The organism is Vibrio breoganii (genome assembly GCF_024346795.1).
In the GTDB taxonomy this organism is placed as follows: Bacteria; Pseudomonadota; Gammaproteobacteria; order Enterobacterales; family Vibrionaceae; genus Vibrio; species Vibrio breoganii.
In genome coordinates this window covers 461,370-519,040 of record NZ_AP024864.1, presented here as the reverse complement: position 1 = coordinate 519,040, position 57,671 = coordinate 461,370, and the positions used below count along the sequence as shown (strand labels likewise).

General features: G+C 46.0%; 54 protein-coding genes and 8 tRNA genes (1 of these 62 only partly in view). 10 read left to right on the top strand and 52 right to left on the bottom strand.

Annotated elements, in window-relative coordinates:
* Positions 1 to 38: 38 nt before the first annotated feature.
* Complete coding sequence (gene zapD / locus OCU35_RS02545; RefSeq protein WP_017032779.1) at positions 39 to 779, top strand: cell division protein ZapD; 741 nt, start codon at positions 39 to 41, stop codon at positions 777 to 779.
* A 25-nt stretch (positions 780 to 804) separates the two neighbouring features.
* A complete protein-coding gene (gene yacG / locus OCU35_RS02540; protein ID WP_065210205.1) occupies positions 805 to 999 on the top strand; it encodes a DNA gyrase inhibitor YacG in 195 nt (64 codons plus the stop codon).
* Positions 1,000 to 1,306: 307 nt separating this feature from the next.
* Here yacG and rplS read toward each other — a convergent pair whose 3' ends face one another.
* The 5 genes from rplS to ffh form a co-directional block, all read right to left on the bottom strand.
* Positions 1,307 to 1,660, bottom strand: coding sequence for a 50S ribosomal protein L19 (gene rplS / locus OCU35_RS02535; protein ID WP_017027439.1), 354 nt, complete (start codon positions 1,658 to 1,660; stop codon positions 1,307 to 1,309).
* Positions 1,661 to 1,701: 41 nt separating this feature from the next.
* A complete protein-coding gene (gene trmD, locus OCU35_RS02530) occupies positions 1,702 to 2,460 on the bottom strand; it encodes a tRNA (guanosine(37)-N1)-methyltransferase TrmD (protein ID WP_017027438.1) in 759 nt (252 codons plus the stop codon).
* A 21-nt stretch (positions 2,461 to 2,481) separates the two neighbouring features.
* Positions 2,482 to 3,012, bottom strand: a complete 531-nt coding sequence (gene rimM, locus OCU35_RS02525; RefSeq protein ID WP_017027437.1) for a ribosome maturation factor RimM — start codon at positions 3,010 to 3,012, stop codon at positions 2,482 to 2,484.
* Positions 3,013 to 3,048: 36 nt separating this feature from the next.
* A complete protein-coding gene (rpsP, locus tag OCU35_RS02520) occupies positions 3,049 to 3,297 on the bottom strand; it encodes a 30S ribosomal protein S16 (RefSeq protein ID WP_017027436.1) in 249 nt (82 codons plus the stop codon).
* Between the two features lie 248 nt (positions 3,298 to 3,545).
* Positions 3,546 to 4,937: a signal recognition particle protein gene (ffh, locus tag OCU35_RS02515; protein ID WP_017027435.1), complete on the bottom strand. Its 1,392-nt coding sequence runs from the start codon at positions 4,935 to 4,937 to the stop codon at positions 3,546 to 3,548.
* Positions 4,938 to 5,087: 150 nt separating this feature from the next.
* Here ffh and OCU35_RS02510 point away from each other — a divergent pair, with 150 nt between their 5' ends.
* Together OCU35_RS02510 and OCU35_RS02505 are read left to right on the top strand one after the other, a co-directional pair.
* Entirely contained in the window at positions 5,088 to 5,882 is a 795-nt protein-coding gene (locus OCU35_RS02510; RefSeq protein WP_017027432.1) for a cytochrome C assembly family protein, read from the top strand.
* A 75-nt stretch (positions 5,883 to 5,957) separates the two neighbouring features.
* On the top strand, positions 5,958 to 7,220 hold the full coding sequence (locus tag OCU35_RS02505) for an HlyC/CorC family transporter (RefSeq protein WP_017027431.1): 1,263 nt from the start codon (positions 5,958 to 5,960) through the stop codon (positions 7,218 to 7,220).
* Between the two features lie 69 nt (positions 7,221 to 7,289).
* Here the strand turns inward: OCU35_RS02505 and luxS are convergent, their stop codons facing one another.
* From luxS to pncC, 21 genes are all read right to left on the bottom strand, one after another.
* The gene (gene luxS, locus OCU35_RS02500) at positions 7,290 to 7,805 is read right to left on the bottom strand and encodes an S-ribosylhomocysteine lyase (protein WP_017027430.1); all 516 of its coding nucleotides are present in this window, start codon (positions 7,803 to 7,805) and stop codon (positions 7,290 to 7,292) included.
* A 16-nt stretch (positions 7,806 to 7,821) separates the two neighbouring features.
* Positions 7,822 to 9,393, bottom strand: a complete 1,572-nt coding sequence (gene gshA, locus OCU35_RS02495; protein WP_261825592.1) for a glutamate--cysteine ligase — start codon at positions 9,391 to 9,393, stop codon at positions 7,822 to 7,824.
* Between the two features lie 98 nt (positions 9,394 to 9,491).
* Positions 9,492 to 12,380: a M16 family metallopeptidase gene (locus tag OCU35_RS02490; protein WP_065598411.1), complete on the bottom strand. Its 2,889-nt coding sequence runs from the start codon at positions 12,378 to 12,380 to the stop codon at positions 9,492 to 9,494.
* Between the two features lie 9 nt (positions 12,381 to 12,389).
* Positions 12,390 to 12,845 carry a YqaA family protein gene (locus OCU35_RS02485; RefSeq protein ID WP_261825591.1) on the bottom strand — a complete coding sequence of 152 codons (456 nt, stop codon included), beginning with the start codon at positions 12,843 to 12,845 and terminating at the stop codon, positions 12,390 to 12,392.
* 217 nt (positions 12,846 to 13,062) lie between these two features.
* The gene (locus tag OCU35_RS02480) at positions 13,063 to 14,193 is read right to left on the bottom strand and encodes a sodium ion-translocating decarboxylase subunit beta (protein ID WP_017029620.1); all 1,131 of its coding nucleotides are present in this window, start codon (positions 14,191 to 14,193) and stop codon (positions 13,063 to 13,065) included.
* Between the two features lie 14 nt (positions 14,194 to 14,207).
* Positions 14,208 to 15,992, bottom strand: coding sequence for a sodium-extruding oxaloacetate decarboxylase subunit alpha (gene oadA, locus OCU35_RS02475; protein ID WP_261825590.1), 1,785 nt, complete (start codon positions 15,990 to 15,992; stop codon positions 14,208 to 14,210).
* Positions 15,993 to 16,021: 29 nt separating this feature from the next.
* Complete coding sequence (locus OCU35_RS02470) at positions 16,022 to 16,285, bottom strand: oxaloacetate decarboxylase subunit gamma (protein WP_017029622.1); 264 nt, start codon at positions 16,283 to 16,285, stop codon at positions 16,022 to 16,024.
* Positions 16,286 to 16,557: 272 nt separating this feature from the next.
* A tRNA-Arg gene (locus OCU35_RS02465) sits at positions 16,558 to 16,634 on the bottom strand.
* A gap of 63 nt (positions 16,635 to 16,697) precedes the next feature.
* A tRNA-Arg gene (locus OCU35_RS02460) sits at positions 16,698 to 16,774 on the bottom strand.
* Between the two features lie 63 nt (positions 16,775 to 16,837).
* Positions 16,838 to 16,914, bottom strand: a tRNA-Arg gene (locus OCU35_RS02455).
* Between the two features lie 63 nt (positions 16,915 to 16,977).
* Positions 16,978 to 17,054: transfer RNA gene (locus tag OCU35_RS02450), tRNA-Arg, on the bottom strand.
* 66 nt (positions 17,055 to 17,120) lie between these two features.
* Positions 17,121 to 17,197, bottom strand: a tRNA-Arg gene (locus OCU35_RS02445).
* 85 nt (positions 17,198 to 17,282) lie between these two features.
* Positions 17,283 to 17,375: transfer RNA gene (locus OCU35_RS02440), tRNA-Ser, on the bottom strand.
* A 44-nt stretch (positions 17,376 to 17,419) separates the two neighbouring features.
* Positions 17,420 to 17,496 (bottom strand) — tRNA-Arg (locus OCU35_RS02435).
* 32 nt (positions 17,497 to 17,528) lie between these two features.
* A tRNA-Ser gene (locus tag OCU35_RS02430) sits at positions 17,529 to 17,621 on the bottom strand.
* 184 nt (positions 17,622 to 17,805) lie between these two features.
* A complete protein-coding gene (csrA, locus tag OCU35_RS02425; RefSeq protein ID WP_261825589.1) occupies positions 17,806 to 18,003 on the bottom strand; it encodes a carbon storage regulator CsrA in 198 nt (65 codons plus the stop codon).
* Between the two features lie 77 nt (positions 18,004 to 18,080).
* A complete protein-coding gene (locus tag OCU35_RS02420) occupies positions 18,081 to 19,253 on the bottom strand; it encodes an aspartate kinase (RefSeq protein ID WP_065210206.1) in 1,173 nt (390 codons plus the stop codon).
* 149 nt (positions 19,254 to 19,402) lie between these two features.
* The gene (gene alaS, locus OCU35_RS02415) at positions 19,403 to 21,994 is read right to left on the bottom strand and encodes an alanine--tRNA ligase (RefSeq protein ID WP_102502068.1); all 2,592 of its coding nucleotides are present in this window, start codon (positions 21,992 to 21,994) and stop codon (positions 19,403 to 19,405) included.
* Between the two features lie 178 nt (positions 21,995 to 22,172).
* Positions 22,173 to 22,625: a recombination regulator RecX gene (recX, locus tag OCU35_RS02410; RefSeq protein WP_261825588.1), complete on the bottom strand. Its 453-nt coding sequence runs from the start codon at positions 22,623 to 22,625 to the stop codon at positions 22,173 to 22,175.
* Positions 22,626 to 22,730: 105 nt separating this feature from the next.
* On the bottom strand, positions 22,731 to 23,756 hold the full coding sequence (gene recA / locus OCU35_RS02405; protein ID WP_017027200.1) for a recombinase RecA: 1,026 nt from the start codon (positions 23,754 to 23,756) through the stop codon (positions 22,731 to 22,733).
* Between the two features lie 105 nt (positions 23,757 to 23,861).
* The gene (gene pncC / locus OCU35_RS02400; RefSeq protein WP_170875150.1) at positions 23,862 to 24,356 is read right to left on the bottom strand and encodes a nicotinamide-nucleotide amidase; all 495 of its coding nucleotides are present in this window, start codon (positions 24,354 to 24,356) and stop codon (positions 23,862 to 23,864) included.
* An 82-nt stretch (positions 24,357 to 24,438) separates the two neighbouring features.
* Here pncC and mutS point away from each other — a divergent pair, with 82 nt between their 5' ends.
* Positions 24,439 to 27,006: a DNA mismatch repair protein MutS gene (mutS, locus tag OCU35_RS02395; RefSeq protein WP_261825587.1), complete on the top strand. Its 2,568-nt coding sequence runs from the start codon at positions 24,439 to 24,441 to the stop codon at positions 27,004 to 27,006.
* A 124-nt stretch (positions 27,007 to 27,130) separates the two neighbouring features.
* Here mutS and rpoS read toward each other — a convergent pair whose 3' ends face one another.
* From rpoS to rlmD, 13 genes are all read right to left on the bottom strand, one after another.
* Positions 27,131 to 28,105 (bottom strand): RNA polymerase sigma factor RpoS, encoded by a 975-nt coding sequence (gene rpoS / locus OCU35_RS02390; protein ID WP_017032790.1) that lies wholly within the window; start codon positions 28,103 to 28,105, stop codon positions 27,131 to 27,133.
* A 51-nt stretch (positions 28,106 to 28,156) separates the two neighbouring features.
* The gene (gene nlpD / locus OCU35_RS02385) at positions 28,157 to 29,029 is read right to left on the bottom strand and encodes a murein hydrolase activator NlpD (RefSeq protein ID WP_017032791.1); all 873 of its coding nucleotides are present in this window, start codon (positions 29,027 to 29,029) and stop codon (positions 28,157 to 28,159) included.
* A 4-nt stretch (positions 29,030 to 29,033) separates the two neighbouring features.
* Positions 29,034 to 29,660: a protein-L-isoaspartate(D-aspartate) O-methyltransferase gene (locus OCU35_RS02380; RefSeq protein ID WP_017027195.1), complete on the bottom strand. Its 627-nt coding sequence runs from the start codon at positions 29,658 to 29,660 to the stop codon at positions 29,034 to 29,036.
* The gene (gene surE / locus OCU35_RS02375; RefSeq protein ID WP_065599903.1) at positions 29,661 to 30,404 is read right to left on the bottom strand and encodes a 5'/3'-nucleotidase SurE; all 744 of its coding nucleotides are present in this window, start codon (positions 30,402 to 30,404) and stop codon (positions 29,661 to 29,663) included.
* 15 nt (positions 30,405 to 30,419) lie between these two features.
* On the bottom strand, positions 30,420 to 31,400 hold the full coding sequence (gene truD, locus OCU35_RS02370) for a tRNA pseudouridine(13) synthase TruD (RefSeq protein WP_017032793.1): 981 nt from the start codon (positions 31,398 to 31,400) through the stop codon (positions 30,420 to 30,422).
* 16 nt (positions 31,401 to 31,416) lie between these two features.
* Complete coding sequence (gene ispF, locus OCU35_RS02365; RefSeq protein WP_017032794.1) at positions 31,417 to 31,896, bottom strand: 2-C-methyl-D-erythritol 2,4-cyclodiphosphate synthase; 480 nt, start codon at positions 31,894 to 31,896, stop codon at positions 31,417 to 31,419.
* The gene (gene ispD, locus OCU35_RS02360) at positions 31,893 to 32,594 is read right to left on the bottom strand and encodes a 2-C-methyl-D-erythritol 4-phosphate cytidylyltransferase (RefSeq protein WP_261825586.1); all 702 of its coding nucleotides are present in this window, start codon (positions 32,592 to 32,594) and stop codon (positions 31,893 to 31,895) included. Before ispD ends, ispF begins: the two co-directional genes overlap by 4 nt.
* Before the next feature lie 22 nt (positions 32,595 to 32,616).
* Entirely contained in the window at positions 32,617 to 32,892 is a 276-nt protein-coding gene (ftsB, locus tag OCU35_RS02355) for a cell division protein FtsB (RefSeq protein ID WP_017027190.1), read from the bottom strand.
* 216 nt (positions 32,893 to 33,108) lie between these two features.
* Entirely contained in the window at positions 33,109 to 34,410 is a 1,302-nt protein-coding gene (eno, locus tag OCU35_RS02350; RefSeq protein ID WP_017032796.1) for a phosphopyruvate hydratase, read from the bottom strand.
* A 79-nt stretch (positions 34,411 to 34,489) separates the two neighbouring features.
* Positions 34,490 to 36,130: a CTP synthase gene (locus tag OCU35_RS02345; protein WP_065599902.1), complete on the bottom strand. Its 1,641-nt coding sequence runs from the start codon at positions 36,128 to 36,130 to the stop codon at positions 34,490 to 34,492.
* Between the two features lie 152 nt (positions 36,131 to 36,282).
* The gene (gene mazG, locus OCU35_RS02340) at positions 36,283 to 37,086 is read right to left on the bottom strand and encodes a nucleoside triphosphate pyrophosphohydrolase (RefSeq protein ID WP_065210214.1); all 804 of its coding nucleotides are present in this window, start codon (positions 37,084 to 37,086) and stop codon (positions 36,283 to 36,285) included.
* 58 nt (positions 37,087 to 37,144) lie between these two features.
* On the bottom strand, positions 37,145 to 39,367 hold the full coding sequence (gene relA, locus OCU35_RS02335) for a GTP diphosphokinase (protein WP_261825585.1): 2,223 nt from the start codon (positions 39,365 to 39,367) through the stop codon (positions 37,145 to 37,147).
* 99 nt (positions 39,368 to 39,466) lie between these two features.
* Positions 39,467 to 40,780, bottom strand: a complete 1,314-nt coding sequence (gene rlmD, locus OCU35_RS02330) for a 23S rRNA (uracil(1939)-C(5))-methyltransferase RlmD (RefSeq protein WP_102381174.1) — start codon at positions 40,778 to 40,780, stop codon at positions 39,467 to 39,469.
* 175 nt (positions 40,781 to 40,955) lie between these two features.
* Here rlmD and barA point away from each other — a divergent pair, with 175 nt between their 5' ends.
* Entirely contained in the window at positions 40,956 to 43,715 is a 2,760-nt protein-coding gene (gene barA / locus OCU35_RS02325) for a two-component sensor histidine kinase BarA (protein WP_261825584.1), read from the top strand.
* Here the strand turns inward: barA and acpS are convergent.
* The 11 genes from acpS to rpoE form a co-directional block, all read right to left on the bottom strand.
* Positions 43,712 to 44,092, bottom strand: a complete 381-nt coding sequence (gene acpS / locus OCU35_RS02320) for a holo-ACP synthase (protein ID WP_065599899.1) — start codon at positions 44,090 to 44,092, stop codon at positions 43,712 to 43,714. The two genes, barA and acpS, sit on opposite strands and share 4 nt — an antisense overlap.
* The gene (gene pdxJ / locus OCU35_RS02315; RefSeq protein ID WP_017242926.1) at positions 44,092 to 44,823 is read right to left on the bottom strand and encodes a pyridoxine 5'-phosphate synthase; all 732 of its coding nucleotides are present in this window, start codon (positions 44,821 to 44,823) and stop codon (positions 44,092 to 44,094) included. The genes acpS and pdxJ overlap by 1 nt, the downstream gene beginning before the upstream one ends.
* Entirely contained in the window at positions 44,820 to 45,539 is a 720-nt protein-coding gene (gene recO, locus OCU35_RS02310; protein WP_261825583.1) for a DNA repair protein RecO, read from the bottom strand. The genes pdxJ and recO overlap by 4 nt, the downstream gene beginning before the upstream one ends.
* A 54-nt stretch (positions 45,540 to 45,593) precedes the next feature.
* On the bottom strand, positions 45,594 to 46,580 hold the full coding sequence (era, locus tag OCU35_RS02305) for a GTPase Era (RefSeq protein WP_017027180.1): 987 nt from the start codon (positions 46,578 to 46,580) through the stop codon (positions 45,594 to 45,596).
* A complete protein-coding gene (rnc, locus tag OCU35_RS02300) occupies positions 46,573 to 47,250 on the bottom strand; it encodes a ribonuclease III (protein WP_017027179.1) in 678 nt (225 codons plus the stop codon). The genes era and rnc overlap by 8 nt, the downstream gene beginning before the upstream one ends.
* A 9-nt stretch (positions 47,251 to 47,259) precedes the next feature.
* The gene (gene lepB / locus OCU35_RS02295) at positions 47,260 to 48,156 is read right to left on the bottom strand and encodes a signal peptidase I (protein WP_065210216.1); all 897 of its coding nucleotides are present in this window, start codon (positions 48,154 to 48,156) and stop codon (positions 47,260 to 47,262) included.
* Between the two features lie 95 nt (positions 48,157 to 48,251).
* Complete coding sequence (lepA, locus tag OCU35_RS02290) at positions 48,252 to 50,045, bottom strand: translation elongation factor 4 (protein ID WP_065210217.1); 1,794 nt, start codon at positions 50,043 to 50,045, stop codon at positions 48,252 to 48,254.
* A gap of 111 nt (positions 50,046 to 50,156) precedes the next feature.
* Entirely contained in the window at positions 50,157 to 50,651 is a 495-nt protein-coding gene (locus OCU35_RS02285; protein WP_017032805.1) for a SoxR reducing system RseC family protein, read from the bottom strand.
* A 10-nt stretch (positions 50,652 to 50,661) separates the two neighbouring features.
* Positions 50,662 to 51,609 (bottom strand): sigma-E factor regulatory protein RseB, encoded by a 948-nt coding sequence (rseB, locus tag OCU35_RS02280; RefSeq protein WP_017032806.1) that lies wholly within the window; start codon positions 51,607 to 51,609, stop codon positions 50,662 to 50,664.
* Positions 51,606 to 52,223 carry an RseA family anti-sigma factor gene (locus OCU35_RS02275; protein WP_102334610.1) on the bottom strand — a complete coding sequence of 206 codons (618 nt, stop codon included), beginning with the start codon at positions 52,221 to 52,223 and terminating at the stop codon, positions 51,606 to 51,608. Before OCU35_RS02275 ends, rseB begins: the two co-directional genes overlap by 4 nt.
* 24 nt (positions 52,224 to 52,247) lie before the next feature.
* The gene (rpoE, locus tag OCU35_RS02270; protein ID WP_017027173.1) at positions 52,248 to 52,826 is read right to left on the bottom strand and encodes an RNA polymerase sigma factor RpoE; all 579 of its coding nucleotides are present in this window, start codon (positions 52,824 to 52,826) and stop codon (positions 52,248 to 52,250) included.
* Positions 52,827 to 53,212: 386 nt separating this feature from the next.
* On the opposite strand from rpoE, the gene nadB reads away from it, so the two are divergent.
* Positions 53,213 to 54,844: an L-aspartate oxidase gene (gene nadB / locus OCU35_RS02265; RefSeq protein WP_017027172.1), complete on the top strand. Its 1,632-nt coding sequence runs from the start codon at positions 53,213 to 53,215 to the stop codon at positions 54,842 to 54,844.
* A gap of 85 nt (positions 54,845 to 54,929) precedes the next feature.
* Here nadB and OCU35_RS02260 read toward each other — a convergent pair whose 3' ends face one another.
* Positions 54,930 to 55,193 (bottom strand): FAD assembly factor SdhE, encoded by a 264-nt coding sequence (locus OCU35_RS02260; RefSeq protein ID WP_017027170.1) that lies wholly within the window; start codon positions 55,191 to 55,193, stop codon positions 54,930 to 54,932.
* 190 nt (positions 55,194 to 55,383) lie between these two features.
* Between OCU35_RS02260 and ygfZ the strand changes: the two genes are divergently transcribed.
* The 3 genes from ygfZ to OCU35_RS02245 all read left to right on the top strand — a co-directional run bounded on the left by ygfZ (position 55,384) and on the right by OCU35_RS02245 (position 57,323).
* Positions 55,384 to 56,322, top strand: coding sequence for a tRNA-modifying protein YgfZ (ygfZ, locus tag OCU35_RS02255; RefSeq protein ID WP_261825582.1), 939 nt, complete (start codon positions 55,384 to 55,386; stop codon positions 56,320 to 56,322).
* Complete coding sequence (locus tag OCU35_RS02250) at positions 56,323 to 56,802, top strand: aminoacyl-tRNA deacylase (protein WP_261825581.1); 480 nt, start codon at positions 56,323 to 56,325, stop codon at positions 56,800 to 56,802. It abuts the gene before it with no gap.
* 314 nt (positions 56,803 to 57,116) lie between these two features.
* Positions 57,117 to 57,323 (top strand): DUF1107 domain-containing protein, encoded by a 207-nt coding sequence (locus tag OCU35_RS02245; RefSeq protein ID WP_017027167.1) that lies wholly within the window; start codon positions 57,117 to 57,119, stop codon positions 57,321 to 57,323.
* A gap of 51 nt (positions 57,324 to 57,374) precedes the next feature.
* On the opposite strand, the gene OCU35_RS02240 is transcribed toward OCU35_RS02245, so the two are convergent.
* On the bottom strand, positions 57,375 to 57,671 hold the 3' portion of the coding sequence (locus OCU35_RS02240) for an FAD-dependent 2-octaprenylphenol hydroxylase (protein ID WP_261825580.1). It continues 906 nt past the right edge of the window; only the last 297 of its 1,203 coding nucleotides appear in the window; its start codon lies off the right edge, out of view; its stop codon occupies positions 57,375 to 57,377.

Here is a 57,671-nt window from a genome sequence, read left to right as displayed (position 1 = left end):
GGGAGAATAACCATTATGTCTAAAGCAGGATGCAATGTATGACAATCCAAAGATATGAACATCCTCTGAATGAGAAAACCAGAACTTATCTGCGTATTGAAAGCCTTCTTCGTCAAGCACAACACTGCGCGACGTTTTCAGACCCGCAACACTATCAAGTTCTTTTTCGTTCCTTGTTCGATCTATTAGATATATTTGAACAAATACAGCTAAAGCCTGAGTTGCTAAAAGATCTAGATAAACTAAAACTGACCTACAGTAACTGGTTAAATGTACCGGGTGTAGACCAACAGCGCCTACAAGGTCTATTAAGCGAAATAGCTCTAGTGCACAAAGAGGTATTAGGGGCTCAACGATTTGGCACCAAACTTAAAGAAGACAGTTTTTTGTCTTCCATTAGACAGCGCTTTAACCTGCCTGGCGGGGCGTGCTGCTTTGATCTTCCTGCTTTGCACTATTGGCTTCATCAGCCTCTAGAAAAGCGCATGGCAGATGCTCAGCAGTGGCTGAAATCATTGGCTCCATTAAATCATGCGTTGCAGCAGTGGCTAAACCTCACTCGCAGCTCCGCACAATTTAAAGCCCAGATTGCGCGCAATGGCTTCTTCCAAAGCGATGCAGACGAAGCCAATATACTCAGACTGCACTTTGCCCACGATTATGGGGTATATCCCATGGTTTCAGGGCATAAGAATCGCTTTGCCATCAAGTTTATGCACTTTGATACTGGCCAAGCCAGCACCCAAGATATCGAATTTGAACTGGCTATTTGTAGCTAATCAATACAGTAAGAGAAGTAACACTATGAGCAAGATTACCATCGTACCCTGCCCAACCTGTGGCAATGATGTTGAGTGGGGAGAACAAAGCCCACACCGTCCTTTCTGTAGCAAGAAGTGCCAAATGATCGACTTCGGTGACTGGGCAGATGAAGAAAACTCCATCGCTGGTGCACCAGATATGTCGGATAGTGATGGGTGGTCGGAAGATCAATACTAAGTGGATTAGCTGTCAGCTATCAGCTGCAAGCCGTCAGACAGAGCTGCATCTTTCACACCGTCATCCTGAACTTGATTCAGGACCTTAGAGCCAACAGAACTCAAAGCAGACACATATTTTTTAGATTGATAGCGCAGGAATTTCAAATGAGTACAAGGCGGAGACGCGCAGTGTGCACCAGCACCAGCACATGAGCATCGACAACGCTGTAATCATTTGAAATAACCAGCTATAAACCGAAAAATCGAAAACAAAAAAAAGGAGACCCAAAGGTCTCCTTTTTTCTTATGAGAAATGCAGGTTTGCATTACTTCTTAGTAAGTTTCTCTTTAATACGAGCTGACTTACCAGAACGCTCACGTAGGTAGTACAACTTGGCACGACGTACTGCACCACGGCGTTTAACTTCAATGCTATCAACCATTGGAGAGTGAGTTTGGAATGCACGCTCAACACCTTCACCGTTCGAGATTTTACGAACTGTGAATGCAGAGTGTAGACCACGGTTACGAATAGCGATTACAACGCCTTCGAATGCCTGTAGACGCTCACGGTCGCCTTCTTTTACCTTAACCTGAACTACAACAGTATCACCTGGTGCGAATTTAGGAAGGTCTGTTTTCATTTGCTCTTGCTCAAGAGCGTTGATGATATTACTCATGTTTCTATACCCTAGAATAAACTGAATCTAAATTTAATAGGTTACTTGCTGTCTTTATTCGTGCGCTTTCGCTCCATCACGAACTCGGCAAGTAAGTGTTCCTGTTCGTCAGTCAGAGCTAGGTTTTCCAGCATCTCTGGCCTTCTTAGCCAAGTACGGCCTAACGATTGTTTCAATCGCCAGCGACGAATGTCCTTGTGGTTTCCAGATTTTAGTACCGCTGGTACCTCTTTTCCATCCAACACTTCAGGACGCGTATAGTGGGGACAATCCAGTAACCCATTTGCAAAGGAGTCTTCCTCTGCTGACGCAAAATCACCTAGTACACCCGGTATAAACCTTGATACTGAGTCGATTAAGGTCATGGCTGGCAGTTCACCACCTGTCATCACAAAATCTCCAATTGACCATTCTTCGTCAACCTCAGATTGTATGATGCGCTCATCTACCCCTTCATAGCGGCCACAAATAAGAAGCAAGTTCTCGTTTGTTGCCAACTCTTCTACGCCTTGCTGGTCGAGTTTACGACCTTGAGGGCTAAGATAGATAACCTTCGTCTTTCCAGGAGCCGCTTGTTTGGCAGTGTTAATAGCATCGCGCAAAGGCTGTACCATCATCAACATACCAGGGCCACCCCCGTAGGGTCTATCATCGACAGTTCGATGTTTGTCTTGTGTAAAATCGCGGGGATTCCACGCTTCTACCGACAAAAGACCTTTTTTAACCGCTTGACCTGTTACACCAAAATCAGTGACAGAGCGGAACATTTCTGGAAACAGGCTTATTACGCCAACCCACATAGTTCACTCTCTAATTTTGATTTAAAAGGCAGGATCCCAGTCAACTTCGATCCGTTGAGCTTCGCGATCAACTTTGATGATCACTTGCTCTTCAAGGAACGGAATTAGTCGTTCCTTTTGGCCAAAAGCATCTTTCAGATTAGCTTTCACCACCAAAACATCGTTTGAACCCGTCTCAAGCATGTCTGAGACTTCGCCTAGGTCATAACCTTTAGTGGTTACAACTTTCATTCCAAACAATTCACGCCAGTAGAATTCTTCTTCTGACAGTTCCGGTAATGAAGATGAGGCTACTGAGATTTCAAGGTTAGTCATTAGATGTGCATCTTCACGTACATCAAGACCTTCCAGCTTACACACATAACCTTTGTTATGACGCTTCCAGCTTTCTACCTTGCACTCAACCCATGTCCCCTTTTGGTTCAAGAACCAAGGGCTATAATCGAAAATGTTTTCAGCATTGTCTGTAAAGGAATGAACTTTAAGCCAACCACGAATGCCATAAGTAGCGCCTAGCTTTCCTACAACAATTTTTTCGTTTTGTTCACTCATTCATTCTTTTCCTTAACATCGAGATAAATTGCTGATTTAAGCCGCTTTTTGAGCGTCTTTAACTAGCTTAGCTACGCGGTCAGAAACTGTAGCACCTTGTGAAACCCAGTGGTTCACACGGTCTAGGTCTAGACGTAGACCTTCTTCTTGACCTTGAGCTGTAGGGTTGAAGAAACCTACTTTCTCGATGAAACGACCTGTAGCTGCGCGACGGCTGTCTGCTACTACGATTTGATAAAATGGACGCTTTTTAGCGCCGTGACGTGCCAAACGAATGGTAACCATGTCGTCCTCTTTGCTTTCTCAATAAAATAATTAACCCCAAACTACTCTTAGAGTTGCATGGGGTCTCGTGCCAAAATAAAGCTAGCGAATTTTACTCTTATTCCCAGTCTTTGCAAGGACTTTAGCTACTTTTTAAACAACTAATTGAATGTGAGCTAGTTAACAACTTGAAATAAAAAGGCTCTATCTAAATAGAGCCTTAAAAATACAGAGATTAGCTTAGAGCTGTCAGCTTTCAGCGGTAGAGCCTATCGGCCGAATGGACCACCCATTCCGCCCATACCACCGCCGCCCATACCGCCCATCATGCCTTGCATGTTACGCATCATGCCGCGCATTCCACCTTTCTGCATTTTCTTCATCATCTTCTGCATCTGAGTGAACTGCTTCAGTAGGCGGTTTACGTCTTGTACCTGAGTACCTGAACCTGCAGCGATACGCTTCTTGCGAGAGCCTTTGATTAGCTCAGGGCGCAGACGCTCTTTCATGGTCATTGAGCTGATGATGGCTTCCATCTGCTTAAACATCTTGTCATCTACTTTGTCTTTCATATTGTCAGGTAGATTACCCATGCCAGGCAGTTTGCCCATCATGCCAGCCATGCCGCCCATGTTTTCCATTTGGCCTAATTGTTCACGGAAGTCTTCAAGGTCAAAACCTTTCTTCTCCTTGAACTTCTTAGCCATCTTCTCTGCTTTATCGGTATCTACGTTGCGCTGTAGATCTTCGATAAGAGAAAGAACATCACCCATACCAAGGATACGAGAAGCCACTCGATCTGGATGGAAAGGTTCTAGTGCGTCAGTTTTTTCACCCACACCCAAGAACTTAATGGGCTTACCTGTGATGTGTTTAACCGATAAAGCCGCACCACCACGTGCATCACCATCGACCTTAGTTAGAATCACACCGGTCAGTGGCAGTGCATCGCCAAATGCTTTTGCTGTATTTGCCGCATCTTGACCCGTCATGGCATCAACGACAAATAGCGTTTCAACAGGATTAATCGCAGAATGAAGCTGCTTGATTTCTCCCATCATCTCTTCATCGATGGCTAGACGACCTGCGGTATCCACCAAGAGTACGTCGTAGAATTTCTTCTTCGCATGGTCGATAGCCGCATTAGCGATATCTAGAGGCTTTTGGTCTGCGCTTGATGGGAAGAAATCCACACCGACATCAGATGCTAATGTCTCTAGCTGTTTGATCGCTGCAGGACGATATACGTCGGCAGAAACAACCAATACTTTTTTCTTATCTCGCTCAGAAAGAAGTTTAGAAAGCTTACCTACACTGGTGGTTTTACCCGCACCTTGTAGACCTGCCATTAATACTACAGCCGGTGGCTGAGCAGCGAGGTTGAGACCTTCGTTGGACTCACCCATTACAGCTTCTAATTCAGACTGAACAATTTTAATGAACTCTTGGCCTGGAGTGAGAGATTTAGATACCTCTACACCTACCGCACCCTCTTTAACACGCTTGATGAAATCGCGTACTACAGGAAGGGCGACATCCGCCTCTAAAAGCGCCATGCGAACTTCGCGCAGCGTCTCTTTTATATTGTCTTCGGTCAGACGACCTTTACCGCTGATGTTCTTCAGCGTCTTGGATAATCGTTCTGTTAAGTTATCAAACATCGTGCTCTCTTCGCGTTGAATTGCGATTAATTACTCGAAGTATACCCCACAGCCACTATTTACAAAACCATGCGCAATAAGTACATAGCCAGTAATGTGGTATTGGGTGTATAATTTCCTTTTAAATCCAAATACTAATGTCGACTAAATATGGACTTTGTGGTTGTTATCCTAGCCGTACTTTTATACCTAACGGCAACCTTTCTTATTCTTCCGGGGCTATTACGTCAGTCGGAAATCAATAAAAAGGTCGTTTTAGGCATAGCGTTTGTTGCTTTGATCCTGCACTTTTCAACGTTAGTTGAGGGTATCTTTGCGCCCTACGGGCAAAACATGAGTATTCTCAATGTCGCTTCATTGGTGAGTAGTATCATCTCACTGGTGCTGACCTTGGCTATGTTTAAAACTCGCTTGTGGTTTTTGCTGCCCATTGCCTACGGATTTTCTTGCCTTAGCCTTATTGCTGCCGAATTTGTTCCGGGTACCTTTATCACCCACTTCGAGCATTCACCGGGCTTAATTGTTCACATCACGCTCGCTCTGTTTTCGTATGCCACTTTGATGATTGCGGCTTTGTATGCGATGCAGCTGGCTTGGCTTGATTTCAAGCTAAAACAAAAGACTTCTCAAGCATTAAACCCTAACCTACCTCCTTTAATGAAGGTGGAGCGCCAACTTTTCAATATCATTTTGATCGGAAATGGCTTACTTACCCTTACATTGATGAGTGGCCCGCTATTTGTTGAAGACTTTTTAAGTAGCGGCAAAACCCATAAAGCCTTGCTGTCCTTTATCGCTTGGCTGGTATTCAACGTGTTATTATGGGGTCATTATAAGCTGGGATGGCGTGGTAAAAAGGTCACTTGGTTCTCAATTATCGGGGCATTTTTGCTAACCCTTGCCTACTTTGGCAGTCGATTTGTCCGTGAGATCATACTGACCTAATCGGCACATATGGTTGACAGTTGCCGGTAAATCATTCATTAATTGAAAAGAGCTAAATAAAAGGATTCATTTAATTTGGACGACATATCAACCGGGGTACTGTTTACCCTCCTTGCATGTCTTATCATTATATCAGGCTACTTTTCAGGTTCAGAGACTGGGATGATGTCCCTGAATCGTTATAGATTAAAGCACCTTTCAAATCAGGGGCATAAGGGAGCGCGTCGTGTAGAGAAGCTTCTTACCCGCCCCGATCGCTTAATCGGCCTTATTCTTATTGGCAACAACCTCGTCAATATTTTGGCATCTGCCATCGCTACCATACTCGGCATGCGTTTGTACGGTGATATCGGTGTTGCCATAGCCACAGGTGTCCTCACCTTGGTGGTGCTGGTTTTCGCCGAAGTAACGCCTAAAACCCTCGCAGCCATGTATCCTGAGCGCGTCTCCTACACCAGCAGTATTTTATTAAAGATACTGATGAAGTTGCTGTCACCTCTGGTCATTCTGGTTAACTTTATTACCAATGGTTTTTTGAGGCTATTAGGCATCAAGGGCATAAGCAATAAGTCTGATCACCTTAGCTCTGACGAACTACGAACAGTGGTGAACGAAGCAGGTAGCTTGATACCGAGTCGTCACCAAGACATGCTGGTCTCCATTTTGGATCTCGAGAACGTCACCGTGAACGATATTATGGTGCCGCGAAATGAAATTACCGGTATCGATGTTAATGATGATTGGAAGTCGATTGTTCGTCAGCTGACCCACTCCCCTCATGGCCGAGTGGTTCTATACCGCGACCAAATCGATGAGGTTGTAGGTATGGTTCGTCTGCGCGAAGCGTATCGCTTGATGCTTGAGAAAAATGAGTTTAATAAGCAGACTCTACTCAAGTCTGCTGATGAGATTTATTTCATCCCAGAGGCGACGCCACTCAATGTGCAGCTGATAAAGTTCCAGCGCAACAAAGAGCGTATTGGATTAGTTGTGGATGAGTATGGCGACATCATTGGCTTGGTCACCTTAGAAGATATCTTAGAAGAGATCGTAGGGGAATTTACTACCTCGATGGCGCCGAGCCTTGCTGAAGAAATTACACCACAGCCTGATGGTAGTTACCTTATAGAAGGCAGTGCAAACATCAGAGACATTAACAAAGGGCTGCAGTGGGATTTACCTACCGATGGGCCAAGAACGCTTAATGGACTCATACTAGAGCACCTGCAAGACCTTCCTGAAACTCACATCAGTATTATGGTGGCAGAGCACAATATGGAAGTGATCGACTTTTCGGAAAACAAAATCAAGATGGTGAAGGTTCATCCCATTCAGTAATTCGCGATTTTTCATCCACTAGAAACCAAAAAGGCTCCCATCGGAGCCTTTTTATTAGCAGAAGTAACACTACACCTTAAGCGTTTGTAGCATCTCTTCTGGCAGTGCAAGCTCATCATTTTTGTTCACTGATACGCCCGCTTCTAAAATAGCGCTAGCAATGGCTTTCGCTTCTTCTAGAGAGTGCATATCTGCAGTGCCACATTGATATTCATTCAGCTCAGGGATCTTGTTTTGTCCCTCAACCTTAAGTACGTCTTCCATTGAGGCAACCCATGCAGTAGCTACATCAGATTCTGATGGCGTACCAATCAGGCTCATGTAAAAGCCTGTGCGGCAACCCATTGGAGAGATATCGATGATCTCAACAGAATCACCATTTAGATGGTTACGCATGAAACCCGCGTAAAGGTGCTCAAGTGTATGAATCCCTCTTTCTGAAAGGATATCTTTGTTTGGTTGAGTGAAGCGAAGGTCGAATACTGTAATAGTATCGCCACTTGGAGTCTGCATCGTTTTTGCCACACGCACTGCTGGTGCATTCATTTTTGTGTGGTCAACTGTAAAACTGTCTAATAGGGGCATAATCGGCTCTCCAAGGTTATTTCAGATACGCGAAGTATTCTTCTAAGTATTGTTCAAAATCTACCGAATCGGTAGCTTCAATGTGTTGTTGTTTTTTCACAGAGTTCGCGACTTCTTGATCCATCGCTTGCTGAGAATAAACGCTGTAATTGTGTTGACGGTACTGCTGCTGATAGCGATCGCCCAACTGCATACCGAACTGGCCATTTCCGCCTTTTTCTTTTACTTCGGCAAGCATTTTACCAGACAGGGTTAATTCTGGTTCATCAATCCAATCACGCAGTTCGTTGCAAACATCTTGATAACCCGTACTGCCGTTAGCTTCATCCATCACCTTGGCGATCTCTTCAAACTGATCAAAGATGCGATGCACCCATTGTTGCAAGGTGAGCTTTTCACCATCACAGCCAATCGTCAGGTATACACCCTTGCGTCGGCCTTCGGTGATCACTGAATTCCAGTTGTGTTTCCAGCAATTGAGCTCACAGTCATCCATTGGGTCGGATTCTGTCAGCGCACACCAGGTCAGGAAGATATCAAGGAAGCGGATCTGACGCTCACTAATACCCACAGGGTTAAACGGGTTGACGTCTAGCGCACGGATCTCAATGTATTCAACACCGTCACGTTCAAGCGCTTCTGAAGGCTTTTCACCACTCTTCGCAACTCGTTTAGGTCTGATAGGCGCGTAAAGCTCATTTTCTATCTGCAGAACATTGCTGTTTAGCTGCTTGAATTGGCCATTTTCTTTAACGCCAATCTTAGAGAATTTTGCTGAAGGCTTACGAATCGCTCGATTCAAGCCTTCAAGATACTCACCGACGCTATTGAAGCTTATCTTTAGCTCGCTTTGCTCACTATTGGTATAACCTAGGTCACTCATGCGCAAAGAGGTCGCGTAAGGCAGGTACAAGGTACCAGTGCCTTCCAGCTTTTTAAACGGCAGGTCTGTTTCGCGGCCTTGAATAAAGGTTTCACAAATGGCAGGAGATGCACCAAAGAAGTAAGGGATCAACCAGCCAAAGCGATAGTAATTTCGAATCAATCCAAAGTAAGCATCGGACTTAGAGTCTTGACGCTGTTGCGTGTCTTGCTCGCCATATAAACTGTCCCAAAAACTCTCAGGAAACGAAAAGTTAAAATGGACCCCAGAGATAATCTGCATCAAGCTTCCGTAGCGATGCTTTAACCCCTGGCGGTAAAGGGTTTTCATTTGGCCTGAGTTAGAAGAACCATACTGTGCAAGCGCAATGTCGTCTTCATCAGCGACAGCACACGGCATAGACAATGGCCATAACTGCTCTTGGTCCAACTTGCTATGAGCGTAGTGATGGATATCCTGCAATTGAGATAACAGAGTAGGGATATCATTTGAAACAGGAGTAATAAACTCCATCAGTAATTCAGAGAAATCAGTGGTAATCCACTCATGGGTCAAAGGAGAACCCAAGCTTTCTGGATGAGGGGTTGTTGCTATGTGGCCATCGGGTTTATAGCGAAGCGTCTCTCGCTCCACGCCGCGTCCATACTGCGTAAATACCTGCTTATTGGCAGCCACCTGTGCTAGGCGGTTAGAAAATATAGTCAAAACAAGGCCACTTTTATTTTTAGAGAGCACTCTCTCAATAGACAGCCCTGCACTTGAGAACAAGCACAGGGCATACAACTACCCCATAGATGGGTCGACTAAGGCGCAATTTCAAGTGTTTGAATAGGGAAATTTAGCGTCTTAAGTTGAGGCATTAGCTGTTTCGCATCCCCGACAACAATAATTTGATAATCGGCTGGATCAAACCACTTACTCGCCATTTCGTTGAGCGTCTCTTTTGATACGTCAGCAACAATATTATTGCGCACAGCGAGATAGTCATGATCTAAGTTGTAGGTCAGTATTGAGCTTAACAAATAGGCTTTTTGCCCCGGTGTTTCATACTTGAGCGCGTCTTGTTGCCCAACTGCTAATCGCATGAATTCAATTTCTTTATCAGTAAAGCCCTCTTTTGCAGCACTGTCCATTTCTTTGATCAGTTCTTTAATCGCAGGTGCGGTTGAATCTGCTCTGACTTGAGCTGTTGCAACGACAGCCCCAATCTCTCTATTTGCTGAAATGTAGCTACTTGCCCCGTAGGTGTAACCCTTGTCTTCACGCAAGTTTTGATTGATTCGGCTGTTAAAGTTACCGCCTAGATTAAAGTTAGCCAGCTGAGTAAGGTAACTCTCACCCGTGGCATCAAACGGCAGTCCTCTGCGAACTAGGCGCACCGCTGTTTGAGGTGCTCCTGGTTTATCGACCAAGAATAGCGTTTGCGCTCCCATCTCTGGCAGGCGTCGCTGGCGCAGCATCGGCGGTGTTTCGCCCTGCCACGCTTGTAAGCTATCAAGCTCTTTGCGCACTTGCTTCTCAGACAAGTCACCGACGACTAAGATCTGTGTGCCCTTTGGCGTGTAGTACTTATCATAAAAGGCTTTTACATCATCAAGGGTTAGGCTTTTCACAGACGCCATAGTGCCCGATGAAGAGCGTCCATAAATGGTATCGCCGTATAGCACTTGTCTTGTTGCTTGAGAGGCCAACCAGCTTGGAGTTTGGTGCTCGTATACAATCCCTTCTAACATCTGGCGCTTCACACGCTCAAAGTCTTCTTCTTTCAGTAATGGATTGAACAGCGCATTTTCAACCAGTTCCATTGTGGCAGTGAAGTTTTTACTCAAGCTCGAAATCGTCAGAGTTGTATTGTACTGACCGGCACTGAGTGAAGCGCTACTGCCCAATTTGTCCAGTTCAGCAGTGAGCTCTTCGCTGGTTAGGGTTTTATCTCCCTCTGACACCATAGATGCAGTAAGGCTAGCGAGCCCTTCTTTACCAACTGGGGCATAGCGGTTACCTGCAGGCATCTTAATCTGCATAACAACGGTAGGAGTTTCCGATGTTTCACTGCCCAGTACTTCAATATCATTGTTTAAGTGGAATGAATAAAGCTCAGGCATAGTGCCAGTGACCGCAGACTGCACTTGCGGCATAACCGAGCGATCAAACGAATCATTCACGAAGCGATAATCGAGTTCGCTCTCTTCGATCTTCTGGTGTTCCGGCAGTGTTCTTGGCGGCGTTTCAAAGGTCGCTGTCTTGGCCGCTAGATCGAGTTTACCGCGAGGGACTACCGATAAGGTCACCTTGTGCTTATTGTCGATAAACTCTTGATATACCTTATAAATAGACTCTGGTGTCACCTTACGTAAGCGATCAAGTTCAATCTGCAGACGATCGGGCTGCTGATAGAAGGTCTCATTAGACGCCAATTGCGTCACCTTGCCACGCACACTCTGCAGGGCAAAGATTGAGCTTGCTTCTGCGCTGCCTACGATTTGTTGTAGCGAATCAGGATTGATATCAGCAAGCTGCAGATTCTCAATGATGTCATACACTTCATCGTACAAAGGCGTTAAATCGGCTCGCTTACTGGAGTCGGCCATGACGTAGACATAAAAATTACAAGCGAGCTCAGTACATTGATGGAACGCGCCTGCATCAAGCGCTTTTTCAGTCTTAACGAGTTTTTGGTAAAGAATACTATTTCTTCCGCTTCCCAATACCTTAGCTAATACGTCAAGATCAGCATTGCGCGCTTCCCCTTGGTAAGTCGTTGGCCACCCCATGACAAGCATTGGCTGTTGGATCATACGATCTTCAAGGGTAACGTAGCGATCTTCATTGAGGACTGCCGGTTGCTTAGGTTGTGCCTCTACTTCTGGACCTCGAGGAATTGGACCAAAGTACTTCTCTACCCATTCAAGCACTTGTTTTGTCTCAAAATCACCACCTATGGTCAGAACGGCATTGTTCGGACCGTACCAACGTAAGAAGAAGGCTTTAAGATCATTCACATCGACCTTATCTAAGTCTTCAACATAACCAATGGTCTGCCATGAGTAAGGATGCCCTTCCGGGTACATAGCCTCACCCATTTTTTCCCACATTAAGCCATACGGGCGGTTATCATAGTTTTGAGCACGTTCGTTTTTAACGGTATCGCGCTGAATCTCGAATTTACGTTGTGAGACAGCCTCTAGTAAAAAGCCCATGCGATCGGACTCTAGCCAAAGCATCTTCTCTAGCTGATTCGATGGCACTGTTTCAAAGTAGTTGGTGCGATCACGGTTAGTCGTACCGTTGAGAGAGCCGCCAGCTTCGGTGATGATCTTAAAGTGTTGCTGATCTGCCACATGCTTTGATCCTTGAAACATCATGTGCTCAAAGAAGTGGGCGAAGCCAGATTTACCAATGTCTTCTCTCGCTGATCCCACATGATAGGTCACATCAACGTGAACCAGAGGATCTGAGTTATCAGGCGCTAAGATTAAGGTTAACCCATTGGCAAGCTTGTATTTAGAATAAGCGATCGAGGCCTTGCCCGGTGTGGCATCCACTTTTTCAACTAACTGAATAGCTGAATCATTTGATGTTGATTCAACGGTATTCTCTTGAGTCGAGCAAGCCGCTAATAGAGTCACGGCCGTCAGCGTGCCCACAAGCTTATACTTGGACAATGACAGGTTGAGACGAGATAAGATCATTGTTATTCCTTATAGATTACCCAGCCCAGTGTATAACCCTACTAGTACCGCATAACGAACCAGTTTTCCTAGGGCTATCAACACCAAACAGGGAAGAAAGCGCATTCGAAGCCACCCAGCGGCTAAACACAAAGGGTCACCAATAACGGGAGCCCAGCTAAACAATAGACTCCAATAGCCATATTTTTGCAACCAAGCTATGGCTTTGTGACCATGTTTTTCTTGCTGAGTTCGATTTGGTATCAACAAACCTAGCCAATAGTTGGTTAAACCGCCGAGAGTGTTGCCTAACGTAGCCACCAACAAGATGCTAAAAATTGAATATTGGTTAAGGCTCAGTGTTGCGATGAGCGCCGCTTCTGAACCACCAGGAAGTAGCGTTGCGCTCAAAAAGCCCGTAGCAAACAGTAAGGTTAGAGCCGAGTCTGCAAACCAAACACCGAGCTGAGAAAACACAGCATCCATTAGTTTACGGTCTCAAAACAATAAGCATTAACAAGGTATACGTGACGAGTAAACGAGATAAGCCATAGAGGCATACTTTTCTGACCATTTGAGATGCATATCGTTACATATTACCGACAATTCTCAGGAATATCATTGTTTTGCTGTCAGAGATAAGTGAAAAAAAAGGATGCAAAAATGCATCCCTTTCTCAATATAGAAATTGATTAGCTCAAGATCATCCCACTAGTGCAAGTAGAATACCAGCCGCCACTGCCGAGCCTAATACACCCGCTACGTTCGGGCCCATAGCATGCATTAATAAGAAGTTCTGAGGGTTTGCCTGCAGACCGACCTTGTTAACCACGCGAGCCGCCATTGGAACCGCAGAAACACCTGCTGCACCAATGAGAGGGTTAATGTCTTCTTTAGACACTTTATTCAGCAACTTAGCCATCAATACGCCACCCGCAGTACCGATGCTAAAGGCAACAGCGCCAAGACCAAGGATACCTAAGGTTTCGATGTTCAAGAACTTATCCGCTTGCAGCTTTGAACCTACGCCAAGACCTAAGAAGATGGTGACTATGTTGATGAGTTCGTTCTGAGCCGTTTTACTCAAACGATCCACAACACCCGCTTCACGCATCAGGTTTCCAAGACAGAACATTCCAACCAAAGGCGTTGCCGATGGCAAAAATAGAATGGTCATGAGCAGAACACCTAGCGGGAAGAAGACCTTCTCACCTTTACCCACATGACGTAGCTGCGCCATTTTAATAGTGCGCTCTTCAGGAGTGGTCAAAGCCTTCATGATCGGTGGCTGGATAATTGGAACCAAAGCCATGTAGCTGTAGGCAGAAACAGCAATCGCACCCAGTAAATCTGGAGACAATCGACTTGCCAAGAAGATAGCGGTTGGACCATCCGCACCACCGATAATGGCAATAGACGAGGCATCCGCCAAGCTAAATTCCATACCCGGTACATAGTTAAGCAAGATAGCGCCAAACAAAGTCGCAAAGATACCAAACTGAGCTGCAGCGCCTAACCATAAGGTTTTAGGGTTCGCAATCAAGGCGCCAAAATCCGTCATTGCCCCTACGCCCATAAAGATAAGCAATGGGAATACCCCAGTTGAAATCCCTACCTCATAGACGTAGTACAGCAATCCACCGGGCTCGGTAAAGCCAGCATTGGGGATGTTAGCTAGGATGGCACCAAAGCCAATCGGCAATAGCAGTAAGGGCTCAAAGCCCTTACGAATAGCAAGAAACAGCAGCCCGCAACCCACCAAGATCATGCAGATCTGGCCAAATTCAAAGTTAGCGATGCCCGTCTCTCTCCAGAGAGTAAGTAAACCGTCCATGTTGTATTGGTTCCTTACGCTAGGCTAAGCAGCGGTGAGCCAACAGAGACAGAATCACCTTCTTTCACATGCAAGCCTTGTACTACGCCACCTCGTGCCGCTCGTACTTCAGTTTCCATCTTCATGGCTTCTAGGATCAGTAGCACATCGCCTTCTTCAACCACAGCGCCACTCGACACATTCACCTTGAAGATATTACCAGCCAAAGGTGCTGGAACATCTTCTGCGGTGCTCGCCACAGGTGCTGCAACTGGCGCAGCAGCCGCAGTCGCACCTGCTGGAGTAACAGAAGTAAGCTCTCCTTGAGGCCCCACTTGCACATCAAAGACCTGTCCATCGACCTTGACGCTATAGGCTTCTACTGTGGTATTTGCGCTTGCAACCGGAGCAGGTTTTGTTTCTTCAACCTCAATGCCTGGTACAGGTTCGAACATAGATGGGTTATGACGATTCTTAAGGAACTTAAGACCCACTTGAGGGAACAGCGCATAGGTTAGTACATCATCTTCAATGTCTTCAGCCAGTGAAATATTTTCCGCTTTGGCCTTCTTCTGAAGATCCAGTGTCAAAGATTCAAACTCGTCTTCTAGCTTATCCGCTGGGCGACACGTAATTGGCTGTGCACCGTCTAATACTTTCTGTTGCAGCTCGGCATTTAGCTCCGCTGGTGCTTTGCCGTACTCGCCCTTAAGGATACCGGCTGTTTCTTTAGTGATGCTCTTATAGCGTTCGCCCGTTAAGACATTGATCACCGCTTGTGTACCCACAATTTGAGAGGTCGGTGTAACCAAAGGAATATAGCCAAGGTCTTTACGTACGCGAGGGATCTCTTCTAGCACTTCATCTAAACGATCAGCAGCGCCCTGCTCTTTTAACTGGCCTTCCATGTTAGTGAGCATTCCACCAGGAACCTGAGCAATCAAGATACGAGAGTCAACCCCTTTCAACTGGCCTTCAAACTTCGCGTATTTTTTACGCACTTCTCGGAAGTAAGCCGCTATCGGTTCGATTTGGTCTAGTTTCAGGTTGGTATCGCGCTCTGTGCCTTCAAGCATCGCTACTACTGTTTCCGTTGGCGTATGGCCATAGGTGCAGCTCATAGAGGATATAGCGGTATCTAGGATATCTACGCCCGCCTCAACCGCTTTAACCGCAGTTGCTGTGCTCAAGCCTGTTGTTGCATGACAGTGAAGGGCTAGTGGAACATCACACGCGTCTTTAATACGCGTAATCAGCTCTTCAGCCTCATAAGGCTTAAGTAAGCCTGACATGTCTTTAATACATAGAGAGTGACAACCTAGGTCCTCTAGACGCTTGGCAAGATCAACCCAGGTATCAGAATTGTGCACAGGGCTTGTTGTGTAAGAGAGTGTGCCTTGAGCATGAGCGCCCACATCCACCACTGACTTAACGGCTTTCTCAAAGTTACGCACGTCATTCATCGCATCAAAGACGCGGAATACATCCATACCGTTGGCATGAGCACGCTCTACAAACTTTTCAACCACATCATCCGCGTAGTGACGGTAACCTAAAAGGTTTTGTCCACGCAGCAACATTTGCATTGGGGTATTGGGCATGGCTTTCTTAAGCTCACGCAAACGCTCCCATGGGTCTTCTCCAAGAAAACGAATACACGAATCGAAGGTCGCTCCGCCCCACGTTTCTAGTGACCAATAGCCAACTTTATCCAGTTCAGCTGCAATCGGCAGCATATCTTCTAGTCGCATACGGGTTGCGAATAAAGATTGATGCGCATCTCGCAGTACTACGTCTGTTATTGCAAGTGGTTTAGACATGCTCATTAACTCCTTTTAATTTTTGTTGTCTATTGGGCTACAGCTGAACGATGACGATGCACAGCGGCCGAAATAGCGGCCACAATTTTTGGATCGACTCGATGGGTAGATTCAGCTTGAGTAACTTGTTTAAGATTTTGCGGGCTCACTGGTGCCACTGGTTGTTCTGCCGGAAGTAACTTCGACATCAAACGAACCACAAACACCAATAAAGTAAGAAAAAGAAAAACCATAGCCATACCAATGGCCATAATTGAGGCAGCTTCCGATAGCAAACCTGAGATGTTATCCATAAAAAAATTCCTTTATTTGTCTTCCTGACAATTCGACGTTTTTACATCGAGCACCTGATTATCTAGATTGATGAAAATTTGTCAATTTTCTTTATACAGGTGCTTGCAGGCAAACCATTGCATAGAAAGTATGCGAATTGAAGACAAAATACTGAGATCAGACCAGAATTTATCAAAAACACTTAGAAAACAGTGCTTTATGTAAATAAACGGTTATGGGGATGCTAATGAAATGTTATAAAAAAACCCCGCCGAAGCGAGGTTTTGTGATGTGGCGCGTCCTGGAGGATTCGAACCTCCGACCGCCTGGTTCGTAGCCAGGTACTCTATCCAGCTGAGCTAAGGACGCGCGATGCTTCTTTGCAGAAGACTTTATAGAAAAACTGATACTGATATCAATTCTTCGTTGTAGTGGCGCGTCCTGGAGGATTCGAACCTCCGACCGCCTGGTTCGTAGCCAGGTACTCTATCCAGCTGAGCTAAGGACGCGCAATGCTTCTTTGCAGAAGACTTTATAGAAAAGCTGATACTAATATCAACCCTTCGTTGTAGTGGCGCGTCCTGGAGGATTCGAACCTCCGACCGCCTGGTTCGTAGCCAGGTACTCTATCCAGCTGAGCTAAGGACGCGCGATGCTTCTTTGCAGAAGACTTTATAGAAAAATTAATACTGGTATCAATTCTTCGTTGTAGTGGCGCGTCCTGGAGGATTCGAACCTCCGACCGCCTGGTTCGTAGCCAGGTACTCTATCCAGCTGAGCTAAGGACGCGCAGTGCTTCTTTACAGAAGGCTTATATAGAACCGTTAATATTACTATCAACCATTCGTTGTAAAGTGGCGCGTCCTGGAGGATTCGAACCTCCGACCGCCTGGTTCGTAGCCAGGTACTCTATCCAGCTGAGCTAAGGACGCACAGTGTTCTCGTTCTGAGAAGGGTGCGAAGTCTATCACACTTTCCAGTTTAGAAAACAAAAAAATTGACCATAAGGTCAATAAATGGCGGTGAGGGAGGGATTCGAACCCTCGATACGGCTACAAACCGTATACTCCCTTAGCAGGGGAGCGCCTTCGGCCACTCGGCCACCTCACCGCATTATCACTAACAAGTTAGTATTGTCATATCAAAAAATGATATGGCGCGTCCTGGAGGATTCGAACCTCCGACCGCCTGGTTCGTAGCCAGGTACTCTATCCAGCTGAGCTAAGGACGCGCATTGTGTTCCGTTAAGAACGTTCGCAAGAATGGCGGTGAGGGAGGGATTCGAACCCTCGATACGGCTACAAACCGTATACTCCCTTAGCAGGGGAGCGCCTTCGGCCACTCGGCCACCTCACCGTCTTGCGGAGGCACATATTACGATTTACCAAAAATATGTCAAACATTTTATTGGCAAAATCACATAAAAAACGGTTAACAGAACAACTTTCAACCAAACCGATTAAAAATGCTAGTTATATGTACTTTATGCCTACTATAAAACAAGAAAGGCTAGTCCTATGACCAGCCTTTCAATAGAAACTTAGTAGTTGCCTGATGCAACGTTTCCATTACCTTTTTCTGCTTGAATGCGCATGTAAATTTCTTCACGATGCACAGAAACTTCTTTAGGTGCGTTTACACCGATACGCACTTGGTTTCCCTTAACACCCAGTACAGTAACGGTCACGTCATCCCCAATCATTAGGGTTTCACCAACACGGCGAGTCAAAATTAGCATTCGATAGCTCCTTGCTGTCACTCAAAATACTTTGAGATCTATTATTCAATAAAAATAACAACTTGGTAAAGAACTTATTACAAAATAAGCGCTTTTTTGTCTGTAGCAACACTATGAGACTGCTCAATGTATTGAGCATGAATAAAATTGGCAGCCCGATCCAGATGTTCCGGTAATAGTAGCAACTTCACTACCCTATCACACCTAAAACTATCAAGAACTTTGATATCTTTCGCCAACAATTGAGGTAAAACATTAAGATGTAGCCCCTCAAGCTCAGCACCGACAATAGTCAAAGCGCTAATAGGTTCAACATTGTTGACGTCTTCAGATAGGATCTGTAATAGCTTGGAGACATCATTATTGTTAACAATTAAATGTTTGGTCGTTTGAGAATGCACGGCGATGCCCAGCAATTGACACTGCATTGCAACCTGCTCTGCTTTATCTTCATTAACAATTAAGCGAGCAAGCTCTCGCTGCAGTGCTAAACCACACACATTTTTTTTGCTTTGTAAGCGAGTAACCAAGGTACCTTGTTTTGGTGAGAACGAAGATAAGACTCGAATATCAAGATTGTACTTAGCAGCAAACTCTACACACGGCTCGTGTAAAACCTTAGCGCCGTGCCTTGCCATTGTTTGCATGTCATCAAAGTCGACATGTTCTAGTTTCAAAGCCGATTCAACAACCCTAGGGTCGCAGCTATACACGCCATCAACATCAGTGAAGATCTGGCATTCACTGGCCCCTAATAGCCCAGCAAGAGTCACTGCGCTAGTATCTGAACCGCCGCGTCCTAGAGTGGTAATCGCGCCGGCTTGGTTAACGCCTTGGAAGCCCGCCACAATCACTATCTGATCGTCATTGAGTAATTGGTTAAACTTCTCATTATCCACCGACTGAATCGTTGCTTGATTGTGCATATCATCGGTAACAATGCCCGCTTGCCATCCCGTTAACGAGGTCGCTTTGTGGCCGAGCTTATTGAGAGTCATCGCTAATAGAGCAATGGTGACCTGCTCCCCAGCGGACAAGATGACATCGAGTTCTCTAGAGTTAGGTACGCTATCAACTTCATAGGCTAATCCTTGCAAGCGATTCGTTTCACCGGACATAGCCGAAACCACAACCACAACTTGATTGCCCTGCTCTTTGGTCTTTATGACCTGCTCGGCAACCGCTCGAATTCGCTCAACTGAACCTACAGATGTCCCACCAAACTTTTGCACGATTAATCGGTTCTTCACTTACTTTCCACCTTCCTAAAACAGTCTTCTGTTCTTTGTACACAGGACACTTTAAAAACAACAAAACCAAGCACTTTGCGATAACAAAAATGCTTGGTTCCTATTACTTTCCTTGGGCACTGAATGTACCCAAGTTAATTACTCTTCGCTTACAGGCGCTCTTCCAACCACGGAATAACAGACTGTAGGGCTTCCGGTAGTGCAGCCACGTCTGTACCGCCCGCTTGAGCCATATCAGGACGACCGCCGCCTTTACCACCGACTTGAGTCGCAACCAAGTTAACTAACTCACCCGCTTTCACTTTACCAGTGAGGTCTTTCGTTACGCCCGCAACCAAGCCGACTTTGTCGTTGGTAATATTGGCGAATAAAATGACACCAGTACCAATACGGTTTTTCGTATCATCGACCATGCTGCGAAGGTTCTTGTTGTCCGCGCCTTCAAGTGCAGCAATAAGCACTTTAGTACCGTTGATTTCCTGTACCTTACCCATGATATTGGCGCTTTCTGCCGCTACCATTTTGTCTTTCAGGTACTGAATCTCTTTTTCTAGTGATTTCGCTTTCTTCGCTGACTCAACTAGCTTCTGTTGCAGCTTTTCTTGCTCAGCATCGATAGCGTCTAGAGCTGCATCAGCGGTTACCGCTTCGATACGACGAATACCGGCAGCAATACCCCCTTCAGAGGTAATCTTGAACAGGCCGATATCACCGGTGTTAGCCGCGTGAATACCACCACATAATTCAGTAGAGAACTCACCCATAGAAAGCACGCGAACTTCATCGTCATACTTCTCACCGAACAGTGCCATCGCACCTTTCTGCTTAGCAGACTCGATATCCATGACATTGGTTTCAATGTCGTGGTTAGTACGAACTTGTGCGTTAACCATACGCTCAACTTCTTTCAATTCAGCAGCCGTTACCGCTTCTAGGTGAGAGAAGTCAAAACGAAGGTTCTCAGCTTTAACCAGTGAGCCTTTCTGAGTTACGTGCTCACCTAGAACCTTACGCAATGCAGCGTGCAGCAAGTGAGTTGCTGAGTGGTTCAGTGAAATTTGTGCACGACGCACTGCATTAACAGCGGCTTTAGCTTTTTCACCTAAGCTCATCACGCCTTCAACAAGCTCACCATGGTGTGCAATGGCATTGCCTAGCTTCTGCGTGTCAGTAACCTTAAATTCACCGAGCTCAGTTTTTAGGATACCCGTATCACCAGATTGACCGCCTGATTCGGCGTAGAACGGAGTTTGCTCAAGAACAATAATGGCCTTTTGACCACTTGATAGGTTCTCTGTTGGTTGACCTTCTACAAAGATAGCTTCAATGTTGCTCTCGCCATCTGTCGCAGCGTAACCACAAAATTCTGTTGTGCTGTCTAGCTTGATTGTTTCATTGTAATCAGTGCCAAACTGACCCGCTTCACGGGCACGCTTGCGCTGTGCTTCCATCGCTTTCTGGAAGCCTTCTTCATCAATGTTGAATTCACGCTCACGTGCAACATCATTGGTTAAGTCAGCTGGGAAACCATAGGTATCGTACAATTTAAATACTGTCTCACCATCAAGCGTTGATTTACCTTCGCTCTTCAAGCCATCCAGTGCGTCGTTAAGAATGCTCATACCGCGCTCTAGGGTGCGGCCAAAGTTCTCTTCTTCAATACGAAGTACTTTCTCAACCAGTGCTTGCTGTTTCTTAAGTTCAGCGCCAGCTTCACCCATAACATCAGCCAATACGCCCACTAGAGTGTGGAAGAATGCACCTTGAGCACCTAACTTATTACCGTGACGAACTGCGCGACGAATAATACGGCGAAGTACGTAGCCACGGCCTTCATTTGACGGCATAACACCATCAACGATAAGGAAAGAACATGAACGGATATGGTCGGCGATTACACGCAAAGACTGATTTGAAAGGTCTTCGTATCCAACCGCTTCTGCAGAGGCTTTGATTAGCGTTTGGAAAACATCAATTTCATAGTTTGAATGCACGCCCTGCATGATTGCAGAGATACGCTCAATACCCATACCTGTATCAACAGCCGGCTTTGGAAGAGGTTCCATAGTACCGTCAGCGTGACGGTTGAACTGCATGAATACGTTGTTCCAGATCTCGATGAAGCGATCACCGTCTTCTTCTGGTGTGCCTGGACGTCCGCCCCAAATATGCTCACCATGATCATAGAAGATCTCTGTACATGGACCACAAGGACCTGTGTCACCCATTGTCCAGAAGTTATCAGACTCGTAGGCTTTGCCACCTTTTTTATCACCAATGCGGATGATACGATCAGCTGGAATGCCCATCTGCTTATTCCAGATATCAAAGGCTTCATCGTCAGTTTCGTAGATAGTAACCAACAATTTCTCTTTTGGTAGGCCAAGAGATTCAGTAAGGAATTCCCAAGCAAACTTGATTGCGTCTTCTTTAAAGTAGTCACCAAAACTGAAGTTACCTAGCATTTCAAAGAAGGTGTGGTGACGAGCAGTAAAGCCAACGTTTTCTAAGTCATTATGTTTACCACCAGCACGAACACAACGTTGCGCCGTAGTCGCTCGCGAGTAGCTACGCTTTTCAGCTCCTAGGAAGCAGTCTTTAAACTGGTTCATACCTGCGTTAGTAAACAGCAGTGTAGGATCGTTGTGAGGTACAAGAGAAGAACTCTCTACAATCTGGTGCCCTTTGCTCTCAAAGAACTTTAAAAAGGCACTACGAATTTCGGCGGTGCTCATGTACATGTGGCAATTCCTGAAACGTTCAAGTTAGATTTTTGCCACATTGTAAATCAAGCAAGGGAGAACGACTAGTTTTCTGTCTAATTTGCCTGAAAATGCTAGTGAATTAACGAAGATTTGTTAGAAGGGCTTTACTTACTGCTGGGTAATAGAAGTAAGTGTGCTGTTTATATCTCTGAATTTACTCAGGATTTAGCGCATATTGGATCTGCTCGGGGCTAAACCCGCGATATTGTAGAAAACGCACTTGTTTGGAGTGTTCGTAACTCTCGCAGGTAAGATTATCTTCTAAGTACTTTTTTACTGATAGCTTAGCCAGTTCAAACCAATTTTGAGGCTCTTCTGCTAACGCTTGATCGATAACCTCACTGCGCACGTGCTTAACGTGCAAATCCTGACGAATCCGACGTTCACCATGGCCTTTTATCACATGCTGTTTGATTTGATCTTTAGCGTAACGCAGGTCATCTAAATAATGATGTTCTCGACAAAACTCGACGGCTTCATCAATATCACTTAACTCAAAACCTTTATTCAATAGCTTTTGTTGTAGCTCGTACCGACCATATTCACATCGGCTCAATAGATCTAGTGCGGTCTTTTTAGCGGTCCAAGTAGGAGTAAGAGAATACATACACACCTCGTTAGATTCAGTGCGAAGAAAAAAGAGAGAAGCTAAGGGAAAGTACTGAGCCTTAGGATAAAGGCTCAGTATATTAGGAGCATAATTGAGCTAAGGTTACTCTACCTCAGCCTCTTTAGTGTCTTCAAGCTGAGCCGTAGTCAGCAGCATTGCACGTAGCTTGCTATCGATTTCTAGCGCTGTTTCTGGGTGCTCACGAAGGAATTTACCTGCGTTTGCTTTACCTTGGCCAATCTTGTCGCCTTGGTAGCTGTACCAAGCACCTGCTTTTTCGACTAGCTTATGCTTCACACCTAGATCAATCAACTCACCTTCACGGTTAAAGCCTTGACCGTACATGATTTGGGTTTCAGCTTGTTTAAACGGTGCAGCAATCTTGTTCTTAACAACCTTAATACGGGTTTCGTTACCAACAACCTCGTCACCATCTTTAATCGCGCCAGTACGACGGATATCAAGACGAACAGAAGCGTAGAACTTAAGTGCGTTACCACCAGTGGTGGTCTCTGGGTTACCAAACATCACACCAATCTTCATACGGATCTGGTTGATAAAGATACACATACAGTTAGATTGTTTAAGATTACCGGTTAGCTTACGCATTGCTTGAGAAAGCATGCGAGCTTGAAGGCCCATGTGGCTGTCGCCCATCTCACCTTCGATTTCAGCTTTTGGTGTTAGTGCCGCAACTGAATCGACAACCAATACGTCGATAGCGCCAGAGCGAGCGAGTGCGTCACAGATCTCTAACGCTTGCTCACCTGTATCTGGCTGAGAAACTAAAAGAGCATCAATGTTTACGCCAAGCTTCTGCGCATAAATAGGGTCAAGTGCGTGCTCTGCATCGATAAAGGCACACGTTTTACCTTCACGTTGAGCTGCAGCAATCAACTCTAGCGTTAGTGTTGTTTTACCCGATGATTCAGGGCCGTAGACTTCTACGATACGTCCCATTGGCAAGCCACCAGCACCCAGAGCGATGTCTAGAGACAGTGAGCCAGTAGAAATAGTTTCTACGTCCATGGTGCGGTTATCACCAAGGCGCATAATTGAGCCTTTACCGAATTGTTTTTCTATTTGGCCAAGTGCAGCCGCGAGAGCTTTTTGCTTGTTGTCGTCCATTTTATGCTCCATGGAATCGGGTATTTCTAATTGATGAATCAATTATTACTGTTAATTCATACAGTGTCTAGATGAAAAAGTGTTTTTTTTGCATCCAACAAAGAATTACTTACTTTCTATATATTTTTCAATTAGTTGAAGAGCATGATAAACGGACTGATTTCTCACCTGTGCACGATCACCAGCAAAAACACAGCGTTGTACCTGTATAAGATCAGTATTTAACGCTAATGCAAAACACACAGTGCCAACGGGCTTATCTTCACTGCCGCCACCAGGACCTGCAATCCCAGTAATAGAAACCGCAATTTGAGCTGCAGAGTGCTCTACCGCGCCTAACGCCATCTCTTGTGCAACCTCTTCACTCACTGCGCCAAAGCGCTCTAATGAGCTAGAGTTCACGCCCAGCATCTCCATCTTAGCCTCGTTGCTATAGGTGACAAACGCTCGATCAAACCACGCTGAGCTACCGGCAATTTCCGTTACCGCTTGCGCCACACCGCCACCAGTGCATGATTCAGCGGTTGCCATCATCCAGCCATTTTTCTCAAGCAGTATTCCCACTTGAGCACTTAAGTTATCCAATGTTCTTTCCGACATCTGACTGATTCGCTTTACCCATTAGTTGTGAATCATTTATCCTAAGCCTCTATAGAAATAATGAAAAGCAACAGAAGTGATTATGTCGGTAAAATCAAAGCCAAAACACACCCCAATGATGCAGCAATATCACAAGCTCAAAGCAGAGAACCCTGAGATCCTGCTTTTTTACCGCATGGGTGACTTCTATGAATTGTTTTATGATGATGCAAAGCGCGCCTCTCAGCTGCTCGATATCTCGTTAACCAAACGCGGCGCATCTGCGGGCGAACCTATCCCAATGGCCGGCGTGCCTTTTCATGCTGTTGAAGGCTACTTAGCCAAGCTGGTTCAATTGGGTGAGTCTGTGGCTATATGCGAGCAAATTGGCGACCCTGCTACGTCAAAAGGTCCCGTTGAGCGTAAGGTCGTTCGTATCATTACCCCAGGTACCGTTACCGATGAAGCCTTGCTAGCAGAACGTGTAGATAACCTGATTGCCGCTATCTACCAGCACGATGACAAGTTTGGTTATGCCACTTTAGATATTACCTCTGGCCGCTTCTTAATATGTGAACCACAAACCGAAGAAGCGATGCTCGCAGAGCTGCAGCGAACCAGCCCTAAAGAGCTGCTATTTCCAGAAGACTTCGCGCCAGTGCACCTAATGGAAGGTCGTCATGGCAACCGTCGTAGACCCGTTTGGGAGTTTGAGTTACAAACAGCAAAGCAGCAGTTGAACATCCAGTTTGGTACAAAAGACTTAGTGGGATTTGGCGTTGAAAAAGCAGAGCTGGGCCTTTGCGCCGCAGGCTGCCTGATTCAATACGTCAAAGATACGCAGCGCACCGCTATGCCACATATCCGTTCGATCACAATGGAGAGGCAAGATAACTCGGTTATCCTAGATGCCGCCACAAGACGCAATCTAGAGATCACGCAAAACTTATCCGGTGGCCTTGATAATACCCTAGCTGAGGTATTGGATCATACCGCGACAGCCATGGGCAGTCGTATGCTTAAGCGTTGGCTGCATCAACCTACTCGTGAAGTCTCAGTGCTGAATAGTCGCTTGGACGCAATTTCCGAGTTAATTGAGCAGGGGCTTTTCCCCGAGCTGAGCCAAACCTTAAAACAGATTGGCGACATTGAGCGTATTATCGCCCGATTGGCGATTCGCTCTGCTAGGCCGCGCGATCTCGCTCGTCTACGCACCGCACTGCAACAGTTGCCGGAACTAGAAACAACACTAGAAAGCTTAGTGAATCCGCACCTGAAAGGTTTATCCAACGATGCGAAACCTCTAGACAGTTTATGTGAACTGTTAGAGCGAGCAATCAAAGAGAACCCACCTGTGGTCATTCGTGATGGCGGCGTACTCGCTGAGGGGTATAACGAAGAGCTTGACCAATGGCGCGATCTTGCTAATGGCGCTACTGAGTACCTAGAGAAACTTGAATCCGACGAGCGAGAGCGACACGGCATAGATACCTTGAAGGTAGGCTACAACGCCGTTCACGGCTTTTACATTCAAGTCAGTCGTGGGCAAAGCCACCTTGTGCCGCCTCACTACATTCGTCGTCAAACGCTGAAGAATGCTGAGCGCTACATTATTCCCGAGCTAAAAGAGCACGAAGACAAGGTACTTAACTCTAAATCTAAGGCTCTAGCGGCTGAAAAGGCATTGTGGGAAGAGTTATTTGACCTGATATTGCCTCACCTTAATAAGCTGCAACTGCTGTCGTCTGCCGTCTCTGAGATTGACGTATTGCAAAACCTTGCTGAGCGCGCGGAAACCTTAGAATACTGCCGCCCAACCATTAAAAGTGACATCGGATTATCCGTTACTAACGGCCGACATCCCGTTGTAGAGCAGGTACTAGAAGACCCGTTCATTGCCAATCCTATTGAGCTTCACCCTAAACGTAAAATGCTGATCATTACAGGCCCGAACATGGGGGGTAAATCCACCTATATGCGTCAAACGGCCTTGATTGCGCTGCTTGCTCATATTGGCTCTTATGTTCCTGCAGAGTCTGCAGATATTGGCTTGCTTGATCGTATATTCACCCGCATTGGTGCTTCCGACGATCTGGCCTCAGGGCGCTCCACCTTCATGGTGGAAATGACGGAAACAGCGAATATCTTGCACAATGCCACCAACCGAAGCTTAGTGTTGATGGATGAGATTGGGCGAGGAACCAGTACCTATGACGGACTATCTTTGGCATGGGCTAGCGCGGAATGGCTGGCGAACCAGATCAGTGCTCTTACCCTATTTGCCACCCACTACTTTGAATTAACGGAGTTACCTGCTCAGCTAACAGGATTGGCAAACGTGCATCTTGATGCAGTAGAGCACGGCGATGACATTGCCTTTATGCACGCAGTACAAGAAGGCGCTGCCAGCAAGTCTTATGGTCTAGCAGTGGCTGGGTTAGCAGGTGTACCTAAGCCTGTCATCAAGCAAGCGAGACAAAAACTCAACTTACTAGAGCAGCTTAGCCACCAACCACAAGCAAACAACCCAAGTAGTGTAGAGATTGCCAATCAGCTTAGCTTGATCCCAGAGCCAAGTGACGTAGAGCTCGCGTTGGGCGCCATTGATCCTGATGATCTGACACCAAGACAAGCTTTGGAAGCGCTGTATCGGTTGAAGAAGATGATGTAAAAACAAGCTGTCAGATGTCAGCTTCAAGCTTCGAGCTTCAAGCTTCAAGCTAGGAGCTAGAAGCTAGGAGCTAAAACAAAAAGGTCAGCGAATGCTGACCTTTTTATTGGGTACTTATAGAGTGTTATTCACTGTCGAAGTTAAACAGCGACTCCATATTCAGTCCTTGCTTCAATAGAATCTCACGCAATCGACGGAGACCCTCAACTTGGATCTGACGTACGCGTTCACGAGTTAGGTTAATTTCACGGCCTACCTCTTCTAACGTAGACGGTTCATAGCCAAGCAAGCCAAAGCGACGAGCAAGTACTTCTTTCTGTTTTGGATTGAGTTCATCAAGCCAATCGATAAGAGAGTGCTTAATATCGTCATCTTGAGTGGACACTTCAGGGTCTGAGTTGTTGATGTCAGGAATGATATCAAGCAATGCCTTATCACCGTCACCACCAATTGGGGTATCTACTGAGCTCACACGCTCATTAAGGCGTAGCATTTTGCTGACATCATCTACTGGCTTATCCAGTTGCTGAGCAATCTCTTCGGCTGTTGGTTCATGGTCAAGCTTCTGAGATAACTCACGAGCCGTTCTCAGGTAAATGTTCAGCTCTTTAACCACGTGGATCGGCAAGCGAATTGTGCGGGTTTGGTTCATCAAGGCACGTTCGATGGTTTGTCGAATCCACCAAGTTGCGTAGGTTGAGAATCTGAAGCCACGTTCAGGATCGAATTTTTCTACGGCGCGAATTAGACCAAGGTTACCCTCTTCAATTAGGTCTAATAGAGCTAAGCCACGATTGCTATAACGACGAGAGATCTTAACAACCAGACGCAAGTTACTTTCAATCATACGCTTGCGCGCTGCTTCGTCTCCGCGAAGTGCTCGTCTTGCGTACAGAACCTCTTCTTCTGCTGTTAGTAGTGGGGAGAAGCCGATTTCGCCTAGATAAAGTTGAGTTGCGTCTAGATTCTTTGTTGAGGCATCAAACTCTTCTTTTACCTGAGTTTCTACCTTTTCAACAATGCTACTTTCTTCTACTTCCGCACTAACTTTTTCTTCTGTTAGGTCTTCCACTTTTGCTGCAGTGTTATCCATACTCATAGCGCCTCCAATGGCTCAACAGGTTGGCATTACCGCTTTTAATGCCATCAGTTAGGGTAAATATCTTTCCGGGTTAACGGATTTTCCTTGATACCTAATCTCAAAGTGCAGTTTAACGCCGCTAGTGCCAGAGCTACCCATGGTTGCAATCTTTTGCCCCGCCGATACTGTCTGTCCTTCATGGACCAACAAACTATCGTTGTGAGCATAAGCACTAAGGTAATCATCATTATGTTTAACAATAATAAGGTTGCCATAACCACGAAGGGCGCTACCGGAATAAACCACACTACCACTGGCAGTTGAGATAACCGATTGGCCACGTTGACCTGCTATATCAATCCCTTTATTGCCTTGTTCTCCTGATGAGAACTTGCTGACGACTCTTCCTTTAGTTGGCCACTCCCATGACGAGACCGCTTTATTTGCTGGCGGTTTCGATGTTGCGACACTGTTAACACTTTGTTTAGAACCAACATACTCCTTTGTGGACTGCTGATCAACCTTTGCGGTAGCACTTTTTTGTGGATTTGTCGAAGTCTGTCCCGAATTTTGTGCTGTACTCTGCGCAGGTGGAGGACTCTTTGTAGTGGAAGTTTGAGCTACAGCAACAGGTTTACTTGAACTATAAGCCGGAGTTGTATCTTTATAATCAGGGTGCCAAAGCTTAATTCTCTGGCCGACACGCAGGGTATAAGGTGCTTTAAGATTGTTAAAGCGGATAAGATTATTGACGTTGCGATCCGTAATATAAGCGATGTAGTAAAGGGTATCGCCCTTATCTACCTCATAAAAACTGCCTCGAAAGCTACCACGATCGAGTTGCTTATAATCACGATTTTTGGCAGAAAATCCGCTAGGGGCGCAACCTACTAAGGCTGCTATCAGAGCAATCCCAATGATCGAACGCAAAATCTTATCCATAAACCTAAGCTAGCTCTCCCTGAACTAAAGGCACAAATCGTACATCTTCTATAATCTCAGACTGAACTCCAGACTCATGCTTCACAATTTTCAATAATTGTTGCTGTGAGTCTCCAATTGGAATGATCAGTCGTCCGCCAACCGCCAACTGGTCAACAAGAGCTTGGGGAAGCTCCGCTGCTGCCGCTGTTACAATAATAGCGTCAAATGGTGCATGTGCGCCCCACCCTTTCCAACCATCACCATATTTCGATGACACATTATAAATATCGAGCTTAGACAAGCGACGCTTTGCATCCCACTGCAGCGTTTTAATGCGCTCAATGGTATGCACACGTTCAACCAACTGTGCTAACACCGCTGTCTGATAACCTGAGCCTGTTCCCACTTCTAAGACCTTAGAGGTGTAATCCAGTTCCAATAGTTCTGTCATTCTTGCGACAATATAAGGCTGAGAGATGGTTTGCCCATTACCGATAGGCAGGGCGTTATTATCATAGGCCTGATGTCTCATTGCCTCAGATAAAAATGATTCTCTCGGCAGATTAGCCATCGCCTTCAACACAGCAGAGTCTCGTATGCCCAACTGCTGCAAATGCTCTGACAAACGTTGAGCTTGATAATGTCCCATCTACGATCCTTTCAACCACTTATTCATACTAGGCAGAGACTCATGCGCAGTCAGGTCTACTTGTAGAGGTGTGATAGAGATCTTTTTCTGCTCAAGTGCATAAAAGTCAGTGCCAATTCCTGCATCTTGCTCTTTACCCGGAGGACCAAGCCAGTAGATCTGCTTTCCCCTAGGATCGAGTTGCTTAATCATGTTTTCTGCATGATGCCTCGCGCCTAAGCGAGTGACCTTAATGTCACCGAGGTCTTCCCAGGCAACATCAGGAATATTTACGTTAAGCAGTCTATTGGTTGGTATAGGTTGACGCTGGTGCTGCTCCACCAACTGGCGCGCTATCTTAGCCGCGGTATTAAAATGTGTGTTTCCAACCAAAGACAATGCAATAGATTGCACGCCAAGAAAGTGCCCTTCCATTGCCGCTGCAACGGTTCCAGAATACAGCACATCATCACCTAGGTTTGCACCATGGTTGATACCACTCAATACCAAGTCTGGATAATCGTCTTTCATTAGCTCATTCAAGGCAAAGTGCACGCAGTCCGTTGGCGTTCCCTGCACGGAATGAACATTAGGGGCAATCTCATTCACCCTAAGAGGATTTTCCAACGTCAGTGAGTTTGACGCGCCGCTGCGGTTTCTGTCTGGTGCCACAATGATTACGTCTGCAATCTGTTTTAGCTCCTCAGCTAGAACTCGAATACCTTCGGCATGTACGCCATCATCATTACTTAAAAGAATCTTCATTAAACTTAGGTACTCTTAATCAAACGAACGTTCGAAAGGAATCTCTTCAATTACCTCTCGCATGATAGAGGTAGCGAAACAGCCTGAATCCAGCCAGAATTTCACTACTACTTCATCGTTACTGCTTTCCCAACTCAGTTGCTCAGGTAGCAATTTAATGGCTCTGCGGTCATGACGCATGCGATTGCCGCGGATCAAAGCCATTAGATCGGGTTCTGCATCTACAGCAGCCTGCTCTATCTCTAGTGCAGTGTCTAAGGTTGGCAGTGCATTATCACCGGCTAAAGCTGCGGTAACTTCACCCGACTCAGAGAGCACATCACCAGCAATAACTGAGTCAAAACACTCTTGGTTTAGGCGCTCAGAGACAATCTGATTAAAGATCCATGAGCGTGCTGTTGAGAGATATAAGCTACGTTTGTTTTGATTTCGAGTGCGAACGTTATCTCGGCCCCAGCGACGAGCTTCATCAAGGTTGTTGCCGTTGTTTCCAAAGCGCTGTGCACCAAAGTAATTTGGCACACCACTTTCTAAAATAGCCTGCAAGCGTGCTTCAACTGCCACTACGTCCGTCACTTCACTTAAGGTGAGCTCGAAAAAATTCCCCTTTAAATCACCAGGGCGAAGTTTCTTGTTGTGCCTAGTTATTTCTAAGATCTCGACACTTGGATGCATTTTTGTAAATAGTGCGAAATCCAAGTCATCGCTTTTTGGAAGGTGCACACTTAGCCATTGCTCAGTGACAGCATGGCGGTCTTTCAAGCCAGCCCAACTAACGTCTTTAGACTTAACGCCACAGAATTTAGCTAACTCATTTGCTACAAAACTGGTGTTCTCGCCAGTTTTGCGAACACGTAACATCAAATGCTCGCCAGTGCCTAATAACTCAAAGCCAAGATCTTCTTTCACTACAAAATGTTCAGCTTTAGCTTTAAGTTTGGCTTTAGCGGTTGGCTTACCGTGTTGGTAAGCAAGATTTGATAGTATGTCACTCATAGTCTGGAGTGCGCCTCTAGTTAGAATGTTGAATCAGAACCACGGCTTCCACCGCGATCCCTTCTTTACGTCCGGTAAAGCCCAAACGCTCTGTTGTTGTTGCTTTTACGTTGACGTTGCCAAGCTCAGTCTGCAGGTCTTGCGCAATCGCTTCTCGCATACTTTGAATATGCGGCGCCATTTTAGGCGCTTGTGCCATGATAGTGACATCGAGATTGCCCAGTACATACCCAAGCTCTTGCACACGTCGGTATACATCTTTGAGTAACTCGCGGCTGTTTGCGCCTTTCCACTTATCATCCGTATCAGGAAAGTGATGGCCAATATCTCCCGCTGCAATAGCGCCAAGCAATGCGTCGCATACGGCATGTAGCGCCACATCACCATCAGAGTGAGCAACTAGGCCTTGTTCATAAGGAACAGCAACACCGCCTATGATAACGGGGCCTTCGCCGCCAAATTTGTGTACATCAAAGCCGTGTCCAATACGGATCATAACTGCTCCTGAATCGTAGGTCTTAAATAGAATTCAGCCAAGGCTAAATCCTCTGGCTGGGTTACCTTGAGGTTATCCGCGCGTCCTTCAACAAGAAGTGGTGATAGCCCTATCAGCTCCATACAGGAGGCTTCGTCAGTCACTTGAGAGTGATTATTCAAAGCCGACTGCAGGGCTTGCTGCAGTGGATAGCAGCGGAACATTTGCGGCGTTAAGGCATGCCAAAGGTTCACGCGATCGACGGTGTTTTTGATCTCGTTAGCCTGCGATGAACGCTTCATGGTATCGCGCACCTTTGCCGCCAAAATAGCGCCCACTTGATGTTTGCGCCCGTGTTCAATGAGCGTTGTGATATCCTCATGATTCACATTCGGTCTTGCAGCATCATGCACCAACACCCACTCTTGATAGTCTTGTTGTTTGAGATAATCCAAAGCATTCAATACTGAGTCGCAACGCTCTTTTCCACCTGCAACACGAGTCACTAGTGGGTGGTTCGCGATAGTCGTCTCAGAGAAATATTCATCCTCTGCACTCACAGCAATCACTACCTCAGAAATGGCAGGGTGCGATAGCAGTTTTTCTACTGTGTGTTCTAAGATAGTTTTTCCGTGCAGCATGAGATACTGCTTCGGTCGATCTGCCTGCATTCGACTGCCAACACCGGCAGCAGGGACAATAGCGATATATTTATTCAAGTTGAGAACCGGTTATACAAAATTAGTCCGAATCGATAATACGGTAGAAGGTTTCACCTTCTTTCACCATTCCGAGTTCATGGCGAGCTCGCTCTTCGATGGCATCAAGTCCTTGTCTTAGGTCGTCAATCTCAGCAAACATCTCATCGTTGCGCTTGCGTAGCTCCGAGTTCACTGAGCTTTGAATTGCAATCTCATCTTGAACCTGGCGATAATCGTTAACGCCATTTTTACCGGCCCACAGCTTTGCTTGCATCAGCACCAGTAAACCAAACAGCAATACGGAAAATACACGCACGAAAGAATCCTTCTCTAATAACTGACTCTCATAGCCTTTCAGCCCAAGAACCCGGCTAACCTTAGTTAGTTAATATTTATAACATATTCGTGTAATAGACGACACGCATCAAACTTAATGACAAGAAAAATACAAAAAAAAACACCCCGCAAACGCGAGGTGTTTATGATTTAAAGCTAACAGCCGAAAGCTATAAGCTTCAAGCTAAGCTAATAATTAAGCTTGGCCTTTAACTTCTTTAAGACCGTTGTAAGGTGCACGCTCACCTAGAGCTTCTTCGATGCGAAGAAGTTGGTTGTACTTAGCAACACGGTCAGAACGGCTCATAGAACCAGTTTTGATTTGGCCTGCAGCAGTACCTACCGCTAGATCAGCGATAGTTGCGTCTTCAGTTTCGCCAGAACGGTGAGAGATAACTGCTGTGAAACCAGCATCTTTAGCCATCTTGATTGCAGCTAGAGTCTCTGAAAGTGAACCGATTTGGTTGAACTTGATTAGGATTGAGTTAGTGATGCCTTCTTCAATACCACGAGCTAGAATCTTAGTGTTTGTAACGAATAGATCGTCACCAACTAGTTGAAGCTTGTCGCCTAGAAGTTCAGTTTGGTGCTTGAAGCCAGCCCAATCTGATTCGTCAAGACCGTCTTCGATAGATACGATTGGGTATTGGTTAGCAAGGTCTTGCAGGTAGAAGTTAAATTCTTCAGAAGTGAAGATTTTGCCTTCGCCTTTCATGTTGTACTTGCCAGTTTCTTTGTCGAAGAACTCAGAAGCAGCACAGTCCATAGCAAGAGTAACGTCTTTACCTAGTACGTAACCAGCAGCTTCTACAGCTTCTTGGATAGCAGCTAGAGCAGCAGCGTTAGACTCAAGGTTAGGAGCGAAGCCACCTTCATCACCAACTGCAGTGCTTAGGCCTTTTGCCTTAAGAACTTTAGCTAGGTTGTGGAATACTTCAGCGCCGATACGTAGAGCTTCTTTAAGAGTTTTAGCACCAACTGGTTGGATCATGAACTCTTGGATGTCAACGTTGTTATCAGCGTGCTCGCCACCGTTGATGATGTTCATCATTGGTAGAGGCATAGAGAATTGACCTGGAGTGCCGTTTAGCTCAGCGATGTGCTCAAAAAGAGGCATGCCTTTAGCTGCAGCAGCTGCTTTTGCGTTAGCAAGAGAAACAGCAAGGATTGCGTTAGCACCGAACTTAGACTTATTTTCAGTACCGTCTAGGTCGATCATCACTTGGTCGATAGCAACTTGGTCTTTAGCGTCTTTGCCAGCTAGAGCAGTAGCGATTTCGCCGTTTACAGCGTCAACAGCTTTAAGAACACCTTTACCTAGGAAACGTGCTTTGTCGCCGTCACGTAGCTCAAGAGCTTCGCGAGAACCAGTAGATGCGCCAGATGGTGCAGCAGCCATACCTACGAAACCGCCTTCTAGGTGTACTTCAGCTTCTACAGTTGGGTTACCACGTGAGTCGATAATTTCACGACCTAGAACTTTAACGATCTTAGACATTAAATGTTTCCTCTTATAATCAAAAAAATGTCAATTTTAAGGGGTGCTATACATCTCCGCTCAACACCCCTGCATTCCTTTACTTGTCGAATTCACCGCGTTGGAATTGACCAGCCGCTTTAACGAAACCAGCGAATAATGGGTGCCCATCACGTGGTGTCGAAGTGAATTCTGGGTGGAACTGAGCCGCCACGAACCAAGGGTGCGCAGGGTTCTCGATAACTTCCACCAATTTTTTGTCTGCTGATAGACCTGATACTTTAAGACCAGCTTTCTCGATCAACGGACGTAAATTGTTGTTCACCTCATAACGGTGACGGTGACGCTCGTGGATCTTAGCGCTGCCGTAGAGTTCATAGGCTTTAGTGCCCTTCTCTAGGTGACATAGCTGAGAGCCAAGGCGCATTGTACCACCAAGGTCAGAGGTTTCGGTACGCTCTTCAACGTTACCTTCTTTATCAACCCATTCGGTGATCAAGCCTACCACAGGGTTTGGTGTTTCTTTGTTAAATTCTGTTGAATGCGCATCAGCGAGGTTAGCAACATTTCGCGCGAATTCAATCAGCGCTACCTGCATACCAAGGCAGATACCTAGGTACGGGATGTTGTTCTCACGAGCGTATTGTGCAGCACGAATCTTACCTTCAACACCACGGTCGCCAAAGCCACCTGGTACTAGAATTGCATCTAAACCAGCAAGTGCTTCTTCGCCCTTGCTCTCAACATCTTGAGAGTCCACATACTTAATGTGGACGTTGAGACGGTTTTTCAACCCTGCATGCTTCAATGCTTCGTTCACAGACTTATAAGCATCTGGTAGTTCGATGTATTTACCGACCATACCGATGACCACTTCACCTGTTGGGTTTGCTTCTTCGTAGATTACTTGTTCCCACTCAGACAAGTCTGCTTCTGGCGCATTAATGCCGAAACGAGTACAAACTAGATCGTCTAGACCTTGTGCCTTGATAAGCTGAGGGATCTTGTAGATAGAATCTACGTCTTTCATTGAGATAACTGCTTTCTCTTGTACGTTACAGAACAAAGCAATTTTCTTGCGCTCGTTTGCAGGAACCATACGGTCACTGCGACAAACAAGAATATCAGGTTGGATACCAATCGAAAGCAACTCTTTCACTGAGTGCTGGGTTGGTTTTGTTTTCACTTCGCCCGCTGCCGCTAGGTAAGGTACCAGCGTTAGGTGCATGAACATAGCGCGTTCACGGCCTAGTTCAACAGCTAGCTGACGAATCGCTTCCATAAATGGTAGTGATTCGATATCGCCCACGGTGCCACCGACTTCAACGATCGCTACATCATGGCCTTCAGAGCCCGCGATTACACGGTCTTTGATAGCGTTAGTGATGTGAGGGATAACCTGAATGGTCGCGCCTAGGTAGTCGCCACGACGCTCTGCTGCTAGAACGTCTGAATAAACACGACCCGCTGTAAAGTTGTTACGCTTAGTCATCTTGGTGCGAATGAATCGCTCATAGTGACCAAGGTCAAGGTCAGTTTCAGCGCCATCTTCCGTGACAAACACTTCACCATGCTGAGTTGGGCTCATTGTACCCGGATCAACGTTGATGTAAGGGTCAAGCTTCATCATGGTCACTTTAAGACCACGAGCTTCTAAAATAGCCGCAAGAGATGCTGCTGCAATACCTTTACCGAGTGAGGAAACAACCCCGCCAGTAACAAAAATGTAATTTGTCGTCATGTTTAACCTGAAATTGGTTGAATGAGGGAAATGGATATCTTCTGGACGGGATGCAAATATACCAGAAGCCCTTTATCGCCACAACGTGAAACTTATCACAGGCATTTTTTTTATTTTTTGCTTCAAATCAATTCAATCTTCTAAAGCCAATTTTACTTCCGCTCATCTTGTTTTACTAAATCCCACAAAGAATCAAGATACTCAAGGTCACAATCATCTAGCTTGCGACCTTGTTCTTGAACCTTTTTTTCTACTGCTCTAAAGCGTCTTTCAAATTTGTTGTTTGCCTTGCCCAGAGCGACCTCTGGGTTGCAATTTAGGTGCCTAACTAGGTTCACTGTAGCGAACAAAAGATCACCCAATTCATCCTCGACTTTCTCTTGCACAACAGTTACTTGCAAGGCTTCATCGAGCACCTCTTGCACCTCTTCATGCACCTTGTCTACCACAGGCCCTATGGTGTCCCAATCAAAGCCATGTTTAGCACAACGTTTTTGAATTTTGTTGGCACGACTCAGTGCAGGTAAAGACTTAGGTACAGAGTCTAGAATACTTTTTTCAACATTGCCCGAACGAGCTTTCTCTTTCGCTTTTTCGGCTTCCCAGTTGTCATTTATTTCTTGTTCATTGGCAAACTTCTCGTCAGAAAAAACATGCGGATGACGGCGCATAAGTTTTTCATTGAGCACTTCTAGCACATCTTCAAAATCAAACAGTTGCTGCTCTTTTGCCATTTGCGAGTAGAAAATCACTTGAAAAAGTAGGTCGCCCAGCTCTTCTTTTAGATTATCCCAGTCTTGATTTTGAATGGCATCGACCACTTCATAAGTTTCTTCAATGGTATGGGGAACGATAGTGTCAAAGCTCTGCTTTTTGTCCCATGGGCAACCCTGTTCAGGGTCACGGAGCGTGGCCATTATGGATAGCAATTGTTCGATGGAGTTTGAAGCTGACATAATATTTCCAATTCACATTCAAAAAAGAAAGCCCCTTTTCAGGGGCTTGTTAGATGGGTTAGCCAAGACGTTTGACGGAGATAACGTCTTTGATCTGCTCGATTCGAGATTGAACCCGAGAGCTAATTTCAACACTGTTCACTTGAACATCGAGATCCATAATCGACATTTGGCGCTTGTGATCGGTGCGTGAACGCATACTCGCTACCTTGAGCTTTTCGTTAGTAATCAAGGTAGTAATGTCCTTTAACAGACCTGTGCGCTCTAGCGCTTCCACTCTCAAGGTCAGAATAAACGAGCCAACAAAACCACTTCCCCATACCGTATCTATGATTCGTTCTGGGGCATGATGCCTTAGCTCGTTGAGTTGGTCACAATCACTGCGATGCACAGAGATACCGCGACCTTGTGTAATGTAACCACTGATTCGGTCACCCGGTATCGGCTGACAACAGCGCGCCAAGTGGGTCATGAGATTATCAACCCCTTCAACCACCACCGCGTCTTTGTGTGGCTTGCTCTCAATCGGCGCTGTCGAGTCTACACTCTTAAGCTTTTCAAGGGCTTGCTTATCTTCCTCTTCCGCTGTTGGCTTGTTGACTAGGGCATTGATGTGATTAACCACTTGGTTAATACGCAAGTCACCACTGCCGATCCCAGCATACAACTCATCAGCTGAATTGACGTTAAAGCGTTTCAAGGCGTAGAGGTCAGCGTCTTTTAAATTAGCGCCAATCTTAGCCAGTTCAACTTCTAGGATCTCTTTACCCGCATCGATGTTCTTCTCTCGACTTTGTTTTCTAAACCAAGCATTTATCTTGGCACGAGCGCGGCTTGAGTGAACAAAACCTAATGATGGGTTTAGCCAATCTCGAGAGGGATTTGGCTCTTTTTGCGTGATGATCTCAACCTGATCGCCCATTTCCAATTGATGGGTAAACGGTACGATTCTTCCTGCGACCTTAGCGCCAATACAACGGTGCCCTACCTCAGAGTGAATGTGGTAAGCAAAGTCGAGAGGCGTCGCCCCCATCGGCAGGTCGACTACATCACCACGAGGGGTAAAGGCATAAACGCGATCATCAAACACTTGAGAGCGCAACTCGTCCAGCATCTCACCGGAATCCGACATCTCTTCTTGCCAATCAAGCAGTTTGCGCAGCCAAGTAATCTTCTCATCGTAGCCACTGCGACCACCTGAACTGCCCTCTTTGTATTTCCAGTGGGCCGCGACACCAAGCTCAGAGTCTTCATGCATTTGCTTGGTACGGATTTGAATCTCTATGGTTTTGCCTTCAGGCCCAAGCACAACGGTATGAATAGATTGATAGCCGTTAGGTTTTGGGTTCGCGACATAGTCATCGAACTCACCGGGAAGGTGCTTATATTTGGTGTGTACGATGCCTAGAGCGCCGTAACAATCTTGCAGTTGGTCAGCAATGATTCGCACTGCACGCACATCAAAAAGCTCATCAAAGGCGAGCTTTTTCTTCTGCATCTTACGCCAGATACTAAAGATGTGTTTCGGACGACCACTTACCTCAGCATTAATATTGGTGCGCTTCATTTCTGATCCGAGATCATCAACAAATTCGGTGATGTAGCGCTCGCGGTCTATGCGTCGTTCAGCTAATTGCTTGGCAATTTTTTTATAGGTAGTCGGATTTTGATAGCGAAACGCGTAGTCTTCGATTTCCCATTTTAGCTGACCAATACCCAGGCGATTAGCAAGCGGTGCATAGATGTTGGCACACTCTTTAGCAACGGCTTGGCGCACTTCATCTGGGGCGTTTTTCACTTCACGTAAATTACAGATCCGCTCGGCGAGCTTAATGATGACACAGCGGAAATCATCCACCATAGCCAGCAACATGCGTCTAACGTTATCAATCTGGGAAGAAGCGCTACTGCTCTCTAAGGAGGCGTTTAGTTGGCCAATGGCGGCCATCTCTTCAACGCCTTCGATCAATTTCATGATCTCTTGGCCGTAACGCTCTTTAAGCTCTTCGGTGTCAAATAAACCACTAGAGACAACTGGGAATAATTGCGCTGCAAGCAGGGTCGCTCTATCCATAGATAGAGTGATCAATATTTCGATCATCTCACGCCCACGCCATAGCAATAATTCCTTTTGCTCATGACTTGCTAGCATCTCTTCACAATCGATGTACAGCTTGCGCAGCTTGTTCTCGGTTTTTTGCCCTTGCTTTAGACTGCCTATCCAGCCATCAAGGTTAAACTCTTCATCCTTTTTTATGTGCGCACTGCGTACCGCAACCATATTTCGTCCCTAAATAACTATGATTTTACTCTCGTACATTTCTTGCAACAGTATACCCCTAGGGCGATTCAGCTGTTTAGCAAAATTTGGAAATTTGCGTCATTTCTCAAATAACACCATGGATTCTAGATGCCCAGTATGTGGGAACATATCTAAAATTCTCATTTTCACCACCTTATAGCCTTGCTCAAGTAAAGATTCACTATCACGGGCTAGAGTCGCAGGGTTACAAGATACATACACGATGCGCGAAGCCTCAAATGAAGAGAGCTTTTCCACCACACCCGCAGCGCCCGCTCTGGCAGGATCCAGAAGGATTTTATCAAAGCGCTCCGTTGCCCAGCCTTCCTTTCCGGTAAGCTCTGCAAGGTTAGCTTGATAAAATTCAGCCGTATCTATGCCCAGCGTCTTCGCATTGTCACTCGCTCTAGAGACCATCTCATCGACCCCCTCAATGCCAACCACCGCTTTTGCCTTAGCACTGAGTGGGAAGGTAAAGTTGCCAACGCCACTGAACAGATCCAGCACTCTTTCATTCTCGTTCACATCAAGCCATTCGATAGCTTGAGAAACCATCTGCTGATTCACAGAGCGATTAACCTGAATAAAATCGGTAGGCAAGAAATCCAACTCGAAGCCAGTCTCATCGCACCTTGGTGATTCGCCGCACAGTTTTTTCGGCTTGCTCTGCCCCTCATGAAGATACAAGGTAAGGTTATTCTGCTGGGCAAAATCTAACACTGCTTTGCTGTCTTTCGCTCTTAGTTCAGCACTAGTGCGAAGTAAGATAACCTTAGTATTGTCCGCTTCTACCAGTTCTAGGTGACCAAGAATCTTAGGTTGAGATAACCCTTCTAAGAGAGTCTTCATTTCAGGAAATAGACCGGCAAGAGAATCGGCTAGCACGGGGCACTGACTAACGGTCACTATATTTTTGCTCTGCCCTTCTCTGAAGCCAAAATGTAATTTGCTCTTTTTGGTATCCCACAGCAGGCTAATACGCGCTCTACGACGATAGCTTTTACTATTTCCCACTATCGGCGCTTCTAATTCTTGGTGCGGTGCAACCTTAGACATCACCTTAGAGAAGGCTTGTTGCTTCACCTCTAACTGCTGCTCGTATGGCATATGCTGCAAGGTACACCCACCACATTGCTGAAAGTGCGGGCAAAATGCCGCCACACGCTCATCACTGGCCTTTAATACTTTGATTAATTTAGCCTTTATGAACTTCGCTTTGCTTTCTACAGGCTGACATACCACTTCTTCACCCACCAAGGCTCCAGAAATGAACACCGGCTTTCCTTGGGCGTATGCCATCCCTGCTCCCTGAAAGTCGTATTTTTCGATGGTCAGACTCAAGTGCTTTTGGGTACGGTTGTTATTTTTTTGCGGTTTGTAAAAGTTAGCCATAGAGGTGTGCCTAGTAAGTTTTAACGGTCATGCATCAAGCTTTTGACTGAGTTTTCAGTCTGACAGAGTTCTTGGGAAGCAATTTTAATTTCAATGATTTAGACTTAGGTTCAAGTTTAGGAAACTCAAAAGCCTTTGAAGGCTTATTTTTTCACATCCGGCACATTAATAAAACATGACAAGATACGGACTTCGCGCACGCGTAATAACATTGACTCTCGCCCCAACACTCATCGTTGGGATGTTGTTGAGCGTGTTCTTTACTTCAAATCGATACAACGACCTTGAAGCGCAATTGATCACCGCCGGTACCAACATTGTGGAACCTCTGGCGATTGCCAGTGAATTTGCCATGTTACAGCAAAATCGCGAAGCGGTGAGAAGGCTGATCAGTTACAGCCATCGCAAGCGCTCAGATGTGGTGCGAAGTATCGCAGTATTCGATGCCAATCACGAACTATTTGTTACCTCAAACTTTCATCCTAATTTCCAAAGCCTGATGTTCCCACAATCAGAGCCCATTCCACTGCACAGCACCGTTCAGTTAATTGATACCAAGCTGATTATCAGAACGCCAGTCATCGCCGAGGCCCAATTTGTCGCGCCTCAAGCAGACTCAAAAGAAAGTAATCAAGTGTTGGGCTACATCGCCATAGAGCTGGATCTCTCTAGCTTGAGGCTGCAACAGTATCAAGAGATCGTGGTAGCGCTGGTTGTGATGTTCCTTGGCGTAGGGCTATCCGCCTTTTTCGCCTATCGATTAATGCAAGATATTACTGCGCCGATTACCCACCTCAAAAATAGTGTGGACCGAATTCGACGCGGACAGTTAGACGTACGTATTGAAGGCAAAATGCATGGTGAGCTTAATTCACTGAAGAACGGTATCAATTCCATGGCAATGTCGCTCTCTGAATACCATATAGAGATGCAGCACAGTATCGACCAAGCGACTTCCGATCTTCGTGAAACCTTAGAGCAGTTGGAGATCCAAAACGTTGAGCTGGATATTGCTAAGAAACGCGCTCAAGAAGCCGCGCGCGTGAAGTCTGAGTTCTTAGCCAATATGTCACACGAATTAAGAACACCGCTCAATGGCGTGATCGGCTTTACTCGTCAAATGCTCAAGACCAATTTGTCGCATAGCCAAACCGATTACCTGTTAACTATCGAGCGTTCAGCCAACAATTTACTTAGCATTATCAATGACATCTTAGACTTCTCTAAACTTGAGGCGGGTAAACTGCTTCTAGAAAATATCCCATTTGATTTCCAAGAATCTCTGGAAGAAGTGGTCAATCTGCAGGCCCCAAGTGCGCACGAAAAAGGACTCGAGTTAACCCTGAAGATCGACCCTAAGATCCCGGCTGGGGTGGTAGGCGATTCATTACGCATTCAGCAAGTACTGACTAACTTAGTGGGTAATGCAGTTAAATTTACCGAACGCGGCAACATTGACGTCAGCATTGAACTTCGAACACAAAAAGAAGATCAAGTTGAGATCCAGTTTATGGTCAAAGATAGCGGTATCGGTATCTCTGAGCGCCAGCAAGCCCAACTGTTCCAAGCATTTAGCCAAGCGGATGCCAGCATCTCAAGACGCTATGGTGGTACAGGTCTTGGCCTTGTCATTACCCAGAAACTGGTGCGCCAAATGGGCGGTGAGATCAGCCTAACCAGTCGTCTGCACCAAGGCTCAACCTTCTGGTTCACTATTCGCCTCAATACCACCGACTTGCCACTTGAACAGATCGATCTTACAGATATTCGTGGCAAGGAAGTGCTGCTAATTGAGCAAAACCTGCAAGCGGCCAATGTACTGCAACAACTGTTAACCCAAGAAAGTATTGTTACTCAGTATCGCTCGGCGATTCCTGAGTCCATTACCCCTCATGATTATATTATCTATAACGTTCCAGTGAATGAGATCATGGGAGAGGCAGAACTGGTCGAGTTTATCTATCAAGCTAAAGCGGTTTGCCCGAACGTTATTATTGGTCTGCCAAGTAATCAGCTAGCCCTATCTGAAACCTTGATGGCTCAGCATTCTGTGACCTGTATTATCAAGCCACTGACACGTACCAAGATCATGCAGGCGATGCTACGCGGCCAAGACAGCAGTGTGCCTATCTACGAAAAACCCGAGCCTCTGTTGCTTGAGAAACTACCACTTAAAGTGATGGCCGTTGACGACAACCCTGCCAACCTAAAACTCATCAGCGCCTTGCTAGATGAACACGTAGAGTCAGTCATAACCTGCTCCAACGGTCAGAGCGCCGTCGACGAGGCCACTCGCACCCACTTTGATTTGATCTTAATGGATATTCAGATGCCAGGGTTAGATGGTGTGGCAGCTTGCCAAGCCATTAAGCAAAAGGCAACCAACAAAGATACGCCTATCATTGCGGTGACTGCTCATGCGATGAGTGGTGAGCGCGATAGATTGCTGCAAGCGGGTATGGACGACTACCTCACCAAACCTATTGAAGAGCGAGTCCTGCTCAAGGTACTCAATCATTGGGGTGGAAACCCAATTGATGAGCCAGTTGCAGTCTCTGCACCAGAAGTAGTCTCTACGCCAAGCAGCGACGTCATCATTGACTGGCGAGCGGCCTTGGCTCAATCCGCTAACAAGGAAGATTTAGCCAAAGAGATGCTGCAGATGCTCGTGGATTACATTCCAGAGGTGAATGAGATTGTGGAGCAAGCAATTGATGAGCAGTTAGGCTCACGAGAAGACCTTATCCACCATATTCATAAACTGCATGGTAGTAGTAGCTATTGTGGTGTCCCTAAGCTTAAGAAGGCCTGTGCGTTGCTCGAACAGATGTTGCGCTCAGGAGAGACCATTGAGGATATTGAGCCTGAGTTGTTAGAGCTTCAAGATGAAATGGAGAAAGTACAAACGACCGCTCGCTTGTACCTACAGGGTTAACACTCGAGAATGACCGTAGCGACGGCGTAGTGCCTTTCATCAGATATTGAAAGGTGAATATGCGCAACGCCAAGCTGCTGGGAAATTTCTTGAGCCTTGCCCGACAGCAGTAGCACCGGTTTGCCCAAGGCGTCATTACTAACGGTAAAGTCTTGGAACGACACACCTTTTGCTATGCCTGTACCTAAAGCCTTAGAGGCGGCTTCTTTGGCGGCAAAGCGTTTGGCTAGAAACTTAGCCTTTGAGGTGAGCTGATGAAACCGCTCCATCTCGACCTCAGTTAGAATGCGCTCAGCAAAACTAACACCGGTGCGATTGAGCGCCTTTTCTACGCGCTCAATCTCTGCAATATCAGTCCCTAAACCAACAATGGCCATTACTTGCGAGCCTGATCCATGATGGCTTTCATGTCAGCGACCGCTTTGTTCAAGCCATCAAATACTGCACGGCCCATAATCGAGTGACCGATGTTGAGCTCATAGATCTCAGGTAATGCCGCAACAGGACCAACATTATGATACGTCAGACCATGTCCCGCATTTACCGTGATGCCTAAGCCTGATGCATAGGTTGCAGCCTCGGCAATAACCTTAAGCTCTTTGTGTTGCTCTTCTTCAGTCTGTGCTTCTGCATAGTGACCCGTGTGAAGCTCAATGAAAGGCGCGCCCGCAGCCTTCGATGCATCAATTTGCTTCGAATTTGGGTCAATAAACAGTGATACCTTGATGCCTGCTGCTGCCAGTTTCTCTGTAGCAGCTTTGATCTTGTCGAACTGACCCACTACGTCTAAACCGCCTTCCGTCGTCAACTCTTCACGCTTTTCAGGAACTAAGCAAACGAACTCTGGCTTAGTCTTAAGGGCAATATCAACCATCTCGTCAGTGACGGCCATTTCAAGGTTCATGCGAGTCTGAATCGTCTCAGCTAGGATGCGAACGTCTCTGTCTAAGATATGGCGACGGTCTTCACGTAGGTGAATGGTGATGCCATCAGCACCTGCACGTTCGGCAATTTCTGCTGCGTGAACTGGATCTGGGTACTTAGTTCCACGCGCATTTCGTAGGGTCGCAATGTGGTCGATATTGACCCCAAGTAAGATTGGATTCATTTTCCGATACTCCGTGTTCGGGGCATAAATAACTCCCGACTTTTTATTGGTTTTCCGCCAAGATAAGGCTTTAAGGCTATACGTGTAAAGCGCTTTGCCGCGCTCAACTGAGATTTTGAGGTAAAACGTCTTTCACTTAAGGCGATCAACTCTTCCCCCATAAAGGTTAGGTTGTCTTTTCGCACCGATGCAATGAAGCCTTGTTGCTCACGGTAACGATAGGTCATCTTAGGGTCTATGGGTTCGCCTGTGCCCGAGCAGTGCATAAAATCAACGCCGTACCCAAGCGCACTCAGCAAAGCGAGCTCAAAGCGGCGCAGTGCGGGTTCTGGGTTATCGGCTTGAGCAAGCTCGGTTAACGCATGCAGATAGTCAATAAACAGCTCAGGATAGGGCACCTCTTGTGCAATCACTCGCACCAAGATTTCATTGATGTACATGGCTGAATAAAGAGTTACTCCACTCAAAGGTAAACCGAGACTAATGGGTTCGGCTTGGCGAAGGGTTTTCATCGAACCGCCTCCCGACCACTTTAGCAGCAAAGGCGTAAAGGGTTGCAGGGCCCCTTTTAATGGTGAGCGCTTGCTTCTGCCGCCTTTACTCAGGATGGTCACACGACCAAATTCCTCAGAAAAGACATCCAAGATCAAGCTAGATTCTGTATAAGGACGACGATGCAATACAAAGCAACGTTGGAAGCCTTCAATTACCGACATAGTATTGATGCCATAAAAAACTCCACGTCTAAGGTGGAGTTTTGAGTTTAATCTTTATAGGTCATCCATGTAGCCCAATGAACGAAGTGCTCGCTCATCGTCAGCCCAACCAGATTTGACCTTAACCCAAGTCTCTAGGTAAACCTTGCGACCAAATAACTCTTCCATATCTAAACGAGCTTCTCGTCCGATGGTTTTTATCTTGTCACCACCCTTACCAATGACCATTTTCTTCTGGCCACTACGCTCAACGAGGATCAGAGCGTTAATGTGGAAACCATCATTATCAGGGTTGTAATCAAAGCGTTCGATTTCCACAGTCACTGAGTATGGTAGCTCGTCACCAGTGAAACGCATTAATTTCTCACGCACGATCTCTGAGGCCATAAAGCGCTGAGAGCGGTCTGTTACGTACTCTTCAGGGAAGTGGTGAGTCGCCTTTGGTAGGAAGTCACGAACGTGCTTGCGCAATACGTCGGTGTTCTTGCCTAGTTTTGCAGAGATAGGCACCACATCAACGAAGTCCATCTTCTGCGTCATCTCTTGCATGTGCTGCATGACAAGGTTGCGGTCTTGTACTTTATCAACCTTATTCACACACAATACAACAGGGAAGTTTGCCGCTCTTAGCTTGTTTAGCACCATCTCATCATCAGCAGTCCAGTGGGTGCCATCGACCAAGAAAAATACCAGGTTTACATCACTCAAGGAACTGTTCGCTGCGCGGTTCATCAAACGGTTGATCGCGCGCTTTTCTTCGATGTGAAGCCCTGGGGTATCCACAAAGATAGCCTGAAAATCACCGTCAGTGTCTACACCCATAATACGGTGACGAGTTGTCTGAGGTTTACGCGAGGTAATCGAGATCTTCTGACCAAGGATATGGTTAAGAAGCGTTGATTTACCTACGTTAGGTCGACCCACAATAGCGATAAAGCCACAGTGTTGGTTGTCCACAGAGGTTGCTTTTTCTTGGTTGTGCGAAGCAAAGTACGCATCAAGGTCGATACCTTGATCTTCTGGCTGATCGTGATTAGACATTAGTTAATTTCTCCAACGCAAGTTCAGCCGCAGCTTGTTCAGCTTTGCGACGACTGGTGCCTTTACCCGTAAAAGGTCTTTCTACACCTGATACTACGCAATCAACGGTAAACTCTTGGTTGTGAGCCTCACCCTTAATCTTAGTTACGTCGTAAGTCGGTAAGGGCTTACGACGACCTTGCAAGAACTCCTGAAGACGTGTCTTAGGGTCTTTTTGCGATACACCAGGTTCTATCGCCTCAAGGCGACTCATGTACCAGCTAAGAACAATCGCTCGCACTGGCTCTGTACCGCTGTCTAGGTATATAGCTCCGATAATGGCTTCTACCCCATCTGCAAGGATAGAGTCACGACGGAATCCGCCACTCTTCAACTCACCTGGACCTAATTTTAAGTAGTCTCCGAGTTCAAATTCACGCGCGAGTTCAGCCAGAGTTTTACCTCTTACCAATGTGGCACGCATTCGACTCATGTCACCCTCGTTTACCTTAGGGAAACGGTGGTACAAATCATCTGTGATGACAAAACTTAAAATTGAATCGCCCAGAAACTCCAGTCGCTCATTATGTTTGCCATTGGCGCTGCGGTGGGTCAGCGCCAAGTTCAGTTTATCTAAGTCATTGAATTTGTATCCAATGCTCTTTTCTAATCTAGCTAATTGAGAAGTCATACTCTCTGATTACTCTATGCCGCCAATGCGGTTTAAACGGATACCGGTTGGAATCCAAGATGGCAGGAAGCTGTCGTCACTGCGATCAAACTCAAAGCTCACCCATATTCCAACTGCTTTACCAACTAGGTTGGCTTCGGGAACAAAGCCCCAATAACGGCTATCTGCGCTGTTATCACGGTTGTCACCCATCATGAAATAATGCCCTTGTGGCACAATCCATTCACGAACACCAGCTCTAGGCTGATACGCCGCTACGTTATCCTGACGCAGTGGATTCACCAATATTTGGTGCTGATGTTCACCCATGGTTTCGTCTAGACGAATCAATGGGATGTTATTTTGTATAAACTCACTTTCCGTATAGTTGATTAGAGGCACTGGCGTACATTGCTTCTCACCACTTGGCTTAATACAAAGTTTCTTATCTTGAGTATAGCGAACCGTATCACCCGGCAAGCCGATTACTCGCTTAATGTAGTCAATGTTTGGTTGAGGTGGGAATTTAAAGACCGCTACGTCACCGCGCTCTGGCTTGCCCGTTTCAACTAACTGGTTGCGCCATACAGGGTCTTTCAAGCCGTAAGAGAATTTCTCAACAACGATGAAGTCACCAATCAGCAAGGTTGGCATCATAGAGCCCGATGGGATCTGAAAGGGTTCGTAGATAAACGAACGCAATACCAACACGAAGGCGATCACAGGGAAAATAGAAACACTGTTCTCAATCCACCATGGCTGATGAGCAATCTTAGCCTTGGTTTTATCGTCCAAACCCGTTGTTTGAGCCTCAACCTCTGCCACCTTGGCCGCTCTTTTCTTTGCCCAAACGAACTTTTCTAGAGCGTAGACAATACCAGTAACCAAAGTCACACAGACTAGGATTAGTGAAAACGTATTAGCCATTGAAATCCCTTAAATTTAACTGTTTCTAAAACAACGAAAGTGAAAGGGTCATTAACCCTTTCACTTTGTAATTCTTACTTAACCATTTTTAATGGTTAGTCTTTGCCTACGTGAAGAATCGCTAGGAAGGCCTCTTGCGGAAGCTCAACGTTACCGATTTGCTTCATACGCTTCTTACCTTCTTTCTGCTTCTTCAAAAGCTTTTTCTTACGACTTATATCACCACCGTAACATTTAGCGATTACGTTTTTACGCAACTGCTTAACGGTTGAACGAGCGATAATATGGTTACCAATTGCAGCCTGAATAGCAATATCAAACATCTGGCGAGGAATGAATTCCTTCATTTTCTCAACCAACTGACGACCGCGTGTTTGCGAGTTGTCTTTATGAGTGATGATAGCCAATGCATCAACGGTATCGCCATTAAGCAATACGTCTACACGCACCATGCTTGACTCTGCGTAGCGGTGGAAATTGTAGTCTAGAGATGCATAACCACGTGATGTTGATTTTAGACGGTCAAAGAAGTCTAGTACCACTTCTGCCATTGGCAGATCGTAAGTAAGAGCAACTTGATTTCCGTGATAAACCATATCAACCTGAATACCACGCTTCTCAACACAAAGGGTAATAACATTACCTAGGTAGTCTGATGGTACTAGGATGTTACAGCGAGCAATAGGCTCACGGATCTCTTCAAGATCATTTACCGCTGGTAACTTCGCTGGACTATCAACGTACAGTAAATCACCACTGGTCTTAACCACTTCGTATACTACCGTTGGTGCCGTAGTAATAAGGTCTAGATCGTATTCACGCTCTAGACGTTCTTGGATAACTTCCATGTGAAGCATACCCAAGAAACCACAGCGGAAGCCAAAGCCTAGCGCGGCTGAACTCTCTGGCTCATAGAACAATGACGCGTCGTTTAGGCTCAATTTACCTAGTGCATCACGGAAGTTTTCGTAATCGTCAGAGGATACAGGGAATAGGCCCGCGTAAACCTGTGGTTTCACTTTTTGGAAACCAGGCAGTGCTTTTTCACAGCCGCCTTTAGCGTGAGTTAGGGTATCGCCTACTGGCGCACCTAGGATGTCTTTAATACCACAAACAACCCAACCTACCTCACCGGTATTCAGTTCTGTTGTATCAAGCTGTTTTGGCGTAAAGATACCGATACGGTCAATGCCCCAAACTTGGCCTGTACTCATTACTTTGATCTTGTCGTTCTTCTTAAGCTTACCGTGTTTTACACGCACTAGAGATACAACGCCAAGATAGTTATCAAACCATGAATCAATGATCAGCGCTTGCAGAGGTCCTTCAGGATCACCTTCTGGCGCTGGAATAGAGCTAACGATGGTCTCAAGAACTTCATCAACACCGACGCCTGTCTTAGCAGAACAGCGAGTTGCTTCCATCGCATCAATACCAACGATCTCTTCGATTTCTTCTGCGACACGCTCAGGATCAGCGGCTGGAAGGTCAATCTTATTCAAGATTGGCACTACCTCTAGATCCATTTCGATTGCGGTATAACAGTTAGCTAGCGTCTGCGCTTCAACGCCCTGGCCTGCATCAACCACCAGCAAAGCACCTTCACAGGCCGCTAGAGAGCGAGAGACTTCATAAGAAAAATCCACGTGTCCTGGAGTATCGATGAAGTTCAGCTGATAGGTTTCCCCATCATTTGCTTTGTAGTCTAGAGTCACACTCTGAGATTTGATCGTGATGCCACGCTCTCTTTCAAGATCCATAGAATCAAGAACTTGCGCTTCCATTTCGCGATCACTAAGGCCTCCACAAACTTGAATCAGGCGATCTGATAAGGTGGATTTACCATGGTCAATGTGGGCAATAATCGAAAAGTTACGAATGTTCTTCATAGTAAGGTGCGGTTAGACTCATACAAAATTGAAAGGGAAAATGATGGTTTTTTCATCATCATTTTGCTCAGGTTGGCAGATTCTACCCAATTTCAGCGCTTGCCGCTATCTTCATTTTACTTCTAATTGTTGGCCTAGGGTACGAATCAGAGTTACTTGTTGTTCTGCATCATGATTAGTTTGTCGGAGTTTGGCTTTCACAACCATCCCACTCAACAAGGCAAAACCGGCTCCAAAGAGTATACTTACCCATTCTTGGCCATTGAACATGGCCTCAGAAATCTCAGCGCCAATCACAGCGCCAAGGAACAAAAACAATAGAGGAACGAGATAGACTAAGGCTGCAGCAGACAGCAAGGCTTTTTCTGGTAGGCCAATCTCTACGATGTCGCCTTCTGAGACCTGTACAGGTGTTGTCAGCGACCAAGCGTGTTGTTTATTGCCAATGGCTTTGGTGACTTGACCTGTGGCACAACTGGATTTAGAGGCGCAGCTGTTGCAACTGGTCTGTTGCTCACAGGATAGATCGACTTTAAAAAGTTTAGCTCGTGAGTTGGGTGACGCTACCTCTGTCACCCTTGTCACTTGAGCCAGTGCGTTCATCATGATCAGTTACCTAATGAAAAGTCACTGATTGTAATATACGTTGCGCAGTACTAGGAGGAATATCTCCCACTACAATTATTTCATGCTGATTCACTACAGCACTTTGCAAAGTACGCCTGCCCTGTCTGACAAGCTGACGCTTCAACGATAAATCATCTTCAGGGGCAACATAGATAGAAAACTGAAACAAGCCATCTGAATAGATCTGGCTCTCTACCATTCGGTCTGAACCAAACAAGGGATGACTTTGCATCTTCTTGCTTTCAAAACCTCTAGGCATCCAATCGGCACTCCAGGAGATCTCATCAACACTACTGTCTGGCAATGTCACCACATCTGGCAGTGTTGCTTGCTCTAAGCTCTTCATGATTGGGATAAGATGATCGGTCACAGAGTAAGACACCGTTCGATATTGCTCTAGGATTTCGCCATCTCTATCAATCAAATCTGCTCGAAGAGGTAGGGCTGATTGTTCATCAATCCACACGATGTACGAATATCGTTGCCCGTCTTTAGGCACAACACGCACAACTTGAGTCGGGGCTCCCGCTTCACGAGCACGACCAACCTTAACAAAGTCGTAGTAGTCTTTTAAACGCTCGGTATCGACACGGAGCATAGGCATTAACGGCGCGACCATTTTATCTGACGCAATCGTGAAAGGGTCGATACCCGGTTCGATATAACTGACTTGATCGCCTCTACGAATCACTTCTCGCACAGGACCACTCAAATACATGAGTTGGGCAAATCGCGTGTCGTTATCATTGGCTTGGCGATAGACCAAAGGCTCAATACTGCTCTTTCGAATCAACACATACGACATCTCATAATTGAGGGTATCGCTAGCATCGCTCATCTTGTGGAGAAGAGCCTCAGCAGGATTATCTTCTGCTAAGGCTAAAGGAGAGGCTGTTAAGCTGAGCAGCGCTAAAGCGCTGGCCAGAAATTTCTTCATTTGACTTCCGTTTCTACGTCAGAGTTCGTTTCGCTATGGTTAAGGCGAAGCTGCAACTCATAGTCTTGCAACACAGTGTTAATGCGGCGACGTTGCTCTGCAATTTGCTCATCCTGTGGCGAAACCTTGTTCGCATCAGTTTTTGCACGCACAGAGTCACGAGTTAAGCTTACTGGCTCAACACTACCCGCCATAGGGATAGTCTGCAGAACAGGAAGGGTTTCCGCTACCTGTGAAGGCTGTCCATCAACACTACCACCGTACTGTTGAACCCCTAGAATGACCGCAAAGGATACACAAGCAGCGACCGCTACTTGACCAAATTGGGTTAGCCATTGAGGGAGGCCTTTTTTAGCCTTAGTCGGCGCAGGTTGCTCTTCGAGCATTGGCTGAACCTTGTTTGAGTGAGCTGGCTCATCTTCAAGGGCAAGGGCCACTCGGCTGGCGATATCCCAGTTAGGGTTATCCGGAGCGTCCCCTCGCATCACATCACCAATCAGATGGTAGTTCTGCCACGTCTGTTGAGCATCCTTCTCATTTTCCACCTCAGAGATCAGGCCGAGGTCTACCGACTCGCCATCCATCAAAGCTGAGATTTTCTCTTTGTTAGACATTACTTTCACCATTGTGATTATCTTCTAACGCTGAAGAAGCGGTTGCATTTTTTTCTCTACCGCTTCTCGAGCTCTAAATATTCGCGAACGAACTGTGCCCACAGGGCAATCCATAACAGCTGCGATCTCTTCATAACTTAATCCATCAAGTTCTCGCAACGTCATAGCGGTTTTCAGGTCTTCTGGTAGTGCTTCAATAGCATTGAAAACTACCTCCTTCAATTCATTCGACAACGTTAAGTTTTCTGGGTTCGATATTTCTTTTAGCGCATTCCCAGTTTCTAAGTATTCGGCGTCTTCTGCGTCTACGTCAGTAGCAGGCGGCCTGCGTCCTAGTGCGACAAGATGATTTTTAGCCGTGTTCACCGCAATGCGATATAGCCAAGTATAAAATGCACTTTCTCCCCTAAAATTAGGGATAGCACGATACGCCTTAATAAAGGTCTCCTGCGCCACATCGGCTACATCGCTTTGATTATTCACGTATCGAGAAATCAAGTTACACACTTTATTCTGATATTTAACTACCAGAAGATTAAAGGCTTGCTTATCTCCATTTTGAATGCGCTCAATCAGTACCTGATCGGTCAACTGCTCGTTCATTCGAGCTTTTACTCCTATGTTCAGCTCTCATCTTCTCAGATATGAGTTTTTTCAGTGCATAATGTATTATTGACAGCACCAATTACTTGAGCACTATTGTGACTCAATCAAAGTACAAAAGTTCATTTTGATTAAGGTTTTTTTAAAACTTAGTCAAAAATGTGATGTACTAGGCGCTTGATAGCCAATTAGAAGCGAACTTCAGTCTAAGGTTAGAACTGTTGATGCAGCGCAATGCTTTGCGCGACAAGTAGTAGTCGAATAGTAGCACCCTAGTACCCGGGTGGGTTAAGAACACGTCAAAAACTATAAAATTAAGCGAGTGTTCGGCTAGGGGTTAATAGTTAGCGCATAGGCTAACAGACAACAAAGGAAACAACGTCTCAATGAATTCAATCTCTCAGCATCAATGTGATGTACTGGTTATAGGTAGCGGTGCAGCTGGGCTATCTTTGGCTCTTCGTGTTGCCAAAAAATCCAAGGTTATCGTATTAAGTAAAAGTCTAAGTCGTGAAGGCGCTACCTTCTACGCACAAGGCGGCATCGCTGCCGTATTCGATGAAGCGGACACTATAGAGTCTCACGTTGATGACACTTTAATTGCCGGCGCTGGCCTTTGTGAAAAAGACAAGGTTCAGTTTATTGCTGAAAACGCCAAAAAGTGTGTCCAATGGCTCATCGATGGCGGTGTTCCATTTGATCAAGAAGAGTCCGACGATGACGATGATACGCCTCGCTATCACTTAACTCGTGAAGGTGGACACAGTCACAGACGTATTTTGCATGCGGCAGATGCCACGGGAATGGCCATGCAAACCTCTCTTCAAGAGAATGTCCTTAACCACCCAAACATTACCGTGTTAGAGCGACATAACGCCGTCGATTTAATCACTGAAGATAAGATTGGTGGTGATGCACAAAAAGTTGTGGGCGCATATGTGTGGAATCGCGATTCAGAACATGTAGAGACGATCGCAGCTAAGTTTGTCGTGCTGGCGACAGGTGGCGCTTCGAAGGTGTATCAATACACCAGTAACCCTGATGTGTCTTCTGGCGATGGTATAGCCATGGCATGGCGCGCAGGATGCCGTGTTTCGAACCTTGAATTCAATCAATTCCATCCAACGTGTTTATTCCACCCTGAAGCGCGAAACTTCTTATTGACCGAAGCGCTTCGCGGTGAAGGGGCGTACCTTCTAAGACCTGACGGTTCGCGCTTTATGCCGGACTTTGACTCTCGCGAAGAGTTGGCACCACGCGATATCGTTGCTCGCGCTATAGACTTTGAAATGAAACGCCTAGGTGCCGATTGCATGTACCTCGATATCAGCCATAAATCCGCTGATTTCATCACTAAGCACTTCCCTACAATTCACATGCGTTTGCAAGACCTTGGACTTGATATGACCAAGGAACCCATCCCGATTGTTCCTGCAGCACACTACACTTGTGGTGGTGTAATGGTGACCCCAGAAGGCCAGACAGACGTTAAGCAGTTGTATGCCATAGGCGAGGTAAGCTATACCGGATTGCACGGCGCAAACCGCATGGCGTCGAACTCTTTACTTGAGTGTGTGGTGTATGCATGGTCTGCAGCGAAGAGCATTCTTAAGCAACTGGACCAAGCTGAAATGCCCGATAACTTGCCATGCTGGGATGAGAGTCAGGTATGTAACTCTGATGAAGAAGTTATCCTTCAACACAATTGGCATGAGCTAAGGCTGTTCATGTGGGATTACATGGGCATAGTCCGCACCGACAAGAGGCTTGAGCGCGCCCTGCGACGCATTCAGCTCCTGCAACAAGAAGTAAACGACTACTACAGCAACTTCCGCGTCTCAAACAACCTACTTGAGTTACGTAACCTGTTGCAAGTCGCGGATCTGATGGTTCGCTGTGCGATGGAGCGAAAAGAGAGTCGAGGCCTGCACTACACCCTGGACTACCCAGAGATGCTAGAAGAAGCTAAGCCGACCATCTTGGTGCCTAACCGTTCAGATAAAAGCTACCCAAACTGATCAAAACACTCTCATTTAGAGTAAAGACTAAAAAGGCGCTCATTGAATGAGCGCCTTTTCTATAAATGCTGTTCGTGCCGCGAGCTTAAGAGCGAACCTTACTCAGGTTATGCGCAACGACTTTATCAATCATCGAAGCTAAAGCTAAGTTTTCACTGCGACCATGACCCATCACCCAAGTAAATAGATCCGGATCATCACACTCTAATAGCGCTACAAAATCCTTCTTTTCTTGGTCGGTCAGCCCGTCAAAGCATTCTTCAAAGAAGGGCATAATAACAACGTCCAACTCCAACATACCGCGTCGACACGCCCATTTAATACGTGCTTTTTGCTCTGGTGTGTACATGCGTTACCTCAAAAATAAATCATTCCTTTTGCCCGAGTGTACCAGTCCCGCCAAACTGTAACTATTAGCTTAATCACAGCTTGCAGCTTACATCCGATGATTTATCGACCTTAGGGTTGAAATTGCATCCTTAGACATACACATCAATAGTGATTACCATATACCCAACGACTTAGCTCAAGGAATCACTATGAGTGCAACATCTTCTGTTTCTTTACACTTGCCTTCACTCGCATGGACTTCACTCTCTGACTGGCAAGCTATCGCAGTAACCGGTGCGGACAGCAAATCTTATCTTCAGGGTCAGGTAACCTGTGATGTCGTCCAATTGGACGCTGAGCGTTCTACCTTAGGTGCTCACTGCGATGCTAAAGGGAAAATGTGGAGCCTGTTTCGACTGTTTCATCACAATCAAGGTTACGCCTTATGGCAGCATAAGTCGGGTATTGAAACCGCCCTACAAGAAATAAAAAAGTATTCGGTTTTTTCAAAGGTAGACCTTGAGCTGTCATCGCAAATCAGTATTGGTGTGCTCGGCGAACAAGCTGACAGCTTTATCGACTCTATTACTGACGGACAAGGGGATGTGCGTTCTATCGCTTCTGGCAGCGCGATAAAAATTGATTCGCAGCGCTGGCTATTGCTGGTTAATGAAGATGAACTCGAAAGTCTAAAGCCACAGTTGCAAAACGCCGAAGAGATCAGCGCTGACGCGTGGGACTATGTTGATGTGGTTAATGGTATCCCTCGAGTGATTCAATCTCAGCAAAACACCCATATTCCTCAAACATTGAACCTGCAAGCACTCGACGGCATTAACTTTGAAAAAGGCTGTTACACCGGTCAGGAAACCGTTGCCAGAGCCAAGTATCGCGGGACAAACAAAAAAGTCATGCGCTTACTGCAAGGCACAGCAAACAAGAACGCTGCCTTCACCTTTGAGCGTCAAGTGGGCGAAAACTGGCGTGGTGCCGGTGAAGCGATCGCGCAATATCGCAACCAACAGGGTGAGGCTTTGGCATTGATTGTCCTTAACAAGGACATTGAGTTTGATACTCAGTTTAGACTGGCTGGAGACACCACTAACACTTGGTCTTTGGTGGAACTGCCCTACGATATCGAACAGTAAATGCTAGAAACTGCGGTCACCCAGTTTTTACAAAGGAATGGAGTGGGTTTCACTATGTTGCCCCACTCTACTCCTGCTATCTCTATTGGCGATGCAGCCAAACAGCGGGGTATCTCCTCGCACATCATGTTAAAAACGGTGTTGCTGAGAGATATGGGCGGTAAGCTTTTCTTGGCGTGTATACCTGGAGATCAGCAAGTCGATCCTAAAAAGGTTCGCGCACACTTCAACTGCCGGCGTACAACCTGCGTCAATGCAGAGGAGGTGGTTCATATCACTGGCTTTAAGCCAGGCACTTTAACCCCACTAATACTCCCTGAATCGATTACGACGATCTTCGATCACTCTGTTTTGCAGCTCGCAGAAGTCACTATCAGCAGTGGTAGCGATATGGCTGGGATCATGCTTCGCACAGAGGACGTTCTGAAATTTTGTAAGCCTCAGTTTTCACACATCACAAAAGCTATTAACACCCCATAAATCCACATTCCCTCCCAGCACATTAACACTTAGTTACACCTATAATTCTACTGGTTAGAACTTTTTCAGCAATTTCACGGTCTATATGAAGGTAAATGCAGTTTATAGGCGACAAAGTCAGTACTTAAACCTATACAAACCTAGATGGACACCATTTAAATCTGAGCTAAATCGCAAAATCAGTTTAAAACATCAGATCAGATGAGCGTTCTGTTTATTAATCCAGTTGCATCACAATTTCGTAGAAACAAATAACCTATAATCGTTCTCGCCATGGAGGCAGAGAATAAATAAAAATTAGAAAGGGTTCAGAAATGAGACTGTTTAAGCGTTATGTTCCTAGCATGATTGCAAAACACGTAAGTAGACTATTCAAGGGAAGAATTTATATTTACGGCGTCGGTAAGTTTGAGTTTGATAACGGGAAGTTAATCCTTCCTCATCACGCTGAAGAACGTCACTTCAAAACAGTAAAAGAAGTGAACGTCGAAGTGAAAAGACTGCGAGCTTGCTACATTTAGTTGGCTAAAATAAAGGAGGCTCTCGCCTCCTTTTTTTTATTTCAATTTTTGCTATTTGGCTAGCCTAGGAAGGTCTCCCTTCAAGCCTAAAGCATGCTTCATTACTTCATTCTTTACGCCCGGTAATGTCCCAGCAAGATTCATCCCTACGCCGCGCAGTAATTTCTTTAACGGATCGCCTCCGTTAAACAACTCTTTAAAGCCCTGCATACTAGAGATCATCTTCACCGCTTCAGTTTTTCTCCAGCGCTCAAAATGACGCAAATTGGCGTAATCACCAATATCTTTGCCTGTGTTCCAGTATTGTTCGATTTCTTGGGCCAAGGTTGCTGCATCAAGAAGGCCTAA

Coding starts and splice junctions, on each gene's coding strand:
- ffh (WP_017027435.1), bottom strand. CDS start 4,937: ATGTTTGATAACTTAACAGAACGATTATCCAAGACGCTGAAGAACATC.
- OCU35_RS02490 (WP_065598411.1), bottom strand. CDS start 12,380: ATGATCTTATCTCGTCTCAACCTGTCATTGTCCAAGTATAAGCTTGTG.
- nlpD (WP_017032791.1), bottom strand. CDS start 29,029: ATGGATAAGATTTTGCGTTCGATCATTGGGATTGCTCTGATAGCAGCC.
- mazG (WP_065210214.1), bottom strand. CDS start 37,086: ATGTCAGCTTCAAACTCCATCGAACAATTGCTATCCATAATGGCCACG.
- nadB (WP_017027172.1), top strand. CDS start 53,213: ATGAATTCAATCTCTCAGCATCAATGTGATGTACTGGTTATAGGTAGC.
- alaS (WP_102502068.1), bottom strand. CDS start 21,994: ATGTACATGAGCACCGCCGAAATTCGTAGTGCCTTTTTAAAGTTCTTT.
- trmD (WP_017027438.1), bottom strand. CDS start 2,460: ATGTGGGTTGGCGTAATAAGCCTGTTTCCAGAAATGTTCCGCTCTGTC.
- OCU35_RS02485 (WP_261825591.1), bottom strand. CDS start 12,845: ATGGATGCTGTGTTTTCTCAGCTCGGTGTTTGGTTTGCAGACTCGGCT.
- relA (WP_261825585.1), bottom strand. CDS start 39,367: ATGGTTGCGGTACGCAGTGCGCACATAAAAAAGGATGAAGAGTTTAAC.
- OCU35_RS02380 (WP_017027195.1), bottom strand. CDS start 29,660: ATGGGACATTATCAAGCTCAACGTTTGTCAGAGCATTTGCAGCAGTTG.
- OCU35_RS02245 (WP_017027167.1), top strand. CDS start 57,117: ATGAGACTGTTTAAGCGTTATGTTCCTAGCATGATTGCAAAACACGTA.
- OCU35_RS02510 (WP_017027432.1), top strand. CDS start 5,088: ATGGACTTTGTGGTTGTTATCCTAGCCGTACTTTTATACCTAACGGCA.
- pdxJ (WP_017242926.1), bottom strand. CDS start 44,823: ATGAATCCAATCTTACTTGGGGTCAATATCGACCACATTGCGACCCTA.
- pncC (WP_170875150.1), bottom strand. CDS start 24,356: ATGTCGGAAAGAACATTGGATAACTTAAGTGCTCAAGTGGGAATACTG.
- luxS (WP_017027430.1), bottom strand. CDS start 7,805: ATGCCCCTATTAGACAGTTTTACAGTTGACCACACAAAAATGAATGCA.
- eno (WP_017032796.1), bottom strand. CDS start 34,410: ATGTCTAAGATCGTTAAAGTTCTAGGTCGTGAAATTATCGACTCACGT.
- acpS (WP_065599899.1), bottom strand. CDS start 44,092: ATGGCCATTGTTGGTTTAGGGACTGATATTGCAGAGATTGAGCGCGTA.
- rpsP (WP_017027436.1), bottom strand. CDS start 3,297: ATGGTTACCATTCGTTTGGCACGTCACGGCGCTAAAAAGCGTCCATTT.
- yacG (WP_065210205.1), top strand. CDS start 805: ATGAGCAAGATTACCATCGTACCCTGCCCAACCTGTGGCAATGATGTT.
- OCU35_RS02260 (WP_017027170.1), bottom strand. CDS start 55,193: ATGTACACACCAGAGCAAAAAGCACGTATTAAATGGGCGTGTCGACGC.
- rimM (WP_017027437.1), bottom strand. CDS start 3,012: ATGAGTGAACAAAACGAAAAAATTGTTGTAGGAAAGCTAGGCGCTACT.
- recO (WP_261825583.1), bottom strand. CDS start 45,539: ATGTCGGTAATTGAAGGCTTCCAACGTTGCTTTGTATTGCATCGTCGT.
- ispF (WP_017032794.1), bottom strand. CDS start 31,896: ATGATCCGTATTGGACACGGCTTTGATGTACACAAATTTGGCGGCGAA.
- OCU35_RS02345 (WP_065599902.1), bottom strand. CDS start 36,130: ATGACGACAAATTACATTTTTGTTACTGGCGGGGTTGTTTCCTCACTC.
- OCU35_RS02285 (WP_017032805.1), bottom strand. CDS start 50,651: ATGATGAACGCACTGGCTCAAGTGACAAGGGTGACAGAGGTAGCGTCA.
- mutS (WP_261825587.1), top strand. CDS start 24,439: ATGTCGGTAAAATCAAAGCCAAAACACACCCCAATGATGCAGCAATAT.
- OCU35_RS02275 (WP_102334610.1), bottom strand. CDS start 52,223: ATGTCTAACAAAGAGAAAATCTCAGCTTTGATGGATGGCGAGTCGGTA.
- recA (WP_017027200.1), bottom strand. CDS start 23,756: ATGGACGACAACAAGCAAAAAGCTCTCGCGGCTGCACTTGGCCAAATA.
- csrA (WP_261825589.1), bottom strand. CDS start 18,003: ATGCTAATTTTGACTCGCCGTGTTGGTGAAACCCTAATGATTGGGGAT.
- OCU35_RS02250 (WP_261825581.1), top strand. CDS start 56,323: ATGCTAGAAACTGCGGTCACCCAGTTTTTACAAAGGAATGGAGTGGGT.
- recX (WP_261825588.1), bottom strand. CDS start 22,625: ATGTATTCTCTTACTCCTACTTGGACCGCTAAAAAGACCGCACTAGAT.
- rseB (WP_017032806.1), bottom strand. CDS start 51,609: ATGAAGAAATTTCTGGCCAGCGCTTTAGCGCTGCTCAGCTTAACAGCC.
- ygfZ (WP_261825582.1), top strand. CDS start 55,384: ATGAGTGCAACATCTTCTGTTTCTTTACACTTGCCTTCACTCGCATGG.
- oadA (WP_261825590.1), bottom strand. CDS start 15,992: ATGTCTAAACCACTTGCAATAACAGACGTAGTACTGCGAGATGCGCAT.
- era (WP_017027180.1), bottom strand. CDS start 46,580: ATGTCTAATCACGATCAGCCAGAAGATCAAGGTATCGACCTTGATGCG.
- lepB (WP_065210216.1), bottom strand. CDS start 48,156: ATGGCTAATACGTTTTCACTAATCCTAGTCTGTGTGACTTTGGTTACT.
- lepA (WP_065210217.1), bottom strand. CDS start 50,045: ATGAAGAACATTCGTAACTTTTCGATTATTGCCCACATTGACCATGGT.
- OCU35_RS02480 (WP_017029620.1), bottom strand. CDS start 14,193: ATGGACGGTTTACTTACTCTCTGGAGAGAGACGGGCATCGCTAACTTT.
- rplS (WP_017027439.1), bottom strand. CDS start 1,660: ATGAGTAATATCATCAACGCTCTTGAGCAAGAGCAAATGAAAACAGAC.
- truD (WP_017032793.1), bottom strand. CDS start 31,400: ATGAGTGACATACTATCAAATCTTGCTTACCAACACGGTAAGCCAACC.
- rnc (WP_017027179.1), bottom strand. CDS start 47,250: ATGACTTCTCAATTAGCTAGATTAGAAAAGAGCATTGGATACAAATTC.
- rpoS (WP_017032790.1), bottom strand. CDS start 28,105: ATGAGTATGGATAACACTGCAGCAAAAGTGGAAGACCTAACAGAAGAA.
- OCU35_RS02470 (WP_017029622.1), bottom strand. CDS start 16,285: ATGGATAACATCTCAGGTTTGCTATCGGAAGCTGCCTCAATTATGGCC.
- rlmD (WP_102381174.1), bottom strand. CDS start 40,780: ATGGCTAACTTTTACAAACCGCAAAAAAATAACAACCGTACCCAAAAG.
- rpoE (WP_017027173.1), bottom strand. CDS start 52,826: ATGAACGAGCAGTTGACCGATCAGGTACTGATTGAGCGCATTCAAAAT.
- zapD (WP_017032779.1), top strand. CDS start 39: ATGACAATCCAAAGATATGAACATCCTCTGAATGAGAAAACCAGAACT.
- barA (WP_261825584.1), top strand. CDS start 40,956: ATGACAAGATACGGACTTCGCGCACGCGTAATAACATTGACTCTCGCC.
- surE (WP_065599903.1), bottom strand. CDS start 30,404: ATGAAGATTCTTTTAAGTAATGATGATGGCGTACATGCCGAAGGTATT.